General features: G+C 40.8%; 40 protein-coding genes, 1 other RNA gene and 1 pseudogene. 37 read left to right on the top strand and 5 right to left on the bottom strand.

The window, feature by feature from the left end:
- The first annotated feature begins 54 nt into the window (after positions 1 to 54).
- The 17 genes from SORDD15_RS06010 (at position 55) to SORDD15_RS05930 (ending at position 31,364) form a co-directional block, all read left to right on the top strand.
- Positions 55 to 1,500, top strand: a complete 1,446-nt coding sequence (locus SORDD15_RS06010) for an LCP family glycopolymer transferase CpsA (RefSeq protein ID WP_061415472.1) — start codon at positions 55 to 57, stop codon at positions 1,498 to 1,500.
- A gap of 1 nt (position 1,501) precedes the next feature.
- Positions 1,502 to 2,233 (top strand): capsular polysaccharide biosynthesis protein Cps4B, encoded by a 732-nt coding sequence (gene cps4B, locus SORDD15_RS06005; RefSeq protein ID WP_061415470.1) that lies wholly within the window; start codon positions 1,502 to 1,504, stop codon positions 2,231 to 2,233.
- A gap of 8 nt (positions 2,234 to 2,241) precedes the next feature.
- Complete coding sequence (gene cpsC, locus SORDD15_RS06000; protein WP_061415468.1) at positions 2,242 to 2,934, top strand: capsular polysaccharide biosynthesis protein CpsC; 693 nt, start codon at positions 2,242 to 2,244, stop codon at positions 2,932 to 2,934.
- Between the two features lie 9 nt (positions 2,935 to 2,943).
- A complete protein-coding gene (locus SORDD15_RS05995) occupies positions 2,944 to 3,627 on the top strand; it encodes a tyrosine-protein kinase (protein ID WP_061415466.1) in 684 nt (227 codons plus the stop codon).
- 56 nt (positions 3,628 to 3,683) lie between these two features.
- Positions 3,684 to 4,319: a sugar transferase gene (locus SORDD15_RS05990; RefSeq protein WP_061415465.1), complete on the top strand. Its 636-nt coding sequence runs from the start codon at positions 3,684 to 3,686 to the stop codon at positions 4,317 to 4,319.
- Positions 4,320 to 4,534: 215 nt separating this feature from the next.
- Positions 4,535 to 5,329: a DUF4422 domain-containing protein gene (locus SORDD15_RS05985; RefSeq protein WP_061415463.1), complete on the top strand. Its 795-nt coding sequence runs from the start codon at positions 4,535 to 4,537 to the stop codon at positions 5,327 to 5,329.
- 3 nt (positions 5,330 to 5,332) lie between these two features.
- Positions 5,333 to 6,583, top strand: coding sequence for a polymerase (locus SORDD15_RS05980; RefSeq protein ID WP_061415461.1), 1,251 nt, complete (start codon positions 5,333 to 5,335; stop codon positions 6,581 to 6,583).
- A gap of 39 nt (positions 6,584 to 6,622) precedes the next feature.
- Positions 6,623 to 7,528 carry a LicD family protein gene (locus SORDD15_RS05975; protein ID WP_061415459.1) on the top strand — a complete coding sequence of 302 codons (906 nt, stop codon included), beginning with the start codon at positions 6,623 to 6,625 and terminating at the stop codon, positions 7,526 to 7,528.
- Between the two features lie 38 nt (positions 7,529 to 7,566).
- Positions 7,567 to 8,655, top strand: a complete 1,089-nt coding sequence (locus SORDD15_RS05970; RefSeq protein ID WP_061415457.1) for a glycosyltransferase family 4 protein — start codon at positions 7,567 to 7,569, stop codon at positions 8,653 to 8,655.
- A gap of 8 nt (positions 8,656 to 8,663) precedes the next feature.
- Positions 8,664 to 9,668 (top strand): glycosyltransferase family 2 protein, encoded by a 1,005-nt coding sequence (locus SORDD15_RS05965; RefSeq protein ID WP_061415456.1) that lies wholly within the window; start codon positions 8,664 to 8,666, stop codon positions 9,666 to 9,668.
- Between the two features lies 1 nt (position 9,669).
- Positions 9,670 to 10,623 (top strand): glycosyltransferase family 2 protein, encoded by a 954-nt coding sequence (locus SORDD15_RS05960; protein ID WP_061415454.1) that lies wholly within the window; start codon positions 9,670 to 9,672, stop codon positions 10,621 to 10,623.
- 63 nt (positions 10,624 to 10,686) lie between these two features.
- The gene (locus SORDD15_RS05955; RefSeq protein WP_061415452.1) at positions 10,687 to 11,628 is read left to right on the top strand and encodes a beta-1,6-N-acetylglucosaminyltransferase; all 942 of its coding nucleotides are present in this window, start codon (positions 10,687 to 10,689) and stop codon (positions 11,626 to 11,628) included.
- 1 nt (position 11,629) lies between these two features.
- Positions 11,630 to 13,054, top strand: a complete 1,425-nt coding sequence (locus SORDD15_RS05950; RefSeq protein ID WP_061415450.1) for a flippase — start codon at positions 11,630 to 11,632, stop codon at positions 13,052 to 13,054.
- Between the two features lies 1 nt (position 13,055).
- Positions 13,056 to 14,162: a UDP-galactopyranose mutase gene (gene glf / locus SORDD15_RS05945; RefSeq protein WP_061415448.1), complete on the top strand. Its 1,107-nt coding sequence runs from the start codon at positions 13,056 to 13,058 to the stop codon at positions 14,160 to 14,162.
- Between the two features lie 313 nt (positions 14,163 to 14,475).
- Complete coding sequence (locus SORDD15_RS05940) at positions 14,476 to 16,455, top strand: peptide ABC transporter substrate-binding protein (protein ID WP_061415446.1); 1,980 nt, start codon at positions 14,476 to 14,478, stop codon at positions 16,453 to 16,455.
- Between the two features lie 375 nt (positions 16,456 to 16,830).
- Positions 16,831 to 23,196: a SpGH101 family endo-alpha-N-acetylgalactosaminidase gene (locus SORDD15_RS05935; protein ID WP_081102370.1), complete on the top strand. Its 6,366-nt coding sequence runs from the start codon at positions 16,831 to 16,833 to the stop codon at positions 23,194 to 23,196.
- Positions 23,197 to 23,336: 140 nt separating this feature from the next.
- Positions 23,337 to 31,364, top strand: coding sequence for an SIALI-17 repeat-containing surface protein (locus SORDD15_RS05930; RefSeq protein WP_061415441.1), 8,028 nt, complete (start codon positions 23,337 to 23,339; stop codon positions 31,362 to 31,364).
- Between the two features lie 299 nt (positions 31,365 to 31,663).
- Here the strand turns inward: SORDD15_RS05930 and pbp1a are convergent, their stop codons facing one another.
- Together pbp1a and recU are read right to left on the bottom strand one after the other, a co-directional pair.
- Complete coding sequence (pbp1a, locus tag SORDD15_RS05925) at positions 31,664 to 33,832, bottom strand: penicillin-binding protein PBP1A (RefSeq protein WP_061415440.1); 2,169 nt, start codon at positions 33,830 to 33,832, stop codon at positions 31,664 to 31,666.
- A complete protein-coding gene (recU, locus tag SORDD15_RS05920; protein WP_000248756.1) occupies positions 33,829 to 34,425 on the bottom strand; it encodes a Holliday junction resolvase RecU in 597 nt (198 codons plus the stop codon). The genes pbp1a and recU overlap by 4 nt, the downstream gene beginning before the upstream one ends.
- A gap of 66 nt (positions 34,426 to 34,491) precedes the next feature.
- Between recU and SORDD15_RS05915 the strand changes: the two genes are divergently transcribed.
- The 17 genes and pseudogenes from SORDD15_RS05915 to tig all read left to right on the top strand — a co-directional run bounded on the left by SORDD15_RS05915 (position 34,492) and on the right by tig (position 50,116).
- Positions 34,492 to 35,019: an SLOG family protein gene (locus SORDD15_RS05915; protein ID WP_061415438.1), complete on the top strand. Its 528-nt coding sequence runs from the start codon at positions 34,492 to 34,494 to the stop codon at positions 35,017 to 35,019.
- 69 nt (positions 35,020 to 35,088) lie between these two features.
- The gene (gpsB, locus tag SORDD15_RS05910; RefSeq protein ID WP_000146523.1) at positions 35,089 to 35,418 is read left to right on the top strand and encodes a cell division regulator GpsB; all 330 of its coding nucleotides are present in this window, start codon (positions 35,089 to 35,091) and stop codon (positions 35,416 to 35,418) included.
- 20 nt (positions 35,419 to 35,438) lie between these two features.
- Positions 35,439 to 35,820: RNase P RNA component class B (rnpB, locus tag SORDD15_RS05905), an RNA gene on the top strand.
- Positions 35,821 to 35,903: 83 nt separating this feature from the next.
- Positions 35,904 to 37,061, top strand: a complete 1,158-nt coding sequence (locus tag SORDD15_RS05900) for a THUMP domain-containing class I SAM-dependent RNA methyltransferase (protein ID WP_061415436.1) — start codon at positions 35,904 to 35,906, stop codon at positions 37,059 to 37,061.
- Between the two features lie 12 nt (positions 37,062 to 37,073).
- On the top strand, positions 37,074 to 38,519 hold the full coding sequence (gene mapZ / locus SORDD15_RS05895; protein ID WP_061415434.1) for a cell division site-positioning protein MapZ: 1,446 nt from the start codon (positions 37,074 to 37,076) through the stop codon (positions 38,517 to 38,519).
- Between the two features lie 75 nt (positions 38,520 to 38,594).
- Positions 38,595 to 40,019, top strand: coding sequence for an NADP-dependent phosphogluconate dehydrogenase (gene gndA, locus SORDD15_RS05890; protein ID WP_061415431.1), 1,425 nt, complete (start codon positions 38,595 to 38,597; stop codon positions 40,017 to 40,019).
- 11 nt (positions 40,020 to 40,030) lie between these two features.
- Positions 40,031 to 40,721, top strand: a pseudogene (locus tag SORDD15_RS05885) (response regulator transcription factor).
- Positions 40,722 to 40,814: 93 nt separating this feature from the next.
- Positions 40,815 to 41,672, top strand: a complete 858-nt coding sequence (locus tag SORDD15_RS05880) for a PspC-like choline-binding domain-containing protein (protein ID WP_061415430.1) — start codon at positions 40,815 to 40,817, stop codon at positions 41,670 to 41,672.
- Positions 41,673 to 41,789: 117 nt separating this feature from the next.
- Positions 41,790 to 42,668 (top strand): mevalonate kinase, encoded by an 879-nt coding sequence (gene mvk / locus SORDD15_RS05875; RefSeq protein ID WP_061415428.1) that lies wholly within the window; start codon positions 41,790 to 41,792, stop codon positions 42,666 to 42,668.
- The gene (mvaD, locus tag SORDD15_RS05870; protein ID WP_061415426.1) at positions 42,650 to 43,603 is read left to right on the top strand and encodes a diphosphomevalonate decarboxylase; all 954 of its coding nucleotides are present in this window, start codon (positions 42,650 to 42,652) and stop codon (positions 43,601 to 43,603) included. Before mvk ends, mvaD begins: the two co-directional genes overlap by 19 nt.
- Positions 43,590 to 44,597: a phosphomevalonate kinase gene (locus SORDD15_RS05865; RefSeq protein WP_061415424.1), complete on the top strand. Its 1,008-nt coding sequence runs from the start codon at positions 43,590 to 43,592 to the stop codon at positions 44,595 to 44,597. The genes mvaD and SORDD15_RS05865 overlap by 14 nt, the downstream gene beginning before the upstream one ends.
- Complete coding sequence (gene fni / locus SORDD15_RS05860; RefSeq protein WP_061415422.1) at positions 44,581 to 45,582, top strand: type 2 isopentenyl-diphosphate Delta-isomerase; 1,002 nt, start codon at positions 44,581 to 44,583, stop codon at positions 45,580 to 45,582. The genes SORDD15_RS05865 and fni overlap by 17 nt, the downstream gene beginning before the upstream one ends.
- Before the next feature lie 166 nt (positions 45,583 to 45,748).
- On the top strand, positions 45,749 to 46,447 hold the full coding sequence (gene liaF / locus SORDD15_RS05855) for a cell wall-active antibiotics response protein LiaF (protein ID WP_061415419.1): 699 nt from the start codon (positions 45,749 to 45,751) through the stop codon (positions 46,445 to 46,447).
- Entirely contained in the window at positions 46,444 to 47,442 is a 999-nt protein-coding gene (locus SORDD15_RS05850) for an envelope stress sensor histidine kinase LiaS (protein WP_061415417.1), read from the top strand. The genes liaF and SORDD15_RS05850 overlap by 4 nt, the downstream gene beginning before the upstream one ends.
- Before the next feature lie 10 nt (positions 47,443 to 47,452).
- A complete protein-coding gene (locus SORDD15_RS05845) occupies positions 47,453 to 48,085 on the top strand; it encodes a response regulator transcription factor (RefSeq protein ID WP_061415415.1) in 633 nt (210 codons plus the stop codon).
- Entirely contained in the window at positions 48,086 to 48,742 is a 657-nt protein-coding gene (locus tag SORDD15_RS05840) for a DNA alkylation repair protein (RefSeq protein ID WP_061415413.1), read from the top strand.
- Positions 48,743 to 48,832: 90 nt separating this feature from the next.
- Positions 48,833 to 50,116 carry a trigger factor gene (gene tig, locus SORDD15_RS05835; protein WP_061415411.1) on the top strand — a complete coding sequence of 428 codons (1,284 nt, stop codon included), beginning with the start codon at positions 48,833 to 48,835 and terminating at the stop codon, positions 50,114 to 50,116.
- A gap of 47 nt (positions 50,117 to 50,163) precedes the next feature.
- On the opposite strand, the gene SORDD15_RS05830 is transcribed toward tig, so the two are convergent.
- From SORDD15_RS05830 to rnhC, 3 genes are all read right to left on the bottom strand, one after another.
- Positions 50,164 to 52,533: an SF1B family DNA helicase RecD2 gene (locus tag SORDD15_RS05830; RefSeq protein ID WP_061415409.1), complete on the bottom strand. Its 2,370-nt coding sequence runs from the start codon at positions 52,531 to 52,533 to the stop codon at positions 50,164 to 50,166.
- 129 nt (positions 52,534 to 52,662) lie between these two features.
- Positions 52,663 to 53,277: a signal peptidase I gene (gene lepB / locus SORDD15_RS05825; RefSeq protein WP_061415407.1), complete on the bottom strand. Its 615-nt coding sequence runs from the start codon at positions 53,275 to 53,277 to the stop codon at positions 52,663 to 52,665.
- Between the two features lie 3 nt (positions 53,278 to 53,280).
- Positions 53,281 to 54,162: a ribonuclease HIII gene (gene rnhC / locus SORDD15_RS05820; protein WP_061415405.1), complete on the bottom strand. Its 882-nt coding sequence runs from the start codon at positions 54,160 to 54,162 to the stop codon at positions 53,281 to 53,283.
- A gap of 86 nt (positions 54,163 to 54,248) precedes the next feature.
- On the opposite strand from rnhC, the gene zapA reads away from it, so the two are divergent.
- The 3 genes from zapA (at position 54,249) to SORDD15_RS05805 (ending at position 57,533) form a co-directional block, all read left to right on the top strand.
- Positions 54,249 to 54,551: a cell division protein ZapA gene (zapA, locus tag SORDD15_RS05815; RefSeq protein WP_061415403.1), complete on the top strand. Its 303-nt coding sequence runs from the start codon at positions 54,249 to 54,251 to the stop codon at positions 54,549 to 54,551.
- Positions 54,548 to 55,096 (top strand): CvpA family protein, encoded by a 549-nt coding sequence (locus SORDD15_RS05810; protein ID WP_061415401.1) that lies wholly within the window; start codon positions 54,548 to 54,550, stop codon positions 55,094 to 55,096. Before zapA ends, SORDD15_RS05810 begins: the two co-directional genes overlap by 4 nt.
- Before the next feature lie 100 nt (positions 55,097 to 55,196).
- Positions 55,197 to 57,533, top strand: a complete 2,337-nt coding sequence (locus SORDD15_RS05805; protein ID WP_061415400.1) for an endonuclease MutS2 — start codon at positions 55,197 to 55,199, stop codon at positions 57,531 to 57,533.
- The last annotated feature ends 138 nt before the right edge of the window (positions 57,534 to 57,671 follow it).

Here is a 57,671-nt window from a genome sequence, read left to right as displayed (position 1 = left end):
CCATCATGATTGTGATATAATATTTATAACTATTAACGTGTATAGGGGATTATCATGAGTAGACGTTCAAAGAGAGCTCGTTTAGGGAATGTGAAACGAAATATTAATATAGTTTTAGCAACCATTTATTTATTATTGAGTGGTTTTTTGCTGTTCTTAATTTTTAAACATAATATCTTAGCTTTTCGGTACCTCAATATCCTTACGGCGGTTCTTATTTTTATTTCTGCTGTAATTGCAATCCTTCTGATAGTGTATAAAAAAGCCGAGAAGTTTACGGTTTTCTTTTTGACACTTGCTATCGTAGTTAGCTCCGTTTCTCTCTATGCTTTGCAGCAGTTTGTCGGTTTTACCAATCATATCAATGCGACCTCAAACTACTCAGAGTATTCGATGAGTGTGGTCGTTTTGAAAGACAGTGAAATCAATAATGTGACCCAGTTGGATAGTGTAACAGGTCCGACTGAAACAGATAATGATAATATCCAAAAGTTGGTGGCGGATATTAAGACGACACAGAGTAAAGACTTGACAGTTGAACAGAGTGCTTCTTATCTAGCAGCTTATAAGAGTCTGCTTTCTGGCGAAACGAAAGCAATTATCTTAAATAGTGTCTTTGAAAATATCATTGAAGCAGAGTATCCAGATTATACTTCAAAAATCAAAAAAATCTATACAAAACAATTAACTAAGGATGTTGCGGCACCAAAGGTATCGAAGAATAAAGCTTTCAATATTTATGTGAGTGGTATTGATACCTATGGTCCGATTAGTTCCGTTTCGCGTTCAGATGTAAACATTTTGATGACTGTGAACCGAGATACCAAGAAAATCCTTCTCACCACAACACCTCGAGATTCCTATGTTCCGATTGCGGATGGGGGAAATAATCAAAAGGATAAATTGACCCACGCGGGAATTTATGGGGTGGACTCATCAATTCATACCTTGGAAAACCTATACGGGGTTGATATCAATTACTATGTTCGCTTGAACTTCACCTCTTTCTTGAAATTGATTGATCTTTTAGGAGGTGTTGACGTCTATAATGATCAGGAGTTTACAGCACATACTAACGGGAAGTATTATCCTGTTGGGAATGTCCATCTAGACTCTGAGCAGGCTCTTGGTTTTGTTCGTGAGCGCTACTCTCTAGCAGATGGAGATCGTGACCGTGGTCGGAACCAACAAAAGGTTATTGTAGCTATTATTCAGAAGTTGACGTCAACTGAGGCTTTAAAAAACTACGATAACATCATCAAGGGATTGCAAGATTCTCTTCAGACCAATATGCCTTTGGAAACCATGATGGATCTGGTTAATACTCAATTGGAGAGTGGTGGGAACTACAAAGTCAACTCTCAAGACTTGAAGGGAACTGGACGCACGGATCTTCCTTCATACGCTATGCCAGATAGTAACCTCTACATGATGGAAATTGATGAAAGTAGCTTGGCCGCTGCGAAAGCTGCTATCAATGATGTGATGGAGGGCAAGTAGCATGATAGATATCCATTCGCACATCGTTTTTGATGTGGACGATGGTCCAAAGTCGATAGAGGAAAGTAAAAAACTTCTTAGAGAGGCCTACAGTCAAGGAGTGAGGACAATCGTTTCAACTTCGCATAGACGAAAAGGGATGTTCGAAACTCCTGAAGAAAAAATCGCGACTAACTTTCTAAAGGTACGAGAAATGGCTAAGGAAGTTGCGGATGACTTAATCATTGCCTATGGAGCGGAAATCTACTATACTCCGGATGTTGTTGAGAAGTTAGAAAAGAAATTAATCCCAACCCTCAACGATAGTCGCTATGCTTTGATTGAGTTTAGTATGAATACACCCTATCGGGATATACATAAGGGGCTGAGTAATATTCTAATGTTAGGCATTACACCCGTCATTGCCCACATTGAACGTTACGATGCTTTAGAAAACAATGAAAAGCGCGTGCGAGAGCTGATTGATATGGGATGTTATACTCAGGTTAATAGTTCTCATGTTTTGAAACCAAAACTCTTCGGAGAAACCTATAAATTTATGAAAAAGAGAGCCCAGTATTTCTTGGAACGAGATCTGGTTCACGTGATAGCAAGTGATATGCACAACTTGGATCACAGACCTCCTCATATGGAGGAAGCCTATGATATCATTGCCCAAAAATACGGTGAAAATAAGGCCAGGGAACTCTTTAAAGAGAACCCAAGAAAAATCATAATGGATCAATTGATTTAGGAGAAAAAATGAAAGAACAAAATATGATGGAAATCGATGTATTTCACTTGCTTAAAATCCTTTGGAAACGAAAATTTTTAATTGCTTTGGTAGCATTCGTGACAGGGACAGTAGCATTTGCCTACAGTAGTTTTATTGTGAAGCCGGAGTTTACGAGTACGACCCGAATTTATGTGGTCAATCGTAATCAGGGAGATAAGCCTGGCTTGACTAACCAAGACTTGCAAGCAGGATCTTACTTGGTAAAAGACTATCGCGAAATCATTCTCTCGCAAGACGTTTTAGAGAAGGTTGCGACTGATTTGAAACTAGAACTCCCTCCAAAAGGTCTAGCTAGTAAAATCAAGGTAACAGTTCCAGTGGATACGCGTATTGTATCGATTTCTGTTACAGACCGTGCACCTGAGGAAGCTAGCCGTATCGCCAACTCTTTGAGAGAGGTTGCGGCTCAAAAGATCATCAGCGTCACTCGCGTTTCGGATGTGACAACCCTTGAAGAAGCACGCCCTGCAACATCGCCATCTTCACCAAATATTCGTCGCAATACCATGGTTGGATTCCTTGCGGGGGCGGTTGTGATGGTTGTCACAGTTCTCCTTGTTGAGCTCTTGGATACACGAGTGAAACGCCCAGAAGATATTGAGGACGTGATGCAAATTGCACTATTGGGAGTAGTTCCAAATTTGGATAAATTGAAATAGGAGAGAAAAATGCCAACGTTAGAAATTGCACAAAAAAAATTAGATTTGGCAAGAAAAGCAGAAGAATACTACAATGCCCTTCGCACCAATATTCAATTGAGTGGGAATAACTTGAAAGTGATTTCCGTTACGTCTGTCAAACCAGGAGAAGGAAAATCAACAACTTCTACCAATATTGCTTGGGCTTTCGCGCGTGCGGGCTATAAGACGCTGTTGATTGATGCGGATATCCGTAATTCAGTCATGTCAGGTGTCTTTAAATCACGGGAAAAGATTACAGGCCTAACAGAGTTCTTGTCAGGCACAACAGACCTATCACAAGGTTTATGTGAAACCAATGTTGAAAATTTGTTTGTCATTCAAGCGGGTTCTGTATCACCAAACCCAACAGCTTTGTTACAAAGTGAAAATTTTGCGACCATGCTGGATACTTTGCGCAAGTATTTTGATTACATCATCGTAGATACTGCACCGATTGGGATCGTTATCGATGCGGCGATTATCACACAGCAGTGTGATGCATCTGTTTTAGTTACTGCGGCAGGAGAGACAAACAGAAAAGATGTACAAAAGGCTAAGATTCAATTGGAACAAACAAGTAAGCCATTCTTAGGAATTGTGCTTAATAAACTCAATACTTCAGCTGAAAAATATGGGTCTTACGGTGAGTATGGCTCTTATGGGAAAAAATAAGGAATCTTGTAGTTTGGGAATTATCTGAGGAGATTATTACAAGGGGGGAGTTTTAGGTGAAACAAAACAATATCATCTATATTGGTTTTAAAAAATTGATGGATATATTTATCGGCTTGTTTGGAACAATATTTATAGTTTTACCCTGTTGTCTAATCATCTTTGTAATCTATAAAATTAAAGGTTATAAAGGGAGTATATTTTTTACACAATACAGAGCGGGTCTCAGAGGGAAAAAATTTAAAATCGTTAAGTTCAAATCGATGGTCGAAAATGCAGAAGAAATTCTAATTTCGAATAAGGAACTTTATGAAAAGTATAAAAAGAATAGCTATAAATTGCCACCAAATGAGGATCCGAGACTTACAAATATTGGGGGCTTTATAAGAAAAACAAGTATTGATGAAGTTCCTCAGTTTATAAATTTATTGCTAGGTGATATGAGTCTTATTGGTCCAAGACCAATTCTTGAAAATGAACTAGACGAATATACTGAAGAGGAACGGGAAGTTTTATTGTCTGTTCGCCCTGGGATTACAGGGATATGGCAAGTTTCTGGTAGGAGTGGGGTATATTATCCTGAACGTTGTGAAATGGAATTATATTATCCTAGAAATCAGTCTTTATGGTTAGATATCAAAATCTTCTTTTTGACGATTAGAAGAGTGTTGTCTCGTGAAGGAGCTCATTGAGAATTCAAGCTGAATCTATATGGAGCGGAATATATAAAGATGAAATTGAATACTAAATATATCCTTTTGTATTCAATTTCATCTTTTCGGGTCAAAATAGTTTTAGTGTTAATCTATTTTGGCTGGATAGTTTCTTCAATAGAGGATAATTACTATTTTAACTAAAAAATTGTTAAGCTAGTTATAGATGAAGGAAATTGAATTAGGATATAGAAATGTCTAAAACGTATAAAATAATAATTGCGACACATAAACAATTTCAAATGCCAGAGGATAAAGAATTGTACATTCCTATCCAAGTTGGCAGTGAAGGGAAGGAAAATCTGGGCTATCAACCAGATAATCAAGGAGTTCATATTTCTCACCTTAATCCTTATTATTGCGAATTAACAGGATTATATTGGGCTTGGAAAAATTTAGAATGTGATTATCTCGGATTGGTACATTATCGCCGATATTTTACGTCAAAACGACACTCATATAGCGAAGCAATCAGTATGGATGACATTATTCTTTCAAAATCAGAAGTGGAAAGCCTGATGTCAAAATACGATGTTATCGTTCCCCGAAAAAGGAAATATTATATTGAAACTTTATATTCGCACTATTCTCATACACACGATGCTAAGCATTTAGATATGACGCGTCAGATTATAAGTGAGTTAAATCAAGAATACATTGAAACATTTGATAGTGTCATGAGACAACGCAGTGGGTATATGTTCAATATGTTTATCATGTCCAAAGAGAATGTAGTGGCTTATTGTGAATGGCTATTCCCAATTATTGATGAATTGTATAGAAGATTAGATATAACAGGCTACTCTGCTTTTGATGCTAGATTATTTGGTAGAGTCAGCGAACGCTTGTTTAATGTTTGGTTGGCAAATCAAGATTTGCGGATAAAAGAGATTCCGTTTATCTATATGGAAAAGATTGACTTGGTTCAAAAAGGGAAATCTTTCCTACAAGCAAAATTCTTTGGAAAAAAATATGGACAGAGTTTTTAGATTATGATTTTATTGTTACTTACATGTATTTTTTTTATTGCATTTCCTGTTTTATCTTTATTTTTAAGTATTCTCGGAGTCGTTAGTGATCGAAAGTATTCGACTATATACTTAATTTTAGCGTGCCTATCAATTTCTATTGTAGCTTTACGATATATTCCACACCCATTAGATGATGGGGCTTATCACTTTAGAGCTACAACAGTGTTAACAAATTTTGATAATATCGTTTATATGTTTCAAGCATTTGCATCGGGATTTAGAGTGGGTCGATATGACTATGGTTCTGTTCCTGTATATACATCGTTGATGTATTTGGTTAGAAATACGCACCACTATAGTTTGCTTAGCTTTATCTCGGCTTTTGTGACCTATTTTAGTTTTGGTTATGTTGTTGTTGATCTATTCAAATCTTATAAAATTAGCTCTAAATTAACTTATGCTCTAGTTCTAATTACAGTATTGCTACTAAATAACTATAGATATACAACAAGTGGTATGAGATTTTGTATGGCAATTTCTCTAGTAATGTTAATTATGTATTTGGAGTCAAAAAACAATTATACTAGACCTTGGATGATGATATGGTACTCAATACCACTATGTATTCATTCGGCGGTGATTTATTTTGTTGCATTAAGATTAGTTTTTTTCTACTTTAAAAAGGTTACAGTTAGCAAAAGTGTACTTGTGCTACTTGGTTTTCCGATTCTATTAGAATTAGTACCAAAGTTATCGGTTTGGACTGGTATTGGTTTTTTACAAACTTTTGTTAGAAAGATTGAAATTTATTCAGATAATGCAACTTATGCGGAACTCTTTAATAAGACTTTGACACTTCGGTTATACATCGGTGTAGTTTTGATGATTTTGTTTTTGATTCAATATTTTATTCAAGGGAGAACTCTCAAAACAATTGATGATTGGAGACTCTCCTTTGTCAAGATGACGTATTATATAACTTTATTAACATTGGGTTCAGTTCCATTCAGAAATATATACGATAGAAATTTATTCTTACTCCTACCGATGCTAGTAATTGCATCGTTCATATTGTATACATATAGAATGCAATTGCAGATAGTTTCAAATCGTAGTACAGTATATGTATTAACAGTAAGTCTTGTTGCGATATCATTTGTTACAGGTTTCTTCTATAATAAGAATTTTCCTTTTAATTATATTGATTTTAGTAAGATAGATTTGCTGGTGAAAAATATTTTTCAGTTCTTTTCAGATTTGCCTTTTACATAATAATATTATGCACAATTATTTTTAATTTTGGAGGATTATATGGGACTATCTACCGTAACACTGTTTAAAAATTTAAAGTTCTCAGATAGTAAATTTATTAAATTAGAAGGCGAACTCCTTCTAAAATATCAAGAGTATTTATTAAAAATCATGGAAGATATTGTAACAGTTTGTGAGGAAGAAGGATTGTACTATTCTCTTTCTGGTGGGAGTGCACTAGGAGCGTATCGACACAAAGGGTTTATTCCATGGGATGATGATATGGATATATTTATGCTAGGAAGTGAACGGGAGATTTTCTTTCAAAAATTTTATCAGAAATTTTCTGATAAGTATTGGATACATAATTCACAAACGCCAAACTATGGCATGCCTATTGGTCGCATCAGACAAAAAGGAACAGTTCTACGTGGTCGAGAGGATGTTGGAGTTGAGGAATGTGGATTTTTTATTGATATTTTTTGGCTTGAAAATGTTCCTAATTCAAAAATTTTGAGACAACTTCATGGTATTCTATGCATGGGGATTGGATTGTTACTATCATGTAGAAATTTTTATAAAAATCGTCAGCTGATGCTAGAGATTATGAAGGAGCATAAAGAAGTAAGGCTTATTTTTCGAATAAAACTAGTTTTGGGATTTCTAACTAGTTTTATATCTTTAAGACAATTTACAAGACTTACAGAAAGCATCTACTCATTATGCAAGAATAATAAGTCGAGATACCTTAGCGTTCCATCAGGAAGAAAACATTATTTTGGCGAGATGTTTATAAGAGAAGATATGCAGTTAACTAGGAAACTAAATTTTGAAGGATATAAGTGGAATGTTCCAAATAATATTGAGCACTATTTAACTGTGATGTATGGTGATTATATGAAAATACCTGCAGTTGAAGATAGGGAATCACATATCATTTTAGAAATCTCCTTCCCTAATGAGTAAGCAATACTTTCATTTTTTATATGTAAGGAATTAATTTAATGAAAAAAATAGCAATTGTTAGATATAATCTAAGTAAAATTGGTGGAGCGGAAAAAGTAGCTATTAATATGGCTAATGAATTGTCACAATACTATGATGTAAAACTATTATCTATTCTGTTGGACGAAGACGGTTTTATAAATTATGATATTAATCCTAATGTGACATTAATAAATTTTCACAAGGGTGATCTTAGAATTAGAACTGCTACATTAAAATTAACGGGTAAATTAAGAGACTATATTAAAAGAGAAAAAATTGAAGTGATTTTTTCTATAACTCCATTAACAAATACTATGGTTAGATTAGCTACTCTGGGATTAAATGTGAAAATAGTTTTCTGTGATCATCATAGTTTAGAATTTCGTGATTTTAGAAGTAGGGAAGTGCAGAGATTTGTAGGAGCTAAATTTTTTGACAAGATTGTCACTTTAACAGAAGAAGATAGAATAAAATATTCAGATAAATATAATATACCTATAAATAAAGTGAATGCTATTTATAATTGGATTGATGAAGAGGACTCTGAAAATACTCCATTTAATAATAAGATAAATAAAATAATAACGGTAGGTCGATTTCATACTCAAAAGGGATATGAATATCTCGCCGAAGTAGCTATAAAAGTATTATCACAACATTCAGACTGGCAGTGGGATATATATGGTTCGGGAGATAAACTTATTGAACAGGAGCTAAAAAGAAAACTAGAAGAAGGCCGCGTTTCCGCACAAGTTGATTTTAAAGGTAATGTAAAGGGGACGAAGAATATATATTCAGACCATAGTATTTACGTCATGACTTCCCGATATGAAGGTTTGCCTTTGGTGTTATTAGAGGCTCAACAATATAATCTTCCTATTGTGAGTTTTAGATGCCCAACGGGACCAAGTGAGATTGTAGAAGATGGTGTCAATGGATTTCTGGTAGATTGTTATGATACGGATCAGATGAGTAAAAAGTTGCTTGAACTGATGAAAGATGAAGATTTAAGGCAATCTTTCTCAGAGCATGCTAGAGACAATATGGATAAATTTGATAAAAATAGAATACTTAATCAGTGGATTGAATTGATTGAAACGATTTAGGAGATAAAATGAAAGATTGTTTGTTAACAATTGTAATGCCCAGTTATAATATTCAGGACTACCTTTCAAAAGGGATTCAATCCTTTCAACAAGTAGACTCAAAGTATAAAGAAAAATTTGAGGTATTAATTGTAAACGATGGTAGTACAGATAATACAGAAAAAGTAGCAGAAGAATTTTTGGGAAAAGATCCTCTACTGAATGGACGAGTAATAACAAAAGAAAATGGTGGACATGGCTCAACCATTAATCGTGGTATCCAAGAAGCAAAAGGGAAATTTTTTAAAGTTATTGACGGGGATGATTGGGTTATTCCATCAGAATTTGAAAAATTTTTGGATAGCCTTGAAACGACTGATGCAGAAATGATTATTACCGATTTTACGGAACAACATGTATATAATGGCACTGCTATCCGAAATGATTTTATTGATAAATATGAAGTTGGTAATATATATACGGGAATTCCTGATGTGCGAATTCCAATGCATTCAGTTACTTATAAAACATCAATCTTATCAAAGAATAACATTCGATTGAGTGAAAAAACTTTTTACGTTGATATGCAGTACACTCTGTTTCCTTTGGAGTATGTTCATAGTTTTGTCTACTGGAATTATGATGTTTATCAATACTATATTGGAAGGCCTGAACAGAGCATGAATATTGCGAGTATGAAGCGCAATGTCCGTCATCATTTGATTGTAACCAATTCTATCCTAGACTACTATTCTAGAATAAAAGATAATAATGTTTTAGAAAAAGTCGTTGCAGCTGTTCTAGAATATTTGATTAGCTTGCAGGTAGATTTGTCCTGGATGGTTGATGGTTCGGAGATGCTTTCAAGAGAACTATATAGTAAAATCCAACAAAATTCTTATAACTATATTCCTACGAAAAGATTTGATAAATTATCTTATCTAAACTATAGAACCAACTATATTCTAGGTTTTATTTTTAGTTTGATTTTGAAGAAATACTCTAAGAAGAAAGAAAAAGAGAGAGGGATTTAGAATGTTGATTAGCATTGTTGTTCCGGTATACAATGTTGCAGATTATTTGCGCTATGCGATAGATAGCCTAATGAAACAGACCTATCAAAACTTTGAGGTAATTCTTGTAAATGACGGTTCAACAGACAATTCTCCTATGTTATGCGAGGATTATGCAAATCGGTATAAAAATATCCATGTTTTTCACAAAGAAAATGGTGGTTTATCTGACGCACGTAACTTTGGAGTTTCTAAAGCGAATTCAGACTGGATTTTCTTCTTAGATCCAGATGATTACCTTGAAGATTATACTCTGGAATTAATCGTGAAGATTCAAGAGATTCATCATGCAGATTTGATTTCAACAAAAGTAAAGGCAACGTCTAAATATAATGCATATACTTCTTATAAATTGCAAGAGTCAGACTACAAAGATTTAGTTCCATTCACAAAAGAAAAGGCTCTAGAGGCAATGTTGGATGATAAAATCGCAACGGTTTCCGCTTGTGCCAAACTATATCACAAAAGTATCTTGGAGAAAGTTCCTTTTCCAGTTGGAAAAATCTATGAAGATTTTTATGTTGTAGGACAACATCTTGTGCTTGCAGATAAAATTGTGATTAGTCCACTTGAAACATATAATTATTATCGAAGAGAGGGAAGTATTGTCCGTTCAACATTTACTGAGAAAAGGTATGAATTCTTTGATGCTGCTGCTAAAAATGAAGAAGTAGTTAGGAAAGAATATATTCAAAGCGAAGAGTTAATCCAATCATTGCAAGCGAAAAAAATATTAGGTGGTTTTGTAGTTATTGGTGCAAAGGCTGACTCAGGTTTAAAAGATTTTACAAAAGATAAAGAGTTGTTGAGAATCGAAATTGGTGAACTATTACAAAATGGGAAATTATCATGGAAAGCAAAAATAAAATACCTTATTTTTATTCTAAACCCTAAATTGTATTTATTGCTAAGATAGTAATATGTTTGACCTTGGTTTAATTTGCAATAAGTGTCTAATATTTGTTTGAAAAGAGGAGTTATGAAACAGGCTTATATAATAATTGCACATAATAAGTTTGAACAGTTAGAGTTTTTAATCTCATTGCTGGATTATAAGCAACACGATATTTTTTTGCTTATAGATAGTAAGGTTGCTGTAGAGGAATCCACTATTAATTCTCTTAAATCTAGTGCAAATTTTTCGAAAGTGATATTGGTAGATAGAGTTCCAATTTTTTGGGGTAGTTATTCACAAATTTTTGCAGAGTTTCAAGGTTTTAGATGTGCCTATAATCACGATAACTATAGTATGTTTCATTTGTTGTCAGGTGTAGATTTACCATTAGAGCCAGCAGAAAATTTATTTGATTTTTTTGAACAACATAAATTTAATAATTTTTTGAGTATGGTTTCTGATGAAATTTATGAATCAAATAAAGTATATGAGCGAGTTCGATTTAAATATCTGTGTCCTAATTACTTAACAAGAAATATTGGGAATATGTTTATTAGAAAGTTTGTCTCATATTATCGTAAAATAGAGCTTAAAGTTCAGCGATTACTAAATGTTGATTGCTTTAAAAAATATAGCATGAAATTGGGTTATGCTTCCAATTGGGTATCTATTAATCAGGAGTTAGTTAGAATACTAATTCAGGAAGAGAAGAATGTTGAAAAAATATTTAAAAATTCAATAGTGAATGATGAATTGTTTATTCCTACCATAATGTATAAACATGATTTAATGGGGACTTTGTACTCTTCTTCGCCTATAACAGATGAACCAGGTGATTTTCAAGGGAATCTCCGATATATTAATTGGTGGGACGGAAACCCATACACATGGACTGATTCTGAACGTGATATAGAACAACTAAAACGTGGAAAAAAATTGGGGCATAAATTCTCTAGAAAATTTGATTTAGAAAAATATCCAAATCTCAAAAAAGAGATTTTAAAGATATTAGATAGGACAGCTTGAGATGAAAGTACTTAAAAACTACGCCTACAATCTTTCATATCAATTGTTGGTGATTATACTCCCTATTATTACAACTCCTTATGTGACTCGGGTTTTTAGTTCTAATGATTTAGGGACATACGGATACTTTAGTTCGATAGTTACTTATTTTATTTTGCTGGCTACTCTTGGAGTTGCTAACTACGGGACCAAGGTAATCTCTGGGAATCGAAAGGAAATTGAAAAAAACTTTTGGGGGATTTACTCCCTGCAACTAGGAGCGGCTATTCTTTCTCTGTTCTTGTACTGTGTTCTTTGTCTGACTTTTTCCTTAATGCAAAACCCAGTAGCTTATATTTTAGGATTAAGTTTACTTTCTAAAGGATTAGATATTTCTTGGCTATTCCAAGGTTTAGAGGATTTCAGAAAAATTACTGTCAGAAATATTACAGTGAAACTGGTTGGTGTCATTGCTATTTTTCTATTTATAAAATCAGCCAACGACCTATATTTATATGTATTTTTGCTTACAATTTTTGAATTGTTGGGGCAATTAAGTATGTGGTTGCCAGCCAGAGAGTTTATTGGGAAACCGCACTTTGATTGGGAATATGCTAAACAACATTTGAAACCAGTTATCTTATTGTTTTTACCTCAGATTGCTATATCGCTCTATGTCACTTTGGATCGTACAATGCTGGGAGCTTTAGCTTCAACAAAAGATGTAGGAATCTATGACCAAGCTTTAAAGCTTGTTAATATTTTATTAACTCTAGTAACTTCATTGGGAAGTGTTATGTTACCACGAGTTTCAAATCTTTTATCTTCAGGGGATCATAAAGCAGTTAATAAAATGCATGAGATGTCATTTCTGATTTATAATTTGGTTATTTTTCCAATTATGGCAGGTATGTTAATTATAAATGATGATTTTGTTAACTTTTTTCTGGGAAAAGATTTTCAAGATGCACGCTATGCAATAGCTATTATGATTTTTAGAATGTTCTTTATTGGTTGGACCAATATTATGGGTATTCAAATCTTAATACCTCATAATAAGAATAAAGAGTTTATGCTGTCAACAACAATTCCTGCTATTGTTAGTGTCGGATTAAATCTTCTCTTTCTTCCCAAATTGGGCTATATAGGGGCAGCAATTGTATCTGTTTTAACAGAGTCTCTGGTTTGGGCTATGCAGTTATTCTTTACTCGCTCTTATCTAAGAGATGTTCCGATTATAGTAACTATGATAAAAATTATGATTTCATCAGGATTGATGTATGGAATTCTGTTTTTTGTAAAAGACTTATTGAATTTACCGTCCATGTTAAATGTAGGGCTTTCTGCTATTTTGGGGGCAATAATTTATATCAGTTTGATTTTGATTTTTAAAGTTATAAATCTACGAGATATAAAACAACAGTTATTCAGAAATAAAGGGGTGTAATATGTACGACTATCTAATCGTTGGTGCTGGTTTGTCTGGAGCAATTTTTGCTTATGAAGCAACCAAGCGTGGAAAAAAAGTAAAAGTTATTGATAAACGTGACCACATTGGTGGAAATATCTACTGTGAGAATGTAGAAGGTGTTAATGTTCATAAATATGGTGCACATATCTTCCATACTTCTAATAAGAAAGTTTGGGATTATGTTAATCAATTTGCTGAATTTAACAACTACATCAATTCACCTGTAGCTAATTACAAGGGTAGCCTTTATAATTTACCTTTCAATATGAATACTTTCTATGCCATGTGGGGGACAAAAACTCCTCAAGAAGTGAGAGATAAGATAGCTGAACAAACGGCTCATATGAAAGATGTTGAGCCGAAAAACTTGGAAGAACAGGCTATCAAGTTGATTGGACCGGATATTTATGAAAAGTTGATTAAGGGATACACTGAAAAACAATGGGGACGTTCTGCGACTGATCTTCCACCATTCATCATCAAACGCTTGCCAGTTCGTTTAACCTTTGATAATAATTATTTTAATGACCGTTACCAAGGGATTCCAATTGGGGGTTACAACGTTATCATAGAAAATATGCTGAAGGATGTAGAAGTAGAACTTGGTGTTGACTTTTTTGCCAATCGTCAAGAATTAGAGGCTTCTGCTGAAAAGGTCGTCTTTACAGGGATGATTGACCAATACTTCGATTATAAACATGGTGAGTTAGAATACCGCAGTCTTCGTTTTGAGCATGAAGTTCTAGATGAGGAAAACTATCAAGGAAACGCTGTTGTAAACTATACAGAACGAGAAATTCCTTATACCCGCATTATTGAACACAAGCACTTCGAATACGGAACACAACCAAAGACAGTTATTACGCGTGAATATCCTGCTGATTGGAAACGTGGAGATGAACCTTATTATCCAATCAATGATGAGAGAAACAATGCTATGTTTGCTAAATATCAAGAAGAAGCAGCACAGAATGATAAGGTAATTTTCTGCGGACGTTTGGCTGATTATAAATACTATGACATGCATGTGGTCATTGAACGTGCCCTAAATGTTGTAGAGGAAGAGTTTGAGCAAGACAAGTAGTGAAATTCATTAGGTGGCTGTTATAGAACGGCTAGAAGCACTTCTAATTCTAGTAAATCATACATTCTCTGAAAATATAATAGATCCAATAGTCTATTTCATCTCTTTCTAAATTTTATTAGGAAAGTTATAATAAGGGAGCATCACATGCTCTCTTTTGTATATTCAAACTAATAATTTGTTTCTATATCTTAGAATCTATTGAGAAATATTTTTTCAGAAAATACTAAATTAACCAAAAAATTCTGAAAATTCTGTCGACATGTTTGTAAAAAGAGGCTATAATGGAATGAAAGTTTTAAAGGAGAAAATGATGAAAAGGACGAAACTACTAGCCCTTACAGGTGTTACTTTATTGGCGACTGGAGTTTTAGCAGCTTGTTCTAGTTCTGCTAGTAACAAGGGTGAACAAACCTTTGCCTATACTTATGAAACAGACCCTGATAACTTGAACTACCTTACAACCAATAAGGCAGCAACAGCAAATATTACCAATAATGTGATTGATGGTTTGATGGAAAATGACCGCTATGGGAATTTTGTGCCATCAATGGCGGAAGATTGGTCTGTATCAAAAGACGGTCTCACCTATACTTATAAGATCCGCCAAGATGCTAAATGGTATACATCGGAAGGTGAAGAGTATGCGTCGGTTACAGCTAAAGATTTTGTTACAGGACTAAAATATGCTGCTGACAAAAAGTCAGATGGTCTTTACTTGGTACAAGAATCCATTAAGGGGCTTGATGCCTATGTAAAGGGAGAGATTACAGACTTTTCACAAGTGGGGATTAAAGCCATTGATGATCAGACAGTTGAGTATACGTTAAATAGTCCGGAAAGTTTTTGGAATTCAAAAACAACTATGGGGATTCTGGCTCCGGTGAATGAAGAGTTCTTGAACTCTAAAGGGGATGACTTTGCTAAGGGAACAGATCCAAGTAGCATTCTCTATAACGGTCCGTTCCTACTCAAGTCAATCGTAGCTAAGTCTTCTGTAGAGTTTGAAAAAAATGCAAATTACTGGGATAAGGACAATGTCCATATTGATAAGGTAAAACTATCATTTTGGGATGGTCAAGATACTAGCAAGCCTGCAGAAAATTTCAAAGATGGTAGCTTTACTGTCGCACGACTCTTCCCGACAAGTGCAAGTTATCCAGAGATTGAAAAGGAATTCAAAGATAATATTGTCTACACCCAGCAAGATTCTGCAACCTTTGTAGTGGGAACCAACATCGATCGTCAATCTTATAAATTTACCTCTAAAACAACAGACGAGCAAAAAAATTCTACTAAGAAAGCTCTTCTAAACAAGGACTTTCGTCAGGCCATCGCTTTTGGATTTGACCGAACTGCATATGCTTCTCAGATAAATGGTAAAAATGGGGCTACCAAACTACTTCGTAATTTGTTTATCCCACCAACATTTGTTCAGTCAGATGGCAAGAATTTTGGTGATATGGTGAGAGAACAACTCATATCCTATGGTGATGAATGGAAAGACATTAACTTAGCAGATGCACAGGATGGTCTCTATAATCCAGAAAAGGCTAAGGCAGAATTTGCTAAGGCTAAAACCGCTCTTCAAGCTGAGGGTGTTCAATTTCCAATTCATTTAGATATGCCAGTGGATCAAACTGCGACGACCAAAGTACAACGCGTCCAATCTATGAAGCAGTCCTTGGAAGAAACATTAGGTGCTGATAATGTTGTGATTGATATTCAACAATTGCAAAAGGATGATTTATTGAATGTAACTTACTTTGCAGAATCAGCAGCAGGAGAAGATTGGGATCTTTCAGATAATATTGGTTGGTCTCCAGACTATATCGATCCATCTACTTATCTTGATATTATCAAGCCTTCTGTAGGAGAAAATACGAAAACATATCTAGGATTTGATTCTGGGACAAACAACGCTGCGGCTAAGCAAGTTGGTTTGGAAGATTATGAAAAGATGATTGTGGATGCGGGAAATGAAAAAACCGATGTGGCAAAACGGTATGAAAAATATGCAGCTGCCCAAGCATGGCTAACAGACAGTGCTCTCATCATTCCAACTACTTCTCAAACAGGACGTCCAATCTTGTCTAGAATCGTACCATTCACGATACCATTTGCCTTTTCTGGTAATAAAGGAACTAGTGAGCCACTCTTGTACAAATATGTGGAACTTCAAGATAAGGCAGTGACAGCAGATGAATACCAAAAGGCTCAAGAGAAATGGTTGAAAGAAAAAGAAGAGTCAAATAAAAAGGCTCAAGAAGATCTCGCAAACCATGTGAAATAACTTTAAAAAATATAAGAACATATTGGAAAAAAACTTACTTTGAGGAAAAATTCCAGTAAGATTTTCCATGATAAAACGCATAATTTCAAGTTTTTGAACACTTGGGATTATGCGTTTTTATGATTTTTAAGATTTTCACTGTCGTCTCTTTTAAGGCCTTCAAAGCAAGTTTTTCATTTTTACTCTTACGAATTAAAAAAGAAAAATTTTTGATAAACTTTACTTTTCCCTATTGCATTCTTTTTTATTATTTGATATATTAAAAATATAAATATTTTGATGTATTCGGTTAAGCATTGCACTTTCTAGGGAAAGGAGTATTTTTTAAAAAAGAAATGTAAACGCTTACTAAATGATGAAAGGATATAGGAGTTCATGAAAAAACAACTTTTTGAAAAACGCTGTAAGTTCAGTATTCGTAAGTTTACGCTTGGGGTAGCTTCGGTGATGATTGGAGCGACTTTCTTTGCGGCTGCCCCAGTTTTGGCTGATCAAGCAAGAGTTGGTTCAATAGAAAATTTGCCAAGTGAACTGGCTGATTTGGATAAGAAGGCTAGTGATGAGGGGCACGATTTTGACAAGGAAGCTGCCGCTCAGAATCCTGGTTCAGCTGAGACTACAGAAGGCCCACAAACAGAAGAAGAGTTGTTGGCTCAAGAAAAAGAAAAGTCTGAAAAGCCAAGCAATCTGTCAAAAGAACTAGAAGATAAGTTGGAGAAAGCTGAAGACAATGGGCACGAAGTTGACAAGGATCAATTGGCCCAAGATACTGGGAAGCTCGTCCCAGAAGATGTGGCTAAGACTACCAATGGGGAATTAAACTACGGCGCGACTGTTAAGATCAAGATGCCATCAGGAGAAGGCAGCGGTATTGTCGTTGCCAAAGATCTTGTCTTGACGGTTTCTCATAACTTTATCAAGGATAGCCAAGACGGTACTATCCGTAAGGTTGTGGACAATGATCAAGGGGATGGAGATATCTATAGTATCTCTTATCCGGGACTGCCAGATGTCAAGTTTAGCAAGAAAGATATCATTCATTGGGATCGTGAAGGCTACCTGAAGGGGTTCAAAAATGATTTGGCCCTTGTGAGATTGCGTACAGTTCTCGAAAATACGCCTGTTGAAGTAACTAAAAAACCAGTAGTTAAGAAAATCGGAGATAAGCTCCATGTCTTTGGTTATCCAGAAGGGAAATTGAATCCGATTGTCAATACTACGGTTGATTTTGCAGAACCATACGGAGAAGGTGTCCAAGGGATTGGTTACCAAGGAGGGAAACCGGGTGCTAGTGGTGGCGGTATCTTTGATACAGAAGGTAAACTAGTCGGTGTTCACCAAAATGGTGTAGTTGGAAAACGGAGCGGCGGTATTCTCTTCTCACCAGCTCAACTAAAATGGATCCAAGACCACATGAAGGGAATTTCAAGTGTGAAACCAGCAGACTTGGAAGAGAAAGAAAAACCGGCTGAAGAAAAACCAAAAGAGGATAAACCTGCAGTTGCTAAACCTGAAACACCTAAGACAGTAACTCCTGAATGGCAAACGGTAGCGAATAAAGAGCAACAAGGAACAGTTACGGTTCGTGAAGAAAAGGGTGTTCGCTACAATCAATTGTCCTCAACTGCACAGAACGATAATGGCGATAAACCAGCCTTGTTTGAAAAACAAGGATTGACAGTTGATGCTAATGGAAATGCGACGGTTGATTTAACCTTTAAAGATGATTCTGAAAAGGGCAAATCACGCTTTGGTGTTTTCTTGAAATTTAAAGACACCAAGAACAATGTTTTTGTTGGTTATGATAAAGATGGCTGGTTCTGGGAGTATAAATCTCCAACCGATAGCACCTGGTATAAGGGGGGACGTGTAGCAGCGCCTGAGACAGGATCAATTAACCGCCTATCAATTACCCTCAAGTCAGATGGACAACTCAATGCAACGAATAATGATGAGAAACTCTTTGATACGGTCACTTTGCCAGCGGCTGTTAATGAAACTCTCAAAAATGAGAAGAAAATCGTCCTAAAAGCTGGTTCCTATGGCAATGAGCATACAGTTGTCAGCGTTAAAACAGACAATCAAGAAGGCGTGAAAGCAGATGATACTCCTGCCCAGAAAGAAACAGGTCCAGTTGTTGACGATAGCAAGGTGACTTATGATACGATTCAGTCTAAGGTCCTCAAGGCAGTAATCGACCAAGCCTTCCCACGTATTAAAGAATATAGTTTGAACGGGCATACTTTGCCAGGACAAGTCCAACAATTCAATAAAGTATTTATCAACAAACACGAAGTTACACCTGAAGTTACTTACAAAAAAATCAATGAGACAACAGCAGAGTACGTGATGAAGCTTCGCGATGATGCTAATCTTATCAATGCGGAAATGACAGTACGCTTGCAAGTTGTGGACAATCAATTGCACTTTGATGTGACCAAGATTGTCAACCACAATCAAGTCACTCCAGGTCAAAAGATTGATGATGAAAGAAAACTGCTTTCTACGATTAGTTTCCTTGGCAATGCTTTGGTCTCTGTTTCGAGTGATCAATCTGGTGCCAAGTTTGACGGGGCAACCATGTCAAACAATACCCATGTTAGCGGAGATGATCATATCGATGTAACCAATCCAATGAAAGACTTGGCTAAGGGTTACATGTATGGATTCGTTTCTACAGATAAGCTTGCTGCAGGTGTTTGGAGTAATTCTCAAAACAGCTACGGTGGTGGCTCTAATGACTGGACTCGTTTGACAGCCTATAAAGGAACAGTTGGAAATGCCAACTATGTCGGAATTCATAGCTCTGAATGGCAATGGGAAAAAGCTTATAAGGGCATTGTCTTCCCAGAATACACCAAGGAACTTCCAAGTGCCAAGGTTGTTATCACCGAAGACGCCAATGCGGATAATAAAGTGGACTGGCAAGATGGTGCCATTGCTTATCGTAGCATTATGAACAACCCTCAAGGTTGGGAAAAAGTTAAGGATATCACTGCTTATCGTATCGCGATGAACTTTGGTTCTCAAGCACAAAACCCATTCCTTATGACCTTGGATGGTATCAAGAAGATCAATCTCCACACAGATGGTCTTGGGCAAGGTGTTCTCCTTAAAGGATATGGTAGTGAAGGTCACGACTCTGGTCACTTGAACTATGCTGATATTGGTAAACGTATTGGTGGTGTCGAAGACTTCAAGACCTTGATCGAAAAAGCGAAGAAATATGGAGCTCATCTAGGTATCCACGTTAACGCTTCTGAAACCTATCCTGAGTCGAAATACTTTAATGAAAATATTCTTCGTAAGAATCCAGATGGAAGCTACAGCTATGGTTGGAACTGGCTAGACCAAGGTATCAACATTGATGCTGCTTATGACCTAGCACATGGACGCTTGGCTCGCTGGGAAGACTTGAAGAAAAAACTTGGTGATGGTCTTGACTTTATCTATGTGGACGTTTGGGGCAATGGCCAATCAGGTGATAACGGTGCCTGGGCTACCCACGTTCTTGCTAAAGAAATCAACAAACAAGGCTGGCGCTTTGCGATTGAGTGGGGCCATGGTGGTGAATACGACTCTACCTTCCAACACTGGGCAGCTGACTTGACCTATGGTGGCTACACTAATAAAGGTATCAACAGTGCCATCACACGCTTTATCCGCAACCACCAAAAAGATTCTTGGGTTGGGGATTACAGAAGTTACGGTGGTGCCGCCAACTACCCACTTCTAGGTGGCTACAGCATGAAAGACTTTGAAGGCTGGCAAGGAAGAAGTGACTACAATGGCTACGTGACTAACCTCTTTGCCCATGATGTCATGACTAAGTACTTCCAACACTTCACTGTAAGTAAATGGGAAAATGGTACACCAGTTACCATGTCTGATAACGGTAGCACCTATAAATGGACTCCAGAAATGCGAGTGGAATTGGTAGATGCGGACAACAATAAAATAGTTGTGACTCGTAAGTCAAACGATGTCAATAGCCCGCAATACCGCGAACGTACAGTAACGCTCAATGGACGTGTCATCCAAGATGGTTCAGCTTACTTGACTCCTTGGAACTGGGATGCCAATGGTAAGAAACTTCCTACTGATAAGGAAAAAATGTACTACTTCAATACGCAGGCCGGTGCAACAACTTGGACACTTCCAAGCGATTGGGCAAATAGCAAGGTTTACCTTTACAAGCTAACTGACCAAGGTAAGACAGAAGAGCAAGAACTAACTGTAAAAGATGGCAAGATTACCCTAGACCTTCTAGCAAATCAACCATATGTTCTCTACCGTTCAAAACAAACCAATCCTGAAATGTCATGGAGCGAAGGCATGCACATCTATGACCAAGGATTTAACAGTGGAACTTTGAAACACTGGACCATTTCTGGTGATGCTTCTAAGGCAGAAATTGTCAAATCACAGGGCGCAAATGAAATGCTTCGTATCCAAGGCAATAAGAGCAAGGTCAGCCTTACTCAGAAACTGACTGGCTTGAAACCAAATACCAAGTATGCGGTTTATGTCGGTGTTGATAACCGTAGTAATGCTAAGGCAAGTATCACAGTGAATACTGGCGAGAAAGAAGTGACTACTTATACCAATAAGTCACTCGCTCTCAACTATATCAAAGCATATGCTCATAACAATCGTCGTGACAATGCTACAGTTGATGATACAAGTTACTTCCAAAATATGTATGCCTTCTTTACAACTGGATCGGACGTATCAAATGTTACTTTGACATTGAGTCGTGAAGCTGGTGATGAAGCAACATACTTTGATGAAATTCGTACCTTTGAAAACAATTCAAGCATGTACGGAGACAAGCATGATACAGGTAAAGGAACATTTAAACAAGACTTTGAAAATGTAGCTCAAGGTATCTTCCCATTTGTAGTAGGTGGTGTCGAAGGTGTCGAAGACAACCGCACTCACTTGTCTGAAAAACACGATCCATATACACAGCGTGGTTGGAACGGTAAGAAAGTTGATGATGTTATCGATGGAAATTGGTCATTGAAGACAAATGGACTAGTGAGCCGTCGTAACTTGGTTTACCAAACCATTCCGCAAAACTTCCGCTTTGAAGCAGGTAAAACTTATCGTGTAACCTTTGAATACGAAGCAGGCTCTGACAATACCTATGCCTTTGTCATCGGCAAGGGAGAATTCCAGTCAGGTCGTCGTGGTAGTCAAGCAAGCAACTTGGAAATGCATGAATTGCCAAATACTTGGACAGATTCTAAGAAAGCCAAGAAGGTAACCTTCCTCGTGACTGGTGCAGAAACAGGTGATACTTGGGTAGGTATCTACTCAACTGGCAATGCAAGCAATACTCGTGGTGATGCTGGTGGAAATGCCAACTTCCGTGGTTACAACGACTTCATGATGGACAATCTTCACATCGAGGAAATTACCCTAACAGGTAAGATGTTGACAGAAAATGCTCTGAAGAACTACTTGCCAACGGTTGCCATGACCAACTATACGAAAGAGTCTATGGATGCTTTGAAAGAGGCGGTCTTTAACCTCAGTCAGGCAGATGATGACATTAGCGTGGAAGAAGCTCGTGCGGAGATTGCTAAGATTGAAGCCTTGAAGAATGCTTTGGTTCAGAAGAAGACAGCCTTGGTAGCAGAAGACTTTGAAAGTTTGGATGCGCCAGCTCAACCAGGTGAAGGCCTAGAGAATGCCTTTGATGGTAATGTGTCTAGTCTATGGCATACATCTTGGAATGGAGGAGATGTAGGCAAGCCTGCAACCATGGTCTTGAAGGAACCAACTGAAATCACAGGCCTTCGTTATGTGCCACGTAGTTCAGGATCGAATGGTAACTTGCGTGATGTAAAACTTGTTGTGACAGATGAGTCTGGTAAGGAACATACCTTCACTGCAACTGATTGGCCCGATAACAACAAGCCAAAAGACATTGATTTTGGCAAGACAATCAAGGCTAAGAAAATTGTCTTTACGGGTACCAAGACTTACGGAGATGGTGGCGATAAATACCAATCTGCGGCGGAACTCATCTTTACCCGTCCACAGGTAGCAGAAACACCGCTTGACATGTCTGGATATGAAGCAGCTTTAGCTAAGGCGCAGAAATTAACAGACAAAGACAATCAAGAGGAAGTGACTGGAGTTCAGGCAAGCATGAAATATGCGACAGATAACCATCTCTTGACGGAAAGAATGGTTGCCTACTTTGCAGACTATCTCAACCAATTAAAAGATTCTGCTACGAAACCAGACGCTCCAACAAGTAGCAAGGGTGAAGAGCAACCACCAGTTCTTGATGTACCTGAGTTCAAGGGAGGAGTCAATGCAGCAGAAGCAGCTGTCAATGAAATCCCTGAGTTCAAGGGCGGAGTTAATGCAGCAGAGGCAGCTGTACATGAAGTCCCTGAGTTCAAGGACGGCGTCAATGCAGCAGAAGCAGCTGTACATGAGGTTCCTGAGTTCAAGGGCGGAGTTAATGCGGTTCAAGCCTTGGTAAACGAGAAACCAGCCTACACAGGTGTATTGGCTACTGCTGGAGATCAAGCAGCTCCAACAGTTGAAAAACCTGAGTACCTGCTTACTCCAAGCCCAGTAGCTGATACCAAAACTCTGGAAGATAAAGAAGAGAAACTTCCTGCTACAGGAGAACATGGTTCAGAAGCAGCCCTCTTCTTAGCAAGTGTGAGCATCGCTTTATCTGCTGCGGTTCTTGTGACAAAACGTAAAGAAGATTAATGAGATTTGATTTCAGCTGTTCAAAGCAACTCGAATCAAAAAGGAACAAACAGCCGGAGAGGACCTCTTGGTTCTCTCCTTTTTCAAAGGAGAAATGATACCGCTTACTCATGTATGCGGATGAAAGGAATAGGAGAAAGATGGATAGACATTTTTTTGAGAAACGCTGTCACTATAGTATAAGAAAATTTGCAATCGGTGCAGCCTCCGTTATGATTGGTGCTAGTATCTTTGGCGCCAATATGGTTCAGGCGGCAGAAACAGCAACACCTTCAGAGACAGAGGGAAGTATCACTCATGTTCAAGCCTTGGATAAGCTACCAGATGATTTAGCCGCTGCGCTTGAAAAAGCAGATGCAGAAGCTGCAACAGACACAAGTCGTGAAGAAACTCCAGCGACTGATGAGGGAACCAATCCTGCAGCAAGTGAAGAGGCAAAACCAGAGACAAGTCCTGCAAGTCCCAAGCCAGCAGAAATGCCCAAACCGGTTGAAACACCAAAGGCAGAAAATCAACCTGCGGAAACCACTACACCAGCAGTAAAACCAGCTGAAAAGACAATCGAAGATAGAGAAGATGTCAACCATCTCGAGGGTGCTACTGCTCAGGCGAGCAACTATGAGACTGGGACCAACTTTACTGCAGATAAGGCCATCGATGGAGATGACAATACTCGTTGGGCTACGGACAAAGATGTACCAAAACCAACCTTCGAATTGACTCTTCCAAAAACTACCCTTATCAAGCATGTAGAAATAGACTGGGATCGTCGCCTCCGTAATGGGCAAAATGATCCAAATATCAAATCTTGGAGTCTCTATTACGCAGGCCAAGAAGATGTGGGGGTTAATGGAGAAAAACAATGGAAACTCGCTCATACCAAGACTGGAGAACCTGTTTTAGATGAGAAAGTAGATCTAGCTGAAAGTATCAAAGCTAAGTATCTCAAATTGGAGGTCAATGATTACCAAGCGGGAACCATGAACTGGAGAAACGTTGGTATCCAAGAAATTCGAGCTTATTCTAACGTTCCGGACCATAGTAAGGTAACGGATATCCGCCAAGTAACCGAACTAACAGTAGCAGAAGATGGACAGTCTCTTGTCTTACCAACTTTACCAGGAAAAGTCAGTCTCATCGGAAGCAATAAACAAGGTGTAATTGACCTTCAAAATCACATCCATAAACCTCTGACAGATCAACGCGTCAAGGTCATGGTCCAACAAATCAGAAACAGTCATACTTTCACTAAGGAATTTGAAGTAGTCATCAAGGGGCTACATCAGGACGAAGGTGTGGGTGTGAAACCAAAAGTAGCACCAGCTGTTCAACAATGGTATGGGAAAGAAGGCCAATCTTCTATCACTTCAGATACAGGCCTTGCGACAGGAGATTCTGGCTTTGATCAGGCTGCAACCTTCTATCAGTCAGACCTTGCCAGCCGTGGATTGGAAGTAGCAACAGGTGACAAGCAGGCTCAAAAACGAATCGAATTTAAAAAGGTTGAAAACAAAGGTTACGGTAAGGAAGGCTACGGCATCACTATCCAAAATGATGTGATTACCATCGAAGCTGCCACAAACACAGGAGCCTTCTACGCCACTCGTACTCTTCTTCAAATGGGAGAAACAGACCTACAAAATGGTGAAATTCGTGATTTCCCAAGTTTCAGCCACCGTGGCTTTATGCTAGATACAGGTCGTAAATTTATCCCTTATGACACTCTTGTAGACATCATGCTCAACATGGCTTACTACAAGATGAACGACTTGCAGTTGCACCTTAATGATAACTATATCTTCCTCAAGGAACACTTGGCAGGTAAGAGCTTAACACCAGAAGAAGAACTCAAGTATGTTCTTGAACATGCCAAGACTGGTTTCCGTGTGGAGACAGACATTGTCGGTAAGAATGGTCAAAAATTGACATCAGATGAGCATTATACCAAGGAAGAAATGCAAAATCTGATTAAACTTGCCAAGACCTTGCATATCAACCTAGTACCAGAAATTGACACACCAGGTCACGCCTTATCCTTTGTCAAAGTTCGCCCAGACCTCATGTATCAAGGTAGTTTGAGTGATTATGCTGGCAAACACAATGTTGAACGTGTTGCCATGCTAGACTTGGATAACAAGTACGAAGAAACTCTTAAATTTGTCAAATCAGTTTATGACAAACTTCTCGATGGTCCAGATGCACCACTTCATGGGGTATCCACTGTTCATATTGGAACGGATGAATACTATGGCAGCAGAGAAAGTTACCGTCGCTATGTCAATGATTTGACCCAATATATCAAGTCTAAAGGTTACACCCCTCGTATCTGGGGCTCACTCAGTGCGAAACGTGGGAACACTCCTGTTGATTGGAACGGAGTAGAGGTTGATATCTGGAGTATCGGATGGCAACGACCAAATGAAGCCATTGCTCAGGGAGCTAAGATTATCAACATCACAGATGTGCCGACCTATAGTGTGCCAAGTGGAAGCAATAGTCAAGCGGCCTACGGGGACTATGCTAACTACGAACGTCAGTACAATAGCTGGACACCGAATGATTTTAGAACAGGTGGAGGTCCACTTCTACCAGCTTCTCATCCAAGTATCCTTGGTGGTGGTCACGCAGTTTGGAATGACAATATTGACCTTCATGAGACAGGTTTGACCTCTTATGATATCTTTAAACGCTTCTTCAAGAGCATGCAAACCACTGCAGAGCGCACTTGGGGATCTGACCGTGTAGCTGCGACCTTTGCAGAACGCACCCTACCAACGAGCCCTTATGCGCCACAGTCAAATCCTGATAAAGAGATTGATCAAAGCGACTTGTTTACCATCAATCCTGAAACAGTCAAGAACTATGCGAGCAAGAAGGTGAAGACAAGCGAGCAGGGATTGGCTTTTGAGAAAGACAGCAGTATCGAAGGATTGGCTGGTGATGTTGGTCCAAGTCATGTCTTGAAGTTTGATGTAACTGTCACTGGAGACGGAGAACAAACCTTCTCAACAAGTGGGGACAACCGTATCTATCTAGCTGATAAAGACGGCTATCTTGCTTATCAATTTGAACAGTTCCATATCCAATTCAAGAAAAAACTTGAAAAGAATAAACGTTATCAAATCTCTATCGTGACCAAACCACAGACAACCGAAGTCTATGTGGATGGTGAAAAGATTGAGCGTATCGCGAACCCGGCCCACCCTCGTTTTGCCCACAATAGCTTGGTACTACCGCTTGAAAGCATCGGTGGCTTCAAAGGAATCTTGCATAGTGCAGAGTTGTCAGACAAACCATTTGTAAATCCTCGTTTGATTTCAAATGATAAGATTACTGCAACCGCAAGCAGTCAGCAACTTCCAGGAAACGCGACTGAAGGCGCTGTTGAAAAGGCCTTTGACAATGATCCAAATACCTTCTGGCATACTAAGTGGACTGGTGACACTGCGCCATACACTCTTACTATGACCTTGAAAGAAGCTGAAAAAGTCAATGGCTTGACTTATCTCCCACGTCCAGGTGGTGGAAATGGTGTTGTGACGCGCTACGAAATCTACGCACAAAAAGATGGTCAAATGGTTAAGGTTTCAGAAGGAAACTGGGACAACAACGCCCAGGAAAAAACAGTCAACTTTGCGGCGGTAGATACCAATAAGATCGAGTTGAAAGTATTGGAAGGCGTTGGTGGCTTTGCAAGTGCAGCTGAAGTTCATCTATTGAAACCTGTCAAAGAAGAGCAAGAAACGCCTGCACCAAGTCAACCAGAAAAACCAACTACACCTGAAAAACCAAAAGTAGACCAAACAGGTGATGGAACAGTTGAATTGGCAGATCAATTCACTGCAAGTAAACCAGCTAGCGAAGACAGCATTGAAGCTGCCAGCAAGAGCGCAGACTATCTCAAGAAAGAGTACAAGGTCTTCCCAACTCCACAAAAAGTGACTTATGGCGAAGGTGTCACAGCCCTTCGTAAGCAAGTCAATCTGGTTATGGGCGATCAACTCGATATCTATACTCGTAATCGCTTGAAGAGTGTCTTGCAGGACAATCAAGTATCTTATACAACTGGTAAGGCGGCAATCGCTGGTGCAACCAATATCTATCTTGGGGTGCATGGACAAGACTCACAAGCAGAACAAAACTTGTCCAATGTTTCAGCAGGTCTCTTTGACAAGATTGACGCCTATGTCTTGAGCATCAAGGATAATTCGATTTCCATCGTCGGAAAAGACACTGATGCAGTTTTCTATGGTTTGACAACCTTGAAACACATGCTCAAGGAAAGCCAAGTACCAGTCCTTCGCAATGTGACAGTAGAAGATTACGCAGAGCTCAAGAACCGTGGTTTCATCGAAGGTTACTATGGAAATCCATGGTCGAATGCCGATCGTGCAGAGCTCATGCGTTATGGCGGCGATTTGAAATTGAACCAATACTTCTTTGCACCAAAAGATGATCCATACCACAACAAGAAATGGCGTGAACTCTATCCAGAAGAAAAACTAGCTGAAATCCGTGAACTTGCTCGTGTCGGAAATCAAAGTAAAACACGCTATGTCTGGACCATCCATCCATTCATGAACAACCGCATCCGCTTTGGCAATGAAGCGCATTACCAAGAAGATTTGGCAACCATCAAGGCCAAATTTACCCAGTTGATGAAAGTGGGTGTCCGCGAATTTGGTATCCTTGCAGATGATGCTCCAAGCCCAGTCGGAGGCTACAATAGCTACAACCGCTTGATGCAAGATATGACCAAGTGGTTGACTGAAATGCAGGGAACTTACAGCGGTCTTCGTAAAGAAATGATCTTTGTTCCTGGCCAGTATTGGGGTAATGGACGTGAAGATGAGTTGAAATCCCTCAATGAAAATCTCCCAAGTTCAACATCCATGACCTTGACGGGTGGTAAGATTTGGGGTGAAGTCTCTGAAAGCTTCCTTTCAACTCTCAAGAACAATCTATCCGCAGGTGGCAAGATTTATCACCCAGTTTCACTTTGGATTAACTGGCCTGTAACAGATAACTCTAAACAACACTTGATTCTAGGTGGTGGTGAGAAATTCCTTCATCCAAATGTAGATCCAAGCTTGCTATCTGGTATCATGTTGAACCCAATGCAACAGTCTGAACCATCTAAGATTGCCCTCTTTGCAGGAGCTCAATACTCATGGAAACAGTGGAAATCAGAAGAAGAAGCTAAGAAAATCAATGATATTGCCTTCAATTTTGTAGAAAATGGTCATTTTGAAGATAGTAAGGTATCAGCAGCCTTCCGCGAACTTGGTAAGCACATGGTCAACCAAAACATGGATAATCGTGTCGTCAAACTAGAAGAATCTGTAGACTTAGCTCCAAAATTAACAGACTTCATGACCAAGCTCAAAGCAGGTCAGGATGTGACTGCTGAACGTGCAGCCTTGCGTGCAGAATTTGCCAAGATTAAAGAAGCAGCTGAACTCTATAAAGCATCAGGCGATAAAAAGATGGTTGCCCAAATCCACTATTGGTTGGATAATGCAATCGACCAAATGAATGCCCTAGATGCTTTCCTTACAGGAACTGAAGCCATGGCTACAAACGATGCAGCCAAACTTTGGGATAGCTACTATAAAGGTTTGAAATTGTACGAACAGTCTCAAACTCACACCTTCCATTATGTAGACCATATGGAAAAAGCTGAATTGGGTGTTCAACATATTCGTCCATTTATCCTATCCTTGAAAGAAGTTCTAGCGTCTGAAGTTCAAAAAGTCTTGCATCCAGATCAAATCATCAGTACCTTTATCACCAATCGAACAGGTGTAGAAGGTGGTTTAGCAGAAGTAACGGATGGCGATTTGGCAACTCATGCGATTATTAAATCACCAAATAGCATCAAGACAGGTGATTATATTGGTATGAAGTTCAACAAACCAGTAGCGATTCAAACCTTGACCTTTGCTATGGGAACTCAGGCTAATCCAAATGATACTTTTAGTAAGGCAGAAGTGCAGTATCTAGATGAAAATGATAACTGGGTAACCTTGAAAGAGCCAAGCTATGTCGGAAATGAATCCCTTCTTAAGTTTGAAAATCTCACTATCAAGGCCAAGGCAGTTCGCATGATTGCGACAGCAGATCGCGAGAACACTTGGTTTGCAGTTCAGGAAATTGCAGTCAACCGTCCAGTTGAAAAAGATCGTAGCCAACAAGCAACGACAGTCAGTCTAAGCTCAAACTTAGTTTACAAACTAAATACCTCAGCCCGTCAAATCACTGATGGCAAGGACAATACAGAAGCCATGATGGCAAATGCTGACGGTAGCAATACGACTCCAGTAGATGCCTGGGCACAACTTGACCTCGGTGAAGTCAAGTCAGTCACTAAAGTACGACTCCGCCAAGGAACGGGTGATAAGCTTGCTGCAGGTGTACTTGAGTACTCTACAGATGGAACTTCATGGCAAGAGTTGGATCGCCTATCAGGAGAACAAACTAAGGAAGTGACCAGAGCTATCAATGCTCGTTACATCCGAGTCCGCAATACCAAGGCTCTTGACCTCTGGTGGCGTATCCAAGACTTCTCTGTTGAGACACGCTCTGGAAATAGTGAGTTAACAGACACCGACGTGGAATCCTTGAAGGAAACGCCAGTAGTGGATAGCTTGGGCAGTTACGAGCTTCAAATTCCAGCTGGAACCAAACTCCCTGCTCATAGCTACCTAGGAATGAAGCTTGACCGTATCCATCAAATCAAGAGCATCCAGCTCAAAGGTCAGGCCAACCCTGCTCTTAGCCTAGAATACTCTGCAAATGCGCAAGAATGGACGCCAGCTAGCCAGTTGACAGACAGAGCTGTCGCAACCCACTTGGTACGTTATGTTCGTCTGGTCAATAAAACAGATCAGGAACAAGCTGTGACAGCCACTTCTCTCCTTGTGACAACCAAAGAAGTACAACCAAGCAAACTAGAATCTACAACTATGGACATTCATCCAACATACGGAAGCAATGATGTTCGTAAGCTGAACAACCTAGATCAATTGTTTGACGGTGTTTACAACAATTTCGTTGAGTTTTCAGACTACGCCCATAAAGATGGTCACGTAACCTTGAAACTTGGTAGCGAACGTACCATCAAGAAAATCAGAGCCTACATCCAAGACGGAACTCAAAACTACCTTCGTGATGGTAAGATCCAAGTCAGCCAAGACGGTAAAACTTGGACAGATGTCGTTACAGTAGGAGATGGTGTGGCCAATAGCCAACACGATGATTCATTGACAGATGGTTGGACACATGATTCTAAGATGCCAGGAAATCGCTACATCGAAGGTGAATTGACGATACCAGTCAAAGCTAACTATCTCCGTGTCCTCTATACGGCAGACTATGATGCCCGTTTTGTAGGCTTTACAGAATTGGTCATCAACGATGGTGAGTTTGTCAAACCAATCAATGATCCAACAGTAGAAGGAAGTAGTGGAGAAAGCCAAGGCAACCTTTATAATAATCTTGTAGACGGCAAAGTCTTGACCAGCTACAAGTCTGAAAAAGACAAGGGCGAATTGGTATATCACTTATCCGAACCAACCAAAGCTAACCACCTTCGTCTTGTCTCCAGTCTTCCTGAAGGAGCGCAAGCACGTGTTCTTGCGAGAACACTTAAGGATGGGCAAGACAGCTGGCTAGACCTCGGTGCCATTACATCAAGCCTCCAAACCTTCGCTATCCGAAATGGTGGCACTCTTCTAGATGTCAAATTAGTCTGGGAAGGTGGCAAGGCTGAGTTTTATGAATTGGCTAGCTTTTATCAAGAATTAACAGAAGAATCGGTTCAATCAAGCAAGGGTGAAGAGCAACCACCAGTTCTGGAGGTTCCTGAATTCACAGGTGGTGTCAATGCAGCTGAAGCAGCAGTACATGAAGTACCAGAGTACACAGGCCCAATCTCAACAGTAGGTGACCAAGCTGCTCCGACAGTTGAAAAACCTGAGTTTAAACTTAGCTCTTTAGCTTCTGATCAGGGTAAAACTCCAGATTATAAACAAGAAAGTGCTAGACCAGAAACAGCTGAACAAAGCTTGCCAGCAACAGGTGAGAGCCAATCTGACACAGCCCTCTTCCTAGCAGGTGTTAGCCTAGCTCTATCTGCTCTCTTTGTAGCAAAAACAAAGAAAGACTAGTATTTAGTAAAACCTCTTAACAAGATTACGAAATCCGTTTCCTATCTTTCCCAATGAGGTTTATAGTACAGAAAAGAGGCTGGGACAAAAGTCTAACCTTAAATATAAAAAGCGAACAAAACGAGTTATCTGACATTCAGGATTCGGTCTTGTTCGCTTTTTTGTCTAATCTATCGATTTTAAAAATTTAGAATAAAGAATTCCTAAAATCAAAATCTTTTTGTCCCAGCCTCTTTGTTAAACACATAAATGCAATAGTGCTATGAAAAAATCACCCAGAAAAATCCGGGTGATAAATGTTAGGGTTGTGCTGGTTGAGGATTCTGATTTTGGTTCTGGTTTTGTTGACCAGGCGTTGTATTTGGTTGCTGGTTATTGGTATTATTGTTTTCGCTATTATTTGTGTTTGAAGTAGTTGAGCTTGACTGTGAAGTTGAACTTTCAGATGTTGAGCTCGAACTTTCAGTTGTTGGGGCCTGTTGCGGAGCAGGAGTAGTCCATGCAGAACGAGCACCGTTTTTAAAGACGAACTCACCACTTCGATAGAGGCCTTCTGGCATGGTCCAATCGCCAGGATTGTTATCCTCAGACAGATAAGTCATCATTGAACGGTAAACTCTGGCGGCAACATAGAAGCCATCACCAACGATAGGTGTAAGGCGGTTTGAGTAACCTGTCCATACAGCCATTGAATATTTGCGAGTATAACCAACAAACATTTCGTCTGGAGCGACATAACCAGTATTTTTGATGTAGTTTTCAATTTCATCGTCTGTATAGTTTGATGTACCAGTCTTACCAGCTTGAGGTAGCCAAGGGAGATAAGCACCACGACCCGTTCCGTATGCCAAGACAGTCTTCATCATTTCTGTCATCATATAGGCAGTTGTTTCTTTCATAGCACGAGTACCGGGGTCAGTGTATTCTTTTGAGCTACCATCGCTAAAGACGATTTTATTGATATACATTGGTTTATGGTAGATACCACCGTTAGCAAAAGCAGCGTAAGCAGCAGCCATTTTCTCACTACTTGCTCCATACTTTTTGTCTGACTCAGTCGTGTTACTTGAAATCGCGTTGGCATAATGCATATCTGGATAGTCGATGCCGAGTCCATTCAGGAAGGTCTTGGCTCTATCTAAACCGACTTTGTTCAAGGTTTCTACAGCAGTAACGTTCCGTGATTGTTGGAGCGCATATTGGATGGTGATGTTTCCAAAGTAACTTTTATCCCAGTTGTAAACAGGAGTATCTGTTCCAGGATAATTGTAAGGGACATCATGTACAATCGAAGCAGTTGAGTCATAGATGTCATACTCTAAAGCAGGAGCATAGTCTGTGATTGGCTTCATGGTAGAACCCCAGTCACGGTTGGTTTCCACAGCTTGGTTGATCCCGAAGGAAACATTGCTTGATTGGTGACGAGAACCTAACTGAGCAATGACTTTTCCGTTTGTCACGTCCACAATCGTTGAAGCTACTTGCATTTCATCATCTGGATAGTTGACATACTCGTCGGTATTGTAGATATCCCAGAGATGTTGTTGAACTTTAGGATCAACGTTGGTGTAGACATCCATACCAGTCGTTAAGAGGTTGTAGCCTGTTTCTTGTTCGACTTGATCGATTACCTCTTTGAGATAGTTATCCATATATGGAGGATAACTATTAGCCGATTTTAGACTTTGAAGTCCATCTGTAATCGGAGTATTAATCGCTTTTTCATATTGCTCAGCTGTAATGTAACCTTGCCCTTTCATCTCGGAGAGTACGAGATTACGACGTTCTTGAGCGGCTTCTGGATGCGAGTAGGGGTCATACTGGTTTGGAGCCTGAGGCATACCAGCAAGGAGAGCCAATTGAGGAATGCTTAGATCTTTGAGATCCTTGCCATAGTAACTTTGGGCAGCTGTCTGCATTCCGTAGTTACCGTTTGACATGTAAACCTTGTTGATGTAGTAGGTCAAGATTTCTTGTTTAGTCGCTTTTTGTTCTAGCTGAACGGCGAGCCATGCCTCCTGGGCCTTACGAGAAAGGGTTTGATCAGAAGTTGACGTAGAGAAATAAGTTAACTTGATTAACTGCTGCGTCAAGGTTGAAGCTCCTTGCAGACCTCCACCACCACGAAGGTTTCGAAGGGTAGCACCTAGGATACGGATCGTGTCGATTCCTCGGTGATTAAAGAAGCGATGGTCCTCAATCGAAACAATAGCGTTGACCAAATCGGTCGGTATTTCGTTTGCTTGAGCATTGACCCGACGTTCCGAACCAAGATCAGCGATAAGCTCGTCATTGCTATCATAGATCTTACTTGACGTTGTAGCGACTAGTTTACTTTCAGAAAGTTGGGGAGCCTTGCTAACATAGTAGAGGAAGAGACCTCCACCAAGCATTACAGCTGCGATAAATACAGTTAAGAGACTGATACTGACATACTTAGCTATTCGCAGAAAAGTTTGTTTGTTCATCTTGTTTTACCACCTAGTAAATGTTCTTTGATAATGTCGAGGTAGGGAATTTGAGGAAAGGCCCCAGGCTCAATCCTATATCCATTTTCTCGAATATATCCAAGTGGCATTGACTTCTGTCCCTTATCTTGATGATAGAAACGGATGAGGTCAATAGCCGGTAATAAGTAGGTTTCTTGCTGAGAAGAAAAGTGAAGGAGTACAAAGCAGATTCCTTGCTGGGCAAGGACTTGTTCCATATGCTGGATCTGATGGAGATGAAAATTCTTCATCGGTATCGCATGTTTTTGCCTGGTTTCCTTTGCTTCAAAGTCGATGTAGTATCCATCATAAACCCCTGAATAGTCAGTAGTTGAGGCTTGTCTAAAGTAGGCTTCAACAATCTTGGCTCGACTTCGCTGGGGATAGTCGACACGTACGATTTGGATGGGAGTAGGTTTCTTGTGAATAACAGCTAACCCATGCGACAAATAGTAGTCGTTCGTAGCATTAATCATCTTTTCAAAAGACATTCCCCGATTTGCGAAATTTTTAGTTTGTGACAGGGGTGCTTGCCTCTTTTGAGATGAAATTTTATGTGGATAGTTGACCATAATTCTCCTTATTGGTACAATAACATCACTCTATTATATCATAAATTTACAAAGAAAGGGTTAAAAATGACATCAGCCTTGATTTTAGGCTATTCAGCCTTGGACCTTGGTCTCTTTAATGACAAGGATATTCGCGTTTGTATTATAAAAACAGCCATTCGGAGAGACCTGGAACGTCTAGCAGAGGATGGGGTGAACTGGCTTGTCTTTACAGGGACTTTGGGCTTTGAGTACTGGGCGCTTCAGGTGGCAAAAGACATGCAAGCAGACTATGGATTTCAACTGGCGACCATTTTTGACTTTGAAACCCATGGTAGTAATTGGAATGAAGCAAATCAAGCGAAATTGAGTGAGTTCAAGCAGGTTGATTTTGTCAAATACGCCTATCCACAATATGAGCACAAGGGACAACTACATGATTATCAGAAATTTCTGCTGGAAAATACAGATACTTGTTACCTTTTTTACGACGAAGAAAACGAAACCAAGTTACGATATTTTTACCAAATGATGAAAAATCAAGCGGACTATGTTACAAGAAGATTAACATTTGAGGACTTAAATGAAATAGTAGAAAATTTTCCTGAAAAGTAAGCCTTTGACCTTGATTTTTACTTGTCTTTTTTTATATAATAATACTAGTAAACCAGAATGGAGAGAGACATGGCAAGTATTATATTTTCAGCGAAAGATATTTTTGAACAAGAATTTGGACGTGAAGTACGTGGATACAGCAAAGCAGAGGTAGATGAATTCCTAGACGATGTGATTAAGGACTATGAAACCTACGCAGCTTTGGTCAAATCCCTTCGTCAAGAGATTGCTGATTTGAAGGAAGAATTATCTCATAAACCACAGGTAGCGCCAACTCAACCAGACTCTATTGAAGTAACGGCTTCTACTTCAATGACAAACTTTGATATTTTGAAACGCTTAAATCGTCTCGAAAAAGAAGTATTTGGTAAGCAAATCTTAGACAACCAAGATTTATAATTGACTAAGGAATGAGTGCAATTTTTGGATAATCGCGTGAAGAGGTTCTCTTTTCATGAGGAAAGTCCATGCTAGCACAGGCTGTGATGCCTGTAGTGTTTGTGCTAGGCGAATCCATAAGCCTAGGGACGAGAAATCGTTACGGCAGTCGAAATGGCTAAGTCTTCGGATAGGTCAGAATAGGCTTGAAAGTGCCACAGTGACGGAGTCTTTCTGGAAACAGAGAGAGTGGAACGCGGTAAACCCCTCAAGCTAGCAACCCAAATTTTGGTCGGGGCATGGAGTGCACGGAAACGAACGTAGTACTCTGACTGCTAGCAGATTTATGCTGTTAGCGGTAGACAGATGATTATCGAAGGAAGTGGTCCTAGTCACTTCTGGAACAAAACATGGCTTATAGAAAATTGCATATAGGTTGGGGCTGAGAAATCTTTCTCAACCTCATTTTTTAAAGTGAACAAAAGAAAGGTCTTGCAAGACTAGAAATGAAAGAACAATTTAATTTAATTGCAACTGCTGCGGCGGGTCTTGAGGCTGTCGTTGGACGTGAGGTGCGAGACCTTGGTTATGATTGCCAGGTTGAGAATGGACGTGTCCGCTTCCAAGGAGATGTGAAGGCAATCATTGAGACCAATCTTTGGCTTCGTGCAGCGGATCGCATCAAGATTGTAGTTGGAAGTTTTCCAGCTAAGACCTTTGAAGAGCTTTTTCAAGGTGTTTTTGCTCTAGATTGGGAAAACTATCTCCCGCTTGGGGCGCGTTTCCCGATATCAAAGGCAAAATGTGTGAAGTCTAAACTTCATAACGAGCCCAGTGTTCAGGCTATTTCTAAGAAAGCTGTTGTGAAGAAATTACAAAAACACTATGCCCGCCCAGAAGGAATTCCCTTGATGGAAACTGGTCCCGAGTTTAAGATAGAGGTATCTATTCTGAAAGATGTGGCAACGGTCATGATTGACACGACAGGTTCTAGCCTCTTTAAACGTGGTTATCGTACGGAAAAAGGTGGAGCGCCTATCAAGGAAAATATGGCAGCGGCCATTTTACAACTATCTAACTGGTATCCAGACAAGCCCTTGATTGATCCGACTTGTGGTTCAGGAACTTTCTGTATCGAGGCGGCTATGATTGCCAGAAAGATGGCTCCTGGCCTTCGCCGTTCCTTTGCTTTTGAGGAATGGAACTGGGTCAGCGATCGGTCAATCCAGGAAGTTCGCACAGAGGCGACTAAGAAAATTGATCGTGAACTTGAGCTGGACATTATGGGCTGTGATATCGATGCTCGCATGGTGGAAATTGCCAAGGAAAATGCTCAAGTAGCAGGTGTCGTAGGCGATATCACCTTTAAGCAGATGCGGGTACAGGACTTGCGTACAGACAAGATTAATGGCGTTATCATTTCCAATCCACCATATGGGGAACGCTTGTCTGATGATGCAGGAGTTACCAAACTCTATGCTGAGATGGGACAAGTATTTGCACCACTGAAAACGTGGAGTAAATTTATCCTGACGAGTGACGAAGCTTTTGAAAGCAAGTACGGAAGTCCAGCTGATAAAAAGCGAAAACTGTATAATGGGACCTTAAAAGTGGATTTGTATCAATACTTTGGTCAGCGTGTCAAACGCCAAGAGGTAAAATAGAAAGGTGAACTCATGAGTAAGAAAAGACGTGATCGTCATAAAAAAGGACATCAAGAACCACAATTCGACTTTGACGAAGCAAAAGACTTGACTGTTGGTCAAGTCATTCGTAAGAATGAAGAGGTTGAAGCAGGAGTATTACCTGAGGACAGTATCTTAGACAAATACATCAAACAGCACCGTGAAGAAATCGAAGCCGACAAGTTTGAAACTCGTCAGTTTAAAAAAGAAGAGCTAGCTTCTACTCAAAACCTAGAGGAAATGATCCAAGAAGTTCGTGAATCAAGTGAATCTTCTGATCAGGTAGACGATTCAGACCTGGTTGCTGAGGAATCTATTGAAGAGATAGATAATGATGAGACTACTCAGTTTGTTCCACCGCTTCAAGATGAAGAAAATGTTGAAATAGAGCCTCTCGTTTTAACAGAAACAGAGCCTAAGGAAATAAATGAGGAACAAGAAGAGGAGACCTATACACCTCTATCACGTTCGGCTCAAACAGAACCTGAAACAGGCTCTAAGAAGAAAGGTGTCATCATCATTGCTTCTGTAGTAGCTGCAATCCTTGTGCTTGCTGGAACATATTATGTCTACCGTCAAGTATCTCGTTCAAACCAAGAGATCCAGTCTTCTCAAGCAGCCTCTTCGGATGATCAAGGGACACAAACAGCTTTGAAAGACTTCAATGATCTCTATGATACTTTCTATACAGATACTAATAAGACAGCTCTGAAAAACAGCCAGTTTGATAAATTGAGCCAATTGAAAACCTTGCTAGATAAGTTAGAAGGTAGCCGTGATTATACACTAGCTAAGTCAAGATATGATAGTCTAGCAACTCAAATCAAGGCTATTCAAGATGTTAATGTCCTCTTTGAAAGTCCAGCTATTACGGATGGTGTCTTGGATACCAATGCGAAAGCCAAGGCGGATGCTAAATTTACAGAAATTAAGACAGGCAACACAGAACTAGACAAACTCTTGGATAAGGCCATTAGTCTTGGCAAGAGCCAACAAACCAGTGCTTCCAGCTCAAGTTCAAGCTCTAGCACGAGTCAAGCAAGCTCAAGCTCAGCTACAGAAAGCAATGCAAGCAGTACGACCCCTTCAACAAGCACCACGGCACCAGCTAGAGATACAAATGGTGGTTTGTCTGGCGATGGGGTTAATCTTCAAAGAAGTGCTAGTCGTGTACCCTACAACCAATCAGCTGTAGACGATAGCAATAACCCTGCTTGGACGTTTGCAGATGGTGTATTGGAACAAATCCTAGCAACCTCACGTGCTCGTGGCTATATCACTGGAAATCAATATATCCTAGAACGTGTCAATATTGTAAACGGAAACGGCTATTACAACCTCTACAAACCAGATGGAACCTACCTCTTCACCCTCAACTGTAAGACTGGTTACTTTGTAGGGAATGGTTCTGGCCATGCAGATGACTTGGACTATTAGGAGTCCGTTACAAAATTCTTTCCTTTCATAGGTAAAAATGATAAAATAAAACAAATTAAATAAGAGGAGTGTCACATGACAAAAGCTAACTTTGGTGTCGTTGGTATGGCCGTAATGGGTCGTAACCTTGCCCTTAATATTGAATCTCGTGGTTATACAGTTGCCATTTACAACCGTAGTAAAGAAAAAACTGAAGATGTGATTGCTTGCCATCCTGAAAAGAACTTTGTGCCAAGCTATGATGTTGAAAGCTTTGTAAACTCAATCGAAAAACCTCGTCGTATCATGCTGATGGTTCAAGCTGGACCTGGTACAGATGCTACAATTCAAGCCCTTTTGCCACATTTGGATAAGGGAGATATCTTGATCGACGGCGGAAACACTTTCTACAAAGATACCATCCGTCGTAATGAAGAATTGGCAAACTCAGGTATCAACTTTATCGGTACGGGAGTTTCTGGTGGTGAAAAAGGTGCCCTTGAAGGTCCTTCTATCATGCCTGGTGGACAAAAAGAAGCCTACGAATTGGTTGCGGACGTTCTTGAAGAAATCTCTGCAAAAGCACCAGAAGATGGGAAACCATGTGTAACTTACATCGGCCCTGATGGAGCTGGTCACTATGTGAAAATGGTCCACAACGGTATTGAGTATGGTGATATGCAATTAATCGCAGAAAGCTATGACTTGATGCAACACTTGCTAGGCCTTTCTGCAGCAGACATGGCTGAAATCTTTACTGAGTGGAACAAGGGTGAATTGGACAGCTACTTGATCGAAATCACAGCAGATATTTTGAGCCGTAAAGACGATGAAGGTCAAGATGGTCCAATCGTAGACTATATCTTGGATGCTGCTGGAAACAAGGGAACCGGTAAATGGACTAGCCAATCCTCACTTGACCTTGGTGTGCCATTGTCACTGATCACGGAATCAGTATTTGCCCGCTACATCTCTACATACAAAGAAGAGCGTGTGCATGCTAGTAAGGTTCTTCCAAAACCTGCTGCCTTCAAGTTTGAAGGAGACAAGGCTGAGTTGATTGAAAAGATTCGTCAAGCCCTTTACTTCTCAAAAATCATTTCATACGCACAAGGTTTTGCGCAATTGCGTGTGGCTTCTAAAGAAAATAACTGGAACTTGCCATTTGCGGACATCGCATCTATCTGGCGTGATGGCTGTATCATCCGTTCTCGTTTCTTGCAAAAGATTACAGATGCCTACAACCGTGATGCAGACCTTGCAAACCTTCTCTTGGATGAATACTTCTTGGATGTTACAGCTAAGTACCAACAAGCAGTTCGTGATATCGTAGCTCTTGCTGTTCAAGCTGGTGTACCAGTACCAACTTTCTCAGCAGCTATTACTTACTTTGATAGCTACCGTTCAGCTGACCTTCCTGCTAACTTGATCCAAGCGCAACGTGACTACTTTGGTGCCCACACTTACCAACGTAAAGACAAAGAAGGAACATTCCACTACTCTTGGTATGACGAAAAATAAGTAGGTCTGCCATGGGGAAACGGATTTTATTACTTGAGAAAGAACGAAATCTCGCTCATTTTCTCAGTCTGGAACTCCAAAAAGAGCAATACCGTGTTGATCTAGTCGAGGAGGGGCAAAAAGCCCTCTCCATGGCTCTCCAGACAGATTATGACTTGATTTTACTGAATGCTCGTCTGGGNGGGGGTGACGGCCCAGGATTTTGCAGAGAGGCTGAGTCGGACAAAACCTGCCTCAGTCATCATGGTCTTGGATCATCGCGAAGAATTGCAAGACCAGATTGAGACAATCCAGCGCTTCGCCGTTTCTTACATCTATAAGCCAGTGATTATTGATCAGCTGGTGGCTCGTATTTCAGCGATTTTCCGAGGTCGGGACTTTATCGACCAACACTGTAGTCAGATGAAGGTTCCAACGTCTTACCGCAATTTGCGTATGGATGTAGAACATCATACCGTTTATCGTGGCGAGGAGATGATTGCTCTGACGCGCCGTGAGTATGACCTTTTGGCCACTCTCATGGGAAGCAAGAAGGTCTTGACTCGTGAGCAGTTGTTGGAAAGTGTTTGGAAGTACGAAAGTGCGACAGAAACCAATATCGTGGATGTTTATATCCGTTATCTACGTAGCAAGCTTGATGTAAAAGGTCAAAAAAGCTACATTAAAACCGTGCGTGGTGTTGGGTACACCATGCAAGAATAGAAAAGCAGTTGTGTAACTGCTTTTTTTTGAGAAGTTTCTATATATTGACATATAGTAAAGTCTTTGCTACAATCAGTTATGGAGGATACTAAAATGAAACTTTTGAAAAAAATGATGCAAGTTGCACTAACAGCATTTTTCTTTGGTTTGCTAGCTACAAATACAGTATTTGCGGATACCACGGGTGGACAGTTTGTTGATAAGGATAATAGAAAATACTATATAAAAGATGACCACAAAGCGATCTATTGGCATAAAATAGACGGTAAAACCTACTATTTTGGTGATGGAGGAGAGATGGTTGTCGGTTGGCAATACTTAGAAATTCCTGGGACGGGGTATCGTGATGATTTATTTGATAATCGTCCAGTTTTCGAAATTGGCCTTCAACAGAAGTGGTACTACTTTAACCAAGATGGGGTACTTCAAGAATTTGTTGGCTGGCAACAATTAGAACTTAAGGATTCATTAAATGTTGGCAAAAAACATGGTGAAGGCTTTGAAGGCCCAGAAGTCCTTAAGTTAGCAAATTATTACTTTAATGAAGATCATTCTTTAAAGACAGGTTGGCTCTACGATCAATCTAACTGGTACTATCTAGCAAAAACAGGTTATTCAGGGAAAGACTACCTCGGTGGTGAAAGACGTGCGGGTTGGATAAACGATGATTCGACTTGGTACTATCTAGATCCAACAACTGGTATTATGCAGACTGGTTGGGAATATCTGGGTAATAAGTGGTACTACCTCCGTTCATCAGGAGCTATGGCGACTGGCTGGTATCAGGAAGGTTCGACGTGGTATTATCTACAAACAAGTAATGGCGATATGAAGACAGGCTGGTTCCAGGTTAATGGTAAATGGTACTACGCATATAGTTCAGGTGCTTTGGCAGTGAATACGACTGTAGAAGGCTATTCGGTCAACTATAATGGCGAATGGGTCCAATAATGAAAGAGGCGATTGTGAAGGAAACAATCGCTTTTTTTGTGAAAATATAATAAAATAGATAGTAGAAAATACTACTGTATGAAATGAGACGGTCTTTTCGTCTGGTTAAAGGAAAGCATGACAAAAAAAGTTGGTGTCGGTCAGGCACATAGTAAGATTATTTTAATAGGAGAGCACGCTGTTGTATACGGCTATCCTGCTATTTCCCTGCCTCTCTTAGAGGTGGAAGTGACTTGTAAGGTGGTCCCTGCTGAAAGTCCGTGGCGTCTTTATGAGGAGGATACCTTGTCCATGGCAGTGTATGCCTCGCTGGAGTATTTGGATATCAAAGAAGCTCGCATTCGATGTGTGATTGACTCGGCTATCCCTGAAAAACGGGGAATGGGTTCGTCAGCGGCTATCAGCATAGCAGCCATTCGAGCTGTTTTTGCCTACTATCAAGCCGACCTGCCTCATGATGTACTAGAAATCTTGGTCAATCGGGCTGAGATGATTGCCCATATGAATCCAAGCGGGTTGGATGCCAAGACATGTCTCAGTGACCAGCCCATTCGCTTTATCAAGAATGTTGGTTTTACAGAACTTGAGATGAAGCTATCTGCCTATTTGGTGATTGCTGATACGGGCGTGTATGGTCACACTCGTGAAGCTATCCAAGTGGTTCAAAGCAAGGGGAAGGATGCTCTGCCGTTTTTGCATGCCTTGGGAGAATTGACCCAGCAAGCAGAAGATGCGATTAGACGAAAAGATGCTGAAGGACTGGGACAAATCCTCAGTCAAGCGCATTTACATTTAAAAGAAATTGGTGTCAGCAGCCCTGAGGCAGACTCCCTCGTTGAAATGACTCTTAGCCATGGTGCTCTAGGTGCCAAGATGAGTGGTGGTGGACTAGGAGGCTGTATTATCGCCTTGGTAGCCAATCTGGACCAAGCGCAAGAACTAGCAAAACGATTAGAAGAGAAAGGAGCTGTTCAGACATGGATCGAAAGCCTGTAACAGTACGTTCCTACGCAAATATTGCCATTATCAAATATTGGGGAAAGAAAAAAGAAAAAGAGATGGTTCCTGCTACTAGCAGTATCTCTCTGACTTTGGAAAACATGTACACAGAGACGACCTTGTCGCCTCTACCAGCCCATGCGACTGCTGATACCTTTTATATCAATGGTCAGCTTCAGAGTGAGGCTGAGCATGCTAAGATGAGCAAAATCATCAACCGTTACCGTCCGGCTGGGGAAGGTTTTGTCCGTATTGATACCCAAAACAACATGCCTACTGCAGCGGGTCTGTCCTCAAGTTCTAGTGGTCTATCCGCCTTGGTCAAGGCCTGCAATGTGTATTTCCAGCTTGGATTGGATAGAAGTCAGTTGGCTCAGGAGGCTAAGTTTGCCTCAGGCTCTTCTTCTCGGAGTTTTTATGGACCACTAGGCGCTTGGGATAAGGATAGCGGAGAAATTTACCCTGTAGAAACAGACCTGAAACTAGCTATGATTATGTTGGTGCTAGAGGACAAGAAAAAACCAATTTCTAGCCGTGATGGGATGAAACTCTGTGTGGAAACCTCGACGACTTTTGATGATTGGGTTCGCCAGTCTGAGAAAGATTATCAGGAGATGCTTGTTTATCTCAAAGAGAATGATTTTGCCAAGGTTGGGGAATTAACGGAGAAAAATGCCCTTGCTATGCATGCTACGACCAAAACTGCTAGTCCAGCCTTTTCTTATCTAACGGATGCGACTTATGAAGCGATGGACTTTGTTCGCCAACTTCGTGAGCAAGGAGAGGCTTGCTACTTTACCATGGATGCTGGTCCCAATGTCAAGGTCCTCTGTCAAGAGAAAGACTTGGAGCATTTATCTGAAATCTTCGGTCAACGTTATCGCTTGATTGTGTCAAAAACAAAGGATTTGAGACAAGATGATTGCTGTTAAAACTTGCGGGAAACTCTATTGGGCAGGCGAATATGCTATTCTAGAGCCAGGACAGTTAGCCTTGATAAAGGCCATCCCCATCTATATGAAGGCTGAGATTACCTTTTCTGATAACTATCGTATCTATTCAGATATGTTTGATTTCGCAGTGGACTTGACACCAAATCCTGACTACAGCTTGATTCAAGAAACGATTGCTTTGGTGGGAGACTTCCTTGCTGTTCTCGGTCAGACCTTGCAACCTTTTTCCTTGGAAATCCGTGGAAAAATGGAACGGGAAGGCAAAAAGTTTGGTCTGGGTTCTAGTGGCAGCGTCGTTATCTTGGTGATCAAGGCCCTGCTGGCTCTATATGATATTACGGTTGATCAGGATTTCTTGTTCAAGCTGGCTAGCGCGGTCTTGCTCAAGAGAGGCGACAATGGTTCTATGGGAGACCTTGCCTGTATCGTTGCAGAGGATTTGGTTCTCTACCAGTCTTTTGATCGAAAGAAGATAGCTGCTTGGTTGAAAGAAGAAAGCTTGGCGACGGTTTTGGAGCGTGATTGGGGCTTTTCTATCTCACAAGTACAACCTGCTCTAGAATGTGATTTCCTAGTGGGATGGACCAAGCAAGTAGCTGTGTCTAGTGACATGGTCCAGCAAATCAAGCAAAACATAGACCAGAATTTTTTAAGTTCCTCAAAAGCAACAGTGTCTGCTTTGGTAGAAGCCTTGGAGCAGGGGAATGCAGAAAAAATCATCGAACAGCTGGAAACAGCCAGTCAGCTTTTAGAAGGTTTGAGCCCAGATATTTACACGCCTTCGCTGAGACAGTTGAAAGAAGCTAGTCAAGATTTGCAGGCTGTTGCCAAGAGTAGTGGCGCTGGTGGTGGTGACTGTGGAATTGCCTTGAGTTTTGATGTGCAGTCAACTGAAACCATAAAAAATCGCTGGGTCGATCTGGGGATTGAGCTCTTATACCAAGAAAGGATTGGATATGACGACAAATCGTAAGGACGAGCACATCCGCTATGCCCTTGAGCAGAAAAGTTCCTATAATAGCTTTGATGAGGTGGAGTTGATTCACTCTTCACTGCCTCTTTATGACCTGGATGAGATTGATTTGTCTACAGAATTTGCTGGTCGAAAGTGGGACTTTCCTTTTTATATCAATGCCATGACAGGTGGAAGTGATAAGGGGAGAGAAATCAATCAAAAACTGGCTCAGGTGGCAGAAGCCTGTGGGATTTTATTTGTGACGGGATCTTATAGCGCAGCCCTCAAAAATCCAACAGATGACTCTTTTTCTGTCAAATCTAGCCATCCAAAGCTGTTCCTTGGTACTAATATTGGATTGGACAAGCCTGTTGAGTTGGGACTTCAGACTGTAGAAGCGATGAATCCACTTCTCCTGCAGGTGCATGTTAATGTCATGCAGGAATTGCTGATGCCAGAGGGAGAAAGAAAGTTTCGAAGCTGGCAATCGCATCTAGCAGATTATAGCAAACAAATCCCCGTTCCCATTATTCTCAAGGAAGTGGGTTTTGGGATGGATGTGAAGACCATTGAGAGAGCCTATGAACTGGGTGTTCGAACGGTTGACCTGTCGGGTCGTGGTGGTACCAGCTTTGCTTATATTGAAAACCGTCGCAGTGGTCAGCGTGATTACCTTAATCAATGGGGTCAGTCTACTATGCAGGTCCTTCTCAATGCCCAAGACTGGAAAGACAAGGTCGAACTCTTGGTAAGTGGTGGTGTTCGCAATCCTCTCGATATGATTAAGTGCTTGGTTTTTGGTGCCAAGGCTGTAGGACTGTCACGTACCGTTCTAGAGTTGATTGAAACCTACTCCGTCGAAGAAGTGATTGGCATTGTCCAAGGCTGGAAAGAAGATCTGCGTTTGATCATGTGTGCCCTTAATTGTGCCACCATAGCAGATCTGCAAAACGTAGACTATATTCTTTACGGTAAACTAAAAGAAGCAAAAGATCAGATGTAGAGAGGTCGGGACAAAAATCTCGCCCTTTTTTGTAGCCTTTTGTCAACTGTAGTGGTCTGAAAGAACCTAGCTTGTAGGAGCGATTTCTGTCCTATCTCCTTTTTCCATCCTCAGACCGAGGTGACTTTTTTGAATTGTGATAAAATAGAAGGGAGAGGATGAGTCTATGAAAAAATTTCAAATCTTTTTATTTATCGAAGCCTGTCTGTTGACGGGAGCTCTGATTTTGATGGTATCAGAGCATTTTTCGCGTTTTCTGCTGATTCTATTCCTCTTTTTGCTCTTGCTCCGCTATTATACAGGTAAAGAGGGCAACAACGTATTCCTCCTTGTGGCGACTATTCTTTTCTTTTTCATCGTCATGCTCAATCCCTTTGTGATTTTAGCTATCTTTGTAGCGGTGATCTACAGTCTCTTTCTTCTCTATCCGATGATGAATCAAGAAAGAGGGGATACGGACTTGGTCTTTGAAGAGGTGGTGATGGTTAAAAATGAACGCAATCCTTGGTTTGGCAATCTCCATCATTTCTCTAGTCACCAGACCTGCCAGTTTGATGATATCAACCTCTTTCGCCTCATGGGCAAGGACACCATTCATTTGGAAAGAGTTATCCTAACCAATCATGACAATGTCATTATCCTTAGAAAGATGGTCGGAACGACTAAAATCATTGTACCCGTAGATGTGGAAGTCAGTCTCAGTGTTAACTGTCTCTATGGGGATTTGACTTTTTTTAATCAGCCCAAGCGAGCCCTCCGCAATGAACACTATCATCAGGAAACCAGAGACTACCTCAAGAGTAACAAGAGCGTCAAGATTTTCCTAACTACTATGGTTGGCGATGTGGAGGTGGTCAGAGGATGAAAAAGAAATCTTATCTGTTAATCGGCCTGACTTCTTTCCTCTTTATCCTCTTTTTGGCCAATAGTCTGCTTGATATTTTTGAACTGGATTGGTCCTATTTGCTACAGGATATCGAGAAAACAGAGAAACTCATCTTCTTGATCTTGGTCTTTAGCCTTTCCATGACCTTCTTTTTTGTCCTATTTTGGCGCGTGATAGAAGAAGTCTCTCACAGAAAAATGCAAGTCAATCTCAAGCGACTGCTAGCAGGGAAAGAGGTGGTTACCTTTGCAGATCCAGACTTGGACGCCAGTTTTAAGTCCTTGTCTGGCAAGCTCAACCTCTTGACAGAAGCTGTTCAAAAGGCTGAAAATCAAAGTCTGGTCAAGGAAGAAGCAATCATCGAGAAAGAACGGAAGCGGATAGCACGCGACTTACATGATACAGTTAGTCAGGAGTTGTTTGCGGCCCATATGATTTTATCAGGTGTCAGTCAGCAGGCTTTGAAGCTGGATAGAGAAAAGATGCAGACCCAGTTGCAAAGTGTTGCAGCCATCCTAGAAACAGCCCAAAAGGATTTGCGGGTCTTGCTCCTACATTTGCGACCTGTTGAGTTGGAAGAGAAGAGTTTGGTTGAGGGGATTCAAATCCTCTTAAAAGAGCTAGAGGACAAGAGTGATCTCAAGGTTAGTCTCAAGCAGAATGTGTCTGAATTGCCCAAGAAGATTGAAGAACATATCTTCCGCATTTTGCAGGAATTGATCAGCAATACCCTTCGCCATGCCCAGGCATCTTGCCTAGATGTCTACCTCTATCAGACAGATGTTGAATTGCAGCTGAAGGTGGTGGACAATGGGATTGGTTTCCAGTTAGGGAGTTTAGACGACTTGAGTTATGGACTGCGAAATATCAAGGAGCGGGTCGAAGATATGGCAGGAACGGTTCAACTTTTGACAGCTCCCAAGCAAGGACTGGCGGTTGATATCCGTATTCCCCTGCTAGACAAGGAATCATAAAGGAGTAAAGATGAAAATTTTACTGGTAGATGACCATGAAATGGTCCGATTGGGCTTGAAAAGCTACTTTGACCTCCAAGACGATGTGGAAGTTGTGGGCGAGGCTGCCAATGGGTCTCAAGGCATTGACTTGGCTTTGAAACTGCGCCCAGATGTCATTGTCATGGATATCGTCATGCCTGAGATGAATGGGATTGATGCAACCTTAGCCATCCTCAAAGAATGGCCCGAAGCCAAGATCTTGATTGTGACCTCTTACTTGGACAATGAAAAAATCATGCCAGTTTTGAATGCTGGTGCTAAAGGTTATATGCTCAAGACTTCTAGTGCAGACGAACTGCTCCATGCCGTTCGTAAGGTGGCTGCTGGCGAGCTGGCCATTGAACAAGAGGTCAGCAAGAAGGTCGAATACCACCGCAATCATATGGAACTTCATGAGGACTTGACTGCGCGTGAGCGAGATGTACTTCAACTCATCGCCAAGGGCTACGAAAATCAGCGCATTGCAGATGAACTCTTCATCTCTCTCAAGACAGTCAAGACCCATGTGTCCAACATCCTAGCCAAACTTGAGGTCAGTGATCGCACCCAGGCTGCGGTCTATGCCTTTCAGCACCACTTGGTCGGGCAGGAGGATTTTTAGATGAGTCTTGCAGATTTACTTGTGGAGCTAGAAGCAGCAAAAGACCCTGAGAAAGCAGGCCCAATGGAAGCCTATATGCGCTATCAATTTCCCTTTTTAGGCATTGCAGGTCCTGAAAGAAATGCGCTCTATAGAAAATACTTTCCAAGCGCGAAAAAAACAAAGATGATCGATTGGGATTTTGTGGACACTTGCTGGGAAAAGGAATCTAGAGAATACCAATATGTGGGCGCCAACTATTTGAAAGCTATGCAGTCTTATCTAACAGAGAATGATTTGCCTAAGCTTGAGCGTCTGGTCGTGACCAAGTCTTGGTGGGACACGGTAGATATTCTAGACAGAGTAGTAGGAAGTTTGGTGGCTAACCATCTGGAACTTGAAGAAGTGATTTTAAAATGGAGCCTATCAGACAATATCTGGTTGAGGCGAGTCGCTATTGATCACCAGTTGTTAAGGAAAGAGAAAACAAATGTCCAACTAATGGAAAAGATCCTGGTCAACAATCTGGACCAGACAGAATTTTTTATCAACAAAGCCATCGGCTGGGCTCTAAGAGACTACTCTAAAACCAATCCCGAATGGGTAGCACGTTATATTGAGAAAAATAAGAAACGAATGGCTGAACTTAGTATCAAGGAAGCGAGCAAGTACCTCTAGCACTATTGAAAAGCGCATTCATTACTTGAAAAAAGTCGCTATTATGTGGTATAATGGACTGTATTAAAAATTTTAAGGAGAAATGACAGAATGTCTGTATCATTTAAAAACAAAGAAACAAACCGTGGTGTCTTGACTTTCACTATCTCTCAAGACCAAATCAAACCAGAATTGGACCGTGTATTTAACTCAGTAAAGAAAACTCTTAACGTTCCAGGTTTCCGTAAAGGTCACCTTCCACGCCCTATCTTCGACCAAAAATTTGGTGAAGAAGCTCTTTATCAAGATGCAATGAACGCACTTTTGCCAAACGCTTATGAAGCTGCAGTAAAAGAAGCTGGTCTTGAAGTCGTTGCGCAACCAAAAATTGACGTAACTTCAATGGAAAAAGGTCAAGACTGGGTTATCACAGCTGAAGTCGTGACAAAACCTGAAGTAAAATTGGGTGACTACAAAAACCTTGAAGTATCAGTGGATGTAGAAAAAGAAGTGACAGACGCTGACGTTGAAGAACGTATCGAACGCGAACGCAACAACTTGGCTGAATTGGTTATCAAAGAAGGCGCTGCTGAAAATGGCGACACTGTTGTGATTGACTTTGTTGGTTCTATCGACGGTGTTGAATTTGACGGTGGAAAAGGTGAAAACTTCTCACTTGGACTTGGATCAGGTCAATTTATCCCTGGTTTTGAAGACCAATTGGTTGGACACTCAGCTGGTGAAACTGTTGATGTTATCGTAACATTCCCAGAAGACTACCAAGCTGAAGACCTTGCAGGTAAAGAAGCTAAATTCGTAACAACTATCCACGAAGTAAAAGCTAAAGAAGTTCCAGCTCTTGACGATGAACTTGCAAAAGATATCGACGAAGAAGTGGAAACTCTTGACGAATTGAAAGAAAAATACCGCAAAGAATTGACTGCTGCGAAAGAAGAAGCATACAAAGATGCCGTTGAAGGTGCAGCAATTGATAAAGCTGTAGAAAACGCTGAAATCGTAGAACTTCCAGAAGAAATGATCCACGAAGAAGTTCACCGCTCAGTAAATGAATTCCTCGGAAACTTGCAACGTCAAGGGATCAACCCTGACATGTACTTCCAAATCACAGGAACTACTCAAGAAGACCTTCACAAACAATACGAAGCAGAAGCTGAGTCACGTACGAAGACTAACCTTGTTATCGAAGCAGTTGCCAAAGCTGAAGGATTTGACGCTTCAGAAGAAGAAATCCAAAAAGAAATTGAGCAATTGGCAGCAGATTACAATATGGAAGTGGCACAAGTACAAAACTTGCTTTCAGCTGATATGTTGAAACACGATATCACTATCAAAAAAGCAGTTGAATTGATCACAAGCACTGCAACAGTTAAATAATCTTAAAAGAGAAAAATCCCACCTGATTAGGTGGGATTTTTGTTGTGCTATTTTCCAAAAATCTCTTTTAAGTCTGTATCTGTAATTCCAATCATGGTTGGGATGCTAGACCAGTTTTCTTCGGTGAGGATGTAGGATTGTTCAGAGTCACTTGATGTGGCAGTTTCAGAGAAGGCTTGTTTGCTTTCTTCAATATTAGTTTCAATTAAATCACTGAAACGCTCAATCAGATAGGTCTTGCGGGCAGTCCCGATATGCTTGACTGCATAGTCAAAGGCCTGTAATTCACCAAGAAGGATGAGCTTGCTCTTGGCCCGTGTGATAGCTGTGTAGATGAGATTTCGCTCCAGCATGCGCTTGCTAGCACTGGTGATGGGCAGGATGACAACAGGAAACTCACTTCCCTGAGACTTATGGATACTCATGGCATAGGCCAGGCGAATCTTGTACCATTCGTTACGTGGATATGATACTTCATTGCCATCAAAATCAATGACAATCTCGTCTTGTTTGGACTCGGTGTATTTTCCAGGAATCAGGTCTGTGATGTAGCCTAGGTCACCATTAAAGACATTGACTTCGGCATCGTTGACTAGGTGAATGAGCTTGTCCCCTGTTCGATAGTGACACTGAGTTGCTTCAAAGTTCACTTGCCCCTTTTGCTGAGGATTGAGCAGGTCTTGCATGAGTTGGTTGATGGCATCAATACCAGCAGTTCCTCGATACATAGGCGCTAGCACCTGAATATCGCGAGCCGGAATGCCACTTCTGAGGGCAGCACCAAGAATTTTCTCAATGGTAGCTGGGATATGGCCACTAGCGATTTCAAAGTAGGAGCGATCAGCTTTTTTCTGGGTAAAGTCGGCTGGCAAGATGCCTTGTCGAATCTGACTAGCCAAGGTGACGATAGTTGATTCTTCACTCTGACGGTAAATCCGTTCCAAGCGAGTCTGCGGAATCAGGGGTATCTGGAGCAGGTCTGCAAGGACTTGTCCAGGACTAACAGAAGGCAACTGATCGCTATCACCCACGATGAGAATTTTACTGTTAGAGGAGATATTGGAGAAGAGTTGGTTGGCTAGCCAAGTGTCCACCATAGAAAACTCATCCACGATGATGAAGTCGGCATCCAGATAATCTTCCAGATGACTGGTATCATCGTCTCCCGTCATCCCCAAATGACGATGTATGGTCGCGCTAGGCAAACCTGTCAATTCATTCATGCGCCGAGCTGCTCGACCAGTTGGAGCAGCAAGAAGGATAGGCAGATTGCTTTTTTTCCTGAGATCAAGCCCTTCTAAAAGGGCATAAACAGCGATAATCCCATTGATAACAGTTGTCTTACCAGTACCAGGTCCACCTGTTAGAATAAAGACCTTGTTCTGGATAGCATCACAGATTGCCTGTTTTTGAATGTCATCGTATTGGATAGCTAATTCTTGCTCGACAGTAGCGATATGCTTGTGAATGGTTTCCAAATCCTGACTTTGTTTCTTTCCTTTTTCTAGGATACGAACCAAGTGACTACGAATGCCTTCTTCGGCGAAAAAGAGGCTGTTATCAAAGATTTTGGTATCAATCTGCTGAACCTTGTCTTCTTCAATCAAATGAGATAATTCCTGAGCAACTTGGCTGGGTTCGAGTTCCACGGGACGGGAAGACTCGAGGAGAGTCAGGGTTTGTTCCAGCAAATCTCGGGCTTCCATATAGGTATCGCCCGTATCCATACATCCTTGAAAAAGACTGTGGACAAGGCCAGCACGGAAGCGTTCAGGAGCCTGACTTTCGATGCCTAGTTCGGCAGCCAATTGGTCAGCAATGGTAAAACCCAAGCCCTTGATATCCTCAACCAGCTGGTAGGGATAGTTTTCGGCAACATCAAGGGTTTCTTCCTTGTAAAAATCTTGAATCTGAAAGGCCAGTTTATTGGGAATGCCGTAGTTGGCAAGTTTAGCCAAGACCATTTCTGTTCCATAATTGAGACGGAGGGTGGAAACAAAAGCCTCACGGTTTTTGGCAGAGAGTCCTGAGATGCCTTCTAGCTTTTCAGGATGTTCCAGAATTTCGTCAATGGTATTGTCACCATAGCTATCAACGATTTTTTGAGCCGTTTTGAGACCAATCCCCTTGAAATGACTACTAGAGAAGTACTTGACTAGGCCTTTTCTAGTTGGTTTTGCGCGTTCATAACGGCTGATCTGAAGCTGTTCCCCATACTTGGAGTGCTGAACGATTTGCCCCCAAAAAGTGTAGTCTTCCCCTTCAATTACGTCCGCCATGGTTCCTGTAACGATGATTTCAAAATCGTCAAAGTCCTCTGCGTCCGTATCTTCGATATCTAGGAGGAGAATGCGATAAAAATTACTGGGATTTTCAAAAATAATCCGTTCAATGGTGCCTGAAAAATAAACTTCCATAGGTTTCCTTTACATGAGTTCGTGAGAGTTGTACCCTTAGCTTCTTTCAACAAGCTAGGAGACTAAAAGGTCTTCTTCTCGCAATAGAAAAAGAGACTGAGACTTAGCATTCTCGGCCTCTTCCTTATCTTAAAAAGTTCCGATACGGTTAAGTGGCCAGAAACGGAATTTTGCTTCGCCTTTGATATCGCTGGCCTTAAAGGTACCAACGTGGCGGCTGTCGCTAGAGACTAGACGATCGTCACCAAGGAGAAGGTACTCACCTTGAGGGACAGTAAAGCTGAAGCTGGTATTGGAATTGACATCGACTGTAAAGGCCTGTGCCTTTTGAGCAAGTTCTCTAAAGTAAACTCCCTTATTGCCTTCAAATCCTTTTCCTGTATAGGTGTTCTGCAACTTTTCTGTTTTGAACAAGTTGAGATATTCAGCTAGGTAGGGTTCATCCGTTTCTTCACCGTTGATAAAGAGTTTGTCATTTTCGTAGCGGATGGTATCTCCAGGCATGCCGATGACCCTTTTGACAATGTCTTTATTTCCGTCTTCCTCATGCGCAACCACGATGTCGAAGCGGTCAATTGGGAGGTGTTTAACAACGAAGAGAACTTCTCCGTCGGCTAGGGTAGGATCCATCGAGTGCCCTTCCACACGGACATTGCTCCAAAGGAAGATGCGGCTAAGGCCTACCAGCGCGATAATCAGGAAGAAAACTCCCCATTCTTTTAGAAATGTTTTAAGCGAATTCATAATTTACCTTTCTAGAAGTGCTTTGGCTTTTTCAGTATTTTTAAAATGCAGTTTGGCGCAGAAATGAAGTCCCTTCATACCATAGGCTTGCAGGATTTTACTAGCAACCTTATCAGATGCAGTTCCAGCGCCGCTTGGCAGTTGATAGCCCAGTTCTCGTCCAAGATTTTCCAAGTTTTCGAGGAAGAGATCCCGCGCGATGATAGAGCTAACCGCAACAGCCAAGTATTTGCCCTCGGCTTTTTCTTCCAAAGTAATCTTGTTTGGAAAACGGTTAGCTTCTTGCGCCAAGTATTTGCCATAGTTTCTAGGACTTGTAAAAGCATCAATCACGATTTTTTCTGGCTGGACTCCTTTTTGGAGAAGGAGAAAAATAGCCTGATTGTGAAGAGCAACTTTTACAGAAACAGCATTGTAACGCTCTCCGATAACTTCGTTGTACTTGCTCGGTGAAAGGAGGAGCGCTTGGTGCTGGATTTTTTCCTTGAGGATAGGGGCAATCTGACGAATCTTTTGGTCTGTCAGGGTTTTTGAATCCCCCACACCGAGTTTTCGCAAGAAGGCATGCTGGTCAGGTGTCACGAAGGAAGCCACGACAGCAAGCCCACCAAAGTAGGAACCATTCCCCACCTCATCGGTCCCAATCATAGGAAAATCTTGTCCACTGGTTTCCTCTACAACTTGATAGCCAAAGAAACTGGCGTACTGCTCAGCAGCTTCGCCCTGCAGGAGGACTTTTCCAGAAGTGTAGATGGAAACCGTTGCCTGAGGAAAGCGCAAAAAATAGCGGATATAGGGATTTTTACTAGGACTGAGAGCCTTCTGATACTGACTTAAAAAGCTCTGAATTTCCTGTTCACTTGGTGTGAGTGTGATACTTGCCATAGTCTCTATTGTACCACAAAAGCAGGAGAATTGGTAAAAACTGACAAAGTTAGCGAAATTTGGTATAATATCGTGAGGTGAATTTTATGGCAAATCTAAATCGATATAAGTTTACATTCGGGAAAAAGACATTAACCTTAACAACCGAGCATGACAACCTCTTTATGGAGGAAATTGCCAAGGTTGCGACTGAAAAATACCAAGCAATTAAAGAACAAATGCCTGGGGCGGATGATGAAACCATTGCGCTTCTTTTGGCGGTCAATTGTCTATCTACACAACTCAATCGTGAAATTGAATTTGATGACAAGGAGCAAGAGTTGTTAGAACTCCGTCACAAGTTGGTTGCTGTCAAACAAGAACAGAGCAAGATTGAGGATTCCCTATGATTTCAATCCTGCTCTTATTGGTTCTGGCTTGGGGCTTTTACATCGGCTACCGTAGAGGTTTGGTCCTGCAAGTTTATTATTTTCTCGTTGCAGTGATTTCAGCCTTTGTTGCTGGGCAGTTTTATAAATCGCTAGGTGATCAATTTCACTTGCTTGTTCCTTACGCCAATCCTCAGGAAGGACAGGGAACCTTTTTCTTCCCTTCAGATCAGCTTTTTCAGCTAGATAAGATCTTTTATGCGGGTTTGGCTTATCTCCTGGTTTTTGGAATTTGTTACAGCCTTGGACGACTTATTGGTTTGTTCCTACACTTGATTCCGACTAAAAAGCTAGATGTCAAATGGTTTCGTATCGGATCAGGCCTATTGTCGCTATTGGTAACCTTATTTGTCTTGCAAATGGCTCTGACCATTCTTGCAACGGTGCCTCTGGCAGTCATTCAAAATTCACTCGAAAAAAGTATAGTAGCCAAACAGATCATCCAAAGTGTCCCTTTCACGACAAACTTTATCAAACAACTCTGGGTGACAAATTTAATCGGATAAAAAGGGCGGGATTTTTCCTAGCCCTTTGTTTACAGATTGGACGACTAGGTCAAAACCTCTAGTTGTTATAATCTTGTAAACCAGCATACAAGGAAAAAATATGAATACAAAAATACTAGAAACCTTAGAATTTAATAAAATCAAGGCCTTGTTTGAACCTCATCTCCTGACAGAACAAGGCCTAGAGGAGCTAAAAGGCTTGGCTCCAACCGCCAAGGTGGATAAGATCAAACAAGCCTTTACAGAGATGGAGGAAATGCAAGCTCTATTTGTGGAGCAACCTCACTTTTCCATCCTAGCGACGCGTGAGATATCAGCTGTCTGCAAGCGTCTGGAGATGGGGGCGGACCTCAATATTGAGGAGTTCCTGCTCCTCAAACGGATCTTGCTTGCTAGCAGAGAGTTGCAAAGTTTTTATGCCAATCTTGAAAACGTACGCTTGGAGCAGTTGGCGAGATGGTTTGAAAAACTACATGATTTTCCACACTTGCAAGGGAGTCTTCAAGCCCTAAATGATGCAGGATTTATCGAAAATTTCGCCAGTGAAGAGCTAGCACGCATCCGTCGGAAAATCCATGATAGCGAGAGTCAAGTTCGAGATGTCTTGCAAGACTTGCTCAAACAAAAAGCGCAGATGCTGACGGAAGGCATAATTGCTAGCAGAAATGGCCGTCAGGTCTTACCTGTGAAAAACACTTACCGCAATAAGATTGCAGGTGTTGTTCATGACATCTCTGCTAGTGGAAATACGGTCTATATTGAGCCACGTGAGGTGGTCAAACTGAGCGAAGAAATCGCTAGTCTGCGAGCTGATGAACGCTATGAGATGATTCGTATCCTACAGGAACTATCAGAACGGGTCCGTCCTCATGCTGCTGAGATTGGGAATGACGCTTGGATTATCGGCCATTTAGACTTGATTCGTGCCAAGATGCGTTTCATTCAAGAAAGACAAGCAGTTGTTCCTCAACTTTCAGAGAACCAAGAGATTCAACTCCTTCATGTTCGCCATCCTTTGGTCAAAAATGCTGTCGCAAACGATGTACACTTCGGTAAGGAATTAACGGCCATTGTCATTACAGGTCCCAATACAGGTGGGAAGACCATCATGCTCAAAACCCTGGGCTTGACCCAGCTCATGGCCCAATCTGGATTGCCCATTCTAGCTGACAAAGGAAGCCGTGTCGGTATTTTCGAAGAAATCTTCGCTGATATCGGGGATGAGCAGTCTATCGAGCAAAGCTTGTCTACCTTCTCCAGCCACATGACCAATATCGTAGATATTCTTGGTAAGGTCAATCAGCACTCGCTCTTATTGCTAGATGAGCTTGGGGCAGGTACCGATCCGCAGGAAGGTGCAGCCCTTGCTATGGCTATTCTGGAGGATCTTCGTCTGCGTCAGGTCAAGACTATGGCGACGACCCACTATCCAGAGCTCAAGGCCTATGGTATTGAGACAGCCTTTGTGCAAAATGCCAGCATGGAGTTTGACACAGCGAGTCTCCGTCCGACCTATCGCTTTATGCAGGGAGTTCCTGGTCGAAGCAATGCCTTTGAAATTGCCAAGCGCCTGGGCTTGTCAGATGTCATCGTGGGAGATGCCAGCCAGCAGGTTGATCAGGATAATGACGTCAACCGTATCATTGAACAATTGGAAGAGCAAACGCTTGAAAGCCGTAAACGCTTGGACAATATCCGTGAGGTCGAGCAAGAAAACCTCAAGATGAACCGTGCTCTCAAAAAACTCTACAACGAACTCAATCGTGAAAAAGAAACCGAGCTCAATAAAGCGCGTGAACAGGCTGCCGAGATTGTGGCACTCGCTCTAAGTGAGAGTGACCAGATTCTTAAGAATCTTCACAGTAAGTCTCAACTCAAACCCCACGAAATCATTGAAGCCAAGGCTGAGCTGAAAAAACTGGCTCCTGAAAAAGTCGACTTGTCTAAAAACAAGGTCCTTCAAAAAGCCAAGAAAAAACGAGCTCCAAAGGTGGGGGATGATATCGTGGTTCTCAGTTATGGACAACGTGGAACCTTGACGAATCAACTTAAGGACGGCCGTTGGGAAGCCCAAGTCGGTTTGATCAAGATGACTTTGGAAGAGAAAGAATTTGACCTTGTTCAGGCTCAGCAAGAAGCCCCAGTCAAGAAAAAACAAGTCAATGTCGTCAAACGTGCTTCTGGTCGTGGTCCGCAAGCCAGACTGGATCTCCGAGGCAAACGGTACGAAGAAGCTATGAATGAGTTAGACGCCTTTATCGACCAAGCCCTGCTCAATAACATGGCACAGGTAGACATCATCCATGGTATCGGAACAGGAGTCATCCGTGAGGGCGTCACCAAATACCTGCAAAGAAATAAGCATGTCAAGAGTTTTGGCTATGCTCCACAAAATGCTGGAGGCAGTGGTGCCACCATTGTAACCTTTAAAGGATAAGAAAAGCCTGAGGAAATACATGATTCCTCAAGCTTTTTTATCATTTCTTTTAAATATCCTCAAATATGCTATAATAGAACTAGAAAATTGAATAAAACCGAAGGGTATACCCTTCCTTTATATATACATATAAAGGAA

This window comes from Streptococcus oralis (assembly GCF_001578935.1).
Lineage (GTDB): Bacteria > Bacillota > Bacilli > Lactobacillales > Streptococcaceae > Streptococcus > Streptococcus oralis_R.
The sequence above is the reverse complement of the archived record's forward strand: the minus strand, read 5'-3'. Positions and strand labels throughout refer to the sequence as shown.

Coding starts and splice junctions, on each gene's coding strand:
- SORDD15_RS06010 (WP_061415472.1), top strand. CDS start 55: ATGAGTAGACGTTCAAAGAGAGCTCGTTTAGGGAATGTGAAACGAAAT.
- cps4B (WP_061415470.1), top strand. CDS start 1,502: ATGATAGATATCCATTCGCACATCGTTTTTGATGTGGACGATGGTCCA.
- cpsC (WP_061415468.1), top strand. CDS start 2,242: ATGAAAGAACAAAATATGATGGAAATCGATGTATTTCACTTGCTTAAA.
- SORDD15_RS05995 (WP_061415466.1), top strand. CDS start 2,944: ATGCCAACGTTAGAAATTGCACAAAAAAAATTAGATTTGGCAAGAAAA.
- SORDD15_RS05985 (WP_061415463.1), top strand. CDS start 4,535: ATGTCTAAAACGTATAAAATAATAATTGCGACACATAAACAATTTCAA.
- SORDD15_RS05980 (WP_061415461.1), top strand. CDS start 5,333: ATGATTTTATTGTTACTTACATGTATTTTTTTTATTGCATTTCCTGTT.
- SORDD15_RS05975 (WP_061415459.1), top strand. CDS start 6,623: ATGGGACTATCTACCGTAACACTGTTTAAAAATTTAAAGTTCTCAGAT.
- SORDD15_RS05970 (WP_061415457.1), top strand. CDS start 7,567: ATGAAAAAAATAGCAATTGTTAGATATAATCTAAGTAAAATTGGTGGA.
- SORDD15_RS05965 (WP_061415456.1), top strand. CDS start 8,664: ATGAAAGATTGTTTGTTAACAATTGTAATGCCCAGTTATAATATTCAG.
- SORDD15_RS05960 (WP_061415454.1), top strand. CDS start 9,670: ATGTTGATTAGCATTGTTGTTCCGGTATACAATGTTGCAGATTATTTG.
- SORDD15_RS05955 (WP_061415452.1), top strand. CDS start 10,687: ATGAAACAGGCTTATATAATAATTGCACATAATAAGTTTGAACAGTTA.
- SORDD15_RS05950 (WP_061415450.1), top strand. CDS start 11,630: ATGAAAGTACTTAAAAACTACGCCTACAATCTTTCATATCAATTGTTG.
- glf (WP_061415448.1), top strand. CDS start 13,056: ATGTACGACTATCTAATCGTTGGTGCTGGTTTGTCTGGAGCAATTTTT.
- SORDD15_RS05940 (WP_061415446.1), top strand. CDS start 14,476: ATGAAAAGGACGAAACTACTAGCCCTTACAGGTGTTACTTTATTGGCG.
- SORDD15_RS05935 (WP_081102370.1), top strand. CDS start 16,831: ATGAAAAAACAACTTTTTGAAAAACGCTGTAAGTTCAGTATTCGTAAG.
- SORDD15_RS05930 (WP_061415441.1), top strand. CDS start 23,337: ATGGATAGACATTTTTTTGAGAAACGCTGTCACTATAGTATAAGAAAA.
- pbp1a (WP_061415440.1), bottom strand. CDS start 33,832: ATGAACAAACAAACTTTTCTGCGAATAGCTAAGTATGTCAGTATCAGT.
- recU (WP_000248756.1), bottom strand. CDS start 34,425: ATGGTCAACTATCCACATAAAATTTCATCTCAAAAGAGGCAAGCACCC.
- SORDD15_RS05915 (WP_061415438.1), top strand. CDS start 34,492: ATGACATCAGCCTTGATTTTAGGCTATTCAGCCTTGGACCTTGGTCTC.
- gpsB (WP_000146523.1), top strand. CDS start 35,089: ATGGCAAGTATTATATTTTCAGCGAAAGATATTTTTGAACAAGAATTT.
- SORDD15_RS05900 (WP_061415436.1), top strand. CDS start 35,904: ATGAAAGAACAATTTAATTTAATTGCAACTGCTGCGGCGGGTCTTGAG.
- mapZ (WP_061415434.1), top strand. CDS start 37,074: ATGAGTAAGAAAAGACGTGATCGTCATAAAAAAGGACATCAAGAACCA.
- gndA (WP_061415431.1), top strand. CDS start 38,595: ATGACAAAAGCTAACTTTGGTGTCGTTGGTATGGCCGTAATGGGTCGT.
- SORDD15_RS05880 (WP_061415430.1), top strand. CDS start 40,815: ATGAAACTTTTGAAAAAAATGATGCAAGTTGCACTAACAGCATTTTTC.
- mvk (WP_061415428.1), top strand. CDS start 41,790: ATGACAAAAAAAGTTGGTGTCGGTCAGGCACATAGTAAGATTATTTTA.
- mvaD (WP_061415426.1), top strand. CDS start 42,650: ATGGATCGAAAGCCTGTAACAGTACGTTCCTACGCAAATATTGCCATT.
- SORDD15_RS05865 (WP_061415424.1), top strand. CDS start 43,590: ATGATTGCTGTTAAAACTTGCGGGAAACTCTATTGGGCAGGCGAATAT.
- fni (WP_061415422.1), top strand. CDS start 44,581: ATGACGACAAATCGTAAGGACGAGCACATCCGCTATGCCCTTGAGCAG.
- liaF (WP_061415419.1), top strand. CDS start 45,749: ATGAAAAAATTTCAAATCTTTTTATTTATCGAAGCCTGTCTGTTGACG.
- SORDD15_RS05850 (WP_061415417.1), top strand. CDS start 46,444: ATGAAAAAGAAATCTTATCTGTTAATCGGCCTGACTTCTTTCCTCTTT.
- SORDD15_RS05845 (WP_061415415.1), top strand. CDS start 47,453: ATGAAAATTTTACTGGTAGATGACCATGAAATGGTCCGATTGGGCTTG.
- SORDD15_RS05840 (WP_061415413.1), top strand. CDS start 48,086: ATGAGTCTTGCAGATTTACTTGTGGAGCTAGAAGCAGCAAAAGACCCT.
- tig (WP_061415411.1), top strand. CDS start 48,833: ATGTCTGTATCATTTAAAAACAAAGAAACAAACCGTGGTGTCTTGACT.
- SORDD15_RS05830 (WP_061415409.1), bottom strand. CDS start 52,533: ATGGAAGTTTATTTTTCAGGCACCATTGAACGGATTATTTTTGAAAAT.
- lepB (WP_061415407.1), bottom strand. CDS start 53,277: ATGAATTCGCTTAAAACATTTCTAAAAGAATGGGGAGTTTTCTTCCTG.
- rnhC (WP_061415405.1), bottom strand. CDS start 54,162: ATGGCAAGTATCACACTCACACCAAGTGAACAGGAAATTCAGAGCTTT.
- zapA (WP_061415403.1), top strand. CDS start 54,249: ATGGCAAATCTAAATCGATATAAGTTTACATTCGGGAAAAAGACATTA.
- SORDD15_RS05810 (WP_061415401.1), top strand. CDS start 54,548: ATGATTTCAATCCTGCTCTTATTGGTTCTGGCTTGGGGCTTTTACATC.
- SORDD15_RS05805 (WP_061415400.1), top strand. CDS start 55,197: ATGAATACAAAAATACTAGAAACCTTAGAATTTAATAAAATCAAGGCC.